General features: G+C 67.8%; 75 protein-coding genes and 4 tRNA genes (2 of these 79 running past the window's edge). 62 read left to right on the top strand and 17 right to left on the bottom strand.

Annotated features, from left to right (window positions below; all coding sequences use genetic code 11):
• Together EOD42_RS13665 and EOD42_RS13670 are read left to right on the top strand one after the other, a co-directional pair.
• On the top strand, positions 1 to 441 hold the end of the coding sequence (locus EOD42_RS13665; RefSeq protein ID WP_127788095.1) for a TIM44-like domain-containing protein. It extends 525 nt beyond the left edge of the window; the window shows 441 of its 966 coding nt (coding positions 526–966); its start codon lies off the left edge, out of view; the stop codon is at positions 439 to 441.
• A gap of 32 nt (positions 442 to 473) precedes the next feature.
• On the top strand, positions 474 to 1787 hold the full coding sequence (locus EOD42_RS13670) for an aspartate aminotransferase family protein (protein WP_127788096.1): 1314 nt from the start codon (positions 474 to 476) through the stop codon (positions 1785 to 1787).
• On the opposite strand, the gene EOD42_RS25925 is transcribed toward EOD42_RS13670, so the two are convergent.
• The 4 genes from EOD42_RS25925 to EOD42_RS13680 all read right to left on the bottom strand — a co-directional run bounded on the left by EOD42_RS25925 (position 1784) and on the right by EOD42_RS13680 (position 4808).
• A complete protein-coding gene (locus tag EOD42_RS25925) occupies positions 1784 to 1954 on the bottom strand; it encodes a hypothetical protein (protein ID WP_164867930.1) in 171 nt (56 codons plus the stop codon). The genes EOD42_RS13670 and EOD42_RS25925 overlap by 4 nt on opposite strands.
• A 124-nt stretch (positions 1955 to 2078) precedes the next feature.
• Entirely contained in the window at positions 2079 to 2231 is a 153-nt protein-coding gene (locus EOD42_RS25930; RefSeq protein WP_164867931.1) for a hypothetical protein, read from the bottom strand.
• Positions 2232 to 2244: 13 nt separating this feature from the next.
• Positions 2245 to 3579: an MATE family efflux transporter gene (locus EOD42_RS13675; protein ID WP_127788097.1), complete on the bottom strand. Its 1335-nt coding sequence runs from the start codon at positions 3577 to 3579 to the stop codon at positions 2245 to 2247.
• Positions 3576 to 4808, bottom strand: a complete 1233-nt coding sequence (locus EOD42_RS13680; protein WP_206020353.1) for an NAD(P)/FAD-dependent oxidoreductase — start codon at positions 4806 to 4808, stop codon at positions 3576 to 3578. The genes EOD42_RS13675 and EOD42_RS13680 overlap by 4 nt, the downstream gene beginning before the upstream one ends.
• 145 nt (positions 4809 to 4953) lie before the next feature.
• Here EOD42_RS13680 and EOD42_RS13685 point away from each other — a divergent pair, with 145 nt between their 5' ends.
• Genes EOD42_RS13685 through EOD42_RS13700 form a run of 4 tightly spaced genes read left to right on the top strand, consistent with a single transcriptional unit; the run spans position 4954 to position 8781 of the window.
• Complete coding sequence (locus tag EOD42_RS13685) at positions 4954 to 5832, top strand: TauD/TfdA dioxygenase family protein (RefSeq protein ID WP_127788099.1); 879 nt, start codon at positions 4954 to 4956, stop codon at positions 5830 to 5832.
• Positions 5829 to 6707, top strand: a complete 879-nt coding sequence (locus tag EOD42_RS13690) for a fumarylacetoacetate hydrolase family protein (protein WP_127788100.1) — start codon at positions 5829 to 5831, stop codon at positions 6705 to 6707. Before EOD42_RS13685 ends, EOD42_RS13690 begins: the two co-directional genes overlap by 4 nt.
• An 11-nt stretch (positions 6708 to 6718) precedes the next feature.
• Positions 6719 to 7681: a Bug family tripartite tricarboxylate transporter substrate binding protein gene (locus EOD42_RS13695; protein ID WP_127788101.1), complete on the top strand. Its 963-nt coding sequence runs from the start codon at positions 6719 to 6721 to the stop codon at positions 7679 to 7681.
• An 8-nt stretch (positions 7682 to 7689) separates the two neighbouring features.
• Complete coding sequence (locus EOD42_RS13700) at positions 7690 to 8781, top strand: Ldh family oxidoreductase (protein WP_127788102.1); 1092 nt, start codon at positions 7690 to 7692, stop codon at positions 8779 to 8781.
• Here the strand turns inward: EOD42_RS13700 and EOD42_RS13705 are convergent.
• Positions 8778 to 9728, bottom strand: coding sequence for a LysR family transcriptional regulator (locus EOD42_RS13705; protein ID WP_127788103.1), 951 nt, complete (start codon positions 9726 to 9728; stop codon positions 8778 to 8780). The two genes, EOD42_RS13700 and EOD42_RS13705, sit on opposite strands and share 4 nt — an antisense overlap.
• Before the next feature lie 147 nt (positions 9729 to 9875).
• Between EOD42_RS13705 and EOD42_RS13710 the strand changes: the two genes are divergently transcribed.
• Positions 9876 to 11063, top strand: a complete 1188-nt coding sequence (locus EOD42_RS13710; protein WP_127788104.1) for an MFS transporter — start codon at positions 9876 to 9878, stop codon at positions 11061 to 11063.
• Positions 11064 to 11126: 63 nt separating this feature from the next.
• Here EOD42_RS13710 and argB read toward each other — a convergent pair whose 3' ends face one another.
• The 6 genes from argB to rpmH form a co-directional block, all read right to left on the bottom strand.
• On the bottom strand, positions 11127 to 12011 hold the full coding sequence (gene argB, locus EOD42_RS13715; RefSeq protein WP_127788105.1) for an acetylglutamate kinase: 885 nt from the start codon (positions 12009 to 12011) through the stop codon (positions 11127 to 11129).
• Positions 12012 to 12110: 99 nt separating this feature from the next.
• Positions 12111 to 12773 carry a ribosome biogenesis GTP-binding protein YihA/YsxC gene (gene yihA, locus EOD42_RS13720; RefSeq protein ID WP_127788349.1) on the bottom strand — a complete coding sequence of 221 codons (663 nt, stop codon included), beginning with the start codon at positions 12771 to 12773 and terminating at the stop codon, positions 12111 to 12113.
• A 23-nt stretch (positions 12774 to 12796) separates the two neighbouring features.
• Positions 12797 to 14524, bottom strand: coding sequence for a membrane protein insertase YidC (yidC, locus tag EOD42_RS13725; protein ID WP_127788106.1), 1728 nt, complete (start codon positions 14522 to 14524; stop codon positions 12797 to 12799).
• A gap of 8 nt (positions 14525 to 14532) precedes the next feature.
• A complete protein-coding gene (gene yidD, locus EOD42_RS13730; RefSeq protein ID WP_206020361.1) occupies positions 14533 to 14748 on the bottom strand; it encodes a membrane protein insertion efficiency factor YidD in 216 nt (71 codons plus the stop codon).
• A gap of 38 nt (positions 14749 to 14786) precedes the next feature.
• Positions 14787 to 15155 carry a ribonuclease P protein component gene (gene rnpA, locus EOD42_RS13735; RefSeq protein ID WP_127788108.1) on the bottom strand — a complete coding sequence of 123 codons (369 nt, stop codon included), beginning with the start codon at positions 15153 to 15155 and terminating at the stop codon, positions 14787 to 14789.
• 5 nt (positions 15156 to 15160) lie between these two features.
• Positions 15161 to 15295: a 50S ribosomal protein L34 gene (gene rpmH / locus EOD42_RS13740; RefSeq protein ID WP_127788109.1), complete on the bottom strand. Its 135-nt coding sequence runs from the start codon at positions 15293 to 15295 to the stop codon at positions 15161 to 15163.
• A 212-nt stretch (positions 15296 to 15507) separates the two neighbouring features.
• On the opposite strand from rpmH, the gene EOD42_RS13745 reads away from it, so the two are divergent.
• Together EOD42_RS13745 and EOD42_RS13750 are read left to right on the top strand one after the other, a co-directional pair.
• Positions 15508 to 16305 (top strand): 3-hydroxybutyrate dehydrogenase, encoded by a 798-nt coding sequence (locus EOD42_RS13745; RefSeq protein WP_127788110.1) that lies wholly within the window; start codon positions 15508 to 15510, stop codon positions 16303 to 16305.
• Positions 16305 to 17369 carry a patatin-like phospholipase family protein gene (locus EOD42_RS13750; RefSeq protein WP_127788111.1) on the top strand — a complete coding sequence of 355 codons (1065 nt, stop codon included), beginning with the start codon at positions 16305 to 16307 and terminating at the stop codon, positions 17367 to 17369. Before EOD42_RS13745 ends, EOD42_RS13750 begins: the two co-directional genes overlap by 1 nt.
• Here EOD42_RS13750 and EOD42_RS13755 read toward each other — a convergent pair.
• Positions 17360 to 17764 carry a winged helix-turn-helix transcriptional regulator gene (locus tag EOD42_RS13755; protein WP_127788112.1) on the bottom strand — a complete coding sequence of 135 codons (405 nt, stop codon included), beginning with the start codon at positions 17762 to 17764 and terminating at the stop codon, positions 17360 to 17362. The two genes, EOD42_RS13750 and EOD42_RS13755, sit on opposite strands and share 10 nt — an antisense overlap.
• Before the next feature lie 84 nt (positions 17765 to 17848).
• Here EOD42_RS13755 and EOD42_RS13760 point away from each other — a divergent pair, with 84 nt between their 5' ends.
• The 3 genes from EOD42_RS13760 (at position 17849) to EOD42_RS13770 (ending at position 20873) form a co-directional block, all read left to right on the top strand.
• Entirely contained in the window at positions 17849 to 18622 is a 774-nt protein-coding gene (locus EOD42_RS13760; protein ID WP_127788113.1) for an SDR family oxidoreductase, read from the top strand.
• Between the two features lie 62 nt (positions 18623 to 18684).
• The gene (locus EOD42_RS13765) at positions 18685 to 20196 is read left to right on the top strand and encodes an aldehyde dehydrogenase family protein (protein ID WP_127788114.1); all 1512 of its coding nucleotides are present in this window, start codon (positions 18685 to 18687) and stop codon (positions 20194 to 20196) included.
• Positions 20197 to 20354: 158 nt separating this feature from the next.
• A complete protein-coding gene (locus tag EOD42_RS13770) occupies positions 20355 to 20873 on the top strand; it encodes a papain-like cysteine protease family protein (protein WP_164867932.1) in 519 nt (172 codons plus the stop codon).
• Here EOD42_RS13770 and tyrS read toward each other — a convergent pair whose 3' ends face one another.
• Together tyrS and EOD42_RS13780 are read right to left on the bottom strand one after the other, a co-directional pair.
• The gene (gene tyrS / locus EOD42_RS13775) at positions 20874 to 22079 is read right to left on the bottom strand and encodes a tyrosine--tRNA ligase (RefSeq protein ID WP_127788116.1); all 1206 of its coding nucleotides are present in this window, start codon (positions 22077 to 22079) and stop codon (positions 20874 to 20876) included.
• Positions 22076 to 22999: a dihydrodipicolinate synthase family protein gene (locus EOD42_RS13780; RefSeq protein ID WP_127788117.1), complete on the bottom strand. Its 924-nt coding sequence runs from the start codon at positions 22997 to 22999 to the stop codon at positions 22076 to 22078. Before EOD42_RS13780 ends, tyrS begins: the two co-directional genes overlap by 4 nt.
• A gap of 84 nt (positions 23000 to 23083) precedes the next feature.
• On the opposite strand from EOD42_RS13780, the gene EOD42_RS13785 reads away from it, so the two are divergent.
• The 3 genes from EOD42_RS13785 to EOD42_RS13795 are packed head-to-tail and all read left to right on the top strand — an operon-like array spanning position 23084 to position 25705.
• A complete protein-coding gene (locus EOD42_RS13785; RefSeq protein WP_408902159.1) occupies positions 23084 to 24034 on the top strand; it encodes a glycosyltransferase family 2 protein in 951 nt (316 codons plus the stop codon).
• On the top strand, positions 24031 to 24606 hold the full coding sequence (locus EOD42_RS13790; protein WP_127788118.1) for a uracil-DNA glycosylase family protein: 576 nt from the start codon (positions 24031 to 24033) through the stop codon (positions 24604 to 24606). The genes EOD42_RS13785 and EOD42_RS13790 overlap by 4 nt, the downstream gene beginning before the upstream one ends.
• Positions 24607 to 24661: 55 nt before the next feature.
• On the top strand, positions 24662 to 25705 hold the full coding sequence (locus EOD42_RS13795) for a C-terminal binding protein (protein ID WP_127788119.1): 1044 nt from the start codon (positions 24662 to 24664) through the stop codon (positions 25703 to 25705).
• 105 nt (positions 25706 to 25810) lie between these two features.
• Here the strand turns inward: EOD42_RS13795 and EOD42_RS13800 are convergent, their stop codons facing one another.
• The gene (locus tag EOD42_RS13800) at positions 25811 to 26632 is read right to left on the bottom strand and encodes an AraC family transcriptional regulator (protein WP_127788120.1); all 822 of its coding nucleotides are present in this window, start codon (positions 26630 to 26632) and stop codon (positions 25811 to 25813) included.
• A gap of 26 nt (positions 26633 to 26658) precedes the next feature.
• Between EOD42_RS13800 and EOD42_RS13805 the strand changes: the two genes are divergently transcribed.
• From EOD42_RS13805 to EOD42_RS13965, 37 genes are all read left to right on the top strand, one after another.
• The gene (locus EOD42_RS13805; RefSeq protein WP_164867933.1) at positions 26659 to 27291 is read left to right on the top strand and encodes an FMN-binding negative transcriptional regulator; all 633 of its coding nucleotides are present in this window, start codon (positions 26659 to 26661) and stop codon (positions 27289 to 27291) included.
• Between the two features lie 34 nt (positions 27292 to 27325).
• Positions 27326 to 28282 (top strand): tripartite tricarboxylate transporter substrate binding protein, encoded by a 957-nt coding sequence (locus tag EOD42_RS13810; protein ID WP_164867934.1) that lies wholly within the window; start codon positions 27326 to 27328, stop codon positions 28280 to 28282.
• Between the two features lie 92 nt (positions 28283 to 28374).
• Positions 28375 to 29055: a hypothetical protein gene (locus tag EOD42_RS13815; protein ID WP_127788123.1), complete on the top strand. Its 681-nt coding sequence runs from the start codon at positions 28375 to 28377 to the stop codon at positions 29053 to 29055.
• A 5-nt stretch (positions 29056 to 29060) separates the two neighbouring features.
• Positions 29061 to 29429, top strand: coding sequence for a hypothetical protein (locus EOD42_RS13820; protein ID WP_127788124.1), 369 nt, complete (start codon positions 29061 to 29063; stop codon positions 29427 to 29429).
• Positions 29430 to 29730: 301 nt separating this feature from the next.
• Positions 29731 to 31455, top strand: coding sequence for a DNA primase (gene dnaG / locus EOD42_RS13830; RefSeq protein WP_127788125.1), 1725 nt, complete (start codon positions 29731 to 29733; stop codon positions 31453 to 31455).
• A complete protein-coding gene (locus EOD42_RS13835; RefSeq protein ID WP_127788126.1) occupies positions 31449 to 31670 on the top strand; it encodes a hypothetical protein in 222 nt (73 codons plus the stop codon). The genes dnaG and EOD42_RS13835 overlap by 7 nt, the downstream gene beginning before the upstream one ends.
• Positions 31670 to 31996 carry a MarR family transcriptional regulator gene (locus EOD42_RS13840; RefSeq protein WP_127788127.1) on the top strand — a complete coding sequence of 109 codons (327 nt, stop codon included), beginning with the start codon at positions 31670 to 31672 and terminating at the stop codon, positions 31994 to 31996. The genes EOD42_RS13835 and EOD42_RS13840 overlap by 1 nt, the downstream gene beginning before the upstream one ends.
• Before the next feature lie 2 nt (positions 31997 to 31998).
• Complete coding sequence (locus tag EOD42_RS13845) at positions 31999 to 32403, top strand: hypothetical protein (RefSeq protein ID WP_127788128.1); 405 nt, start codon at positions 31999 to 32001, stop codon at positions 32401 to 32403.
• Positions 32400 to 33143: an RNA ligase family protein gene (locus EOD42_RS13850; RefSeq protein WP_127788129.1), complete on the top strand. Its 744-nt coding sequence runs from the start codon at positions 32400 to 32402 to the stop codon at positions 33141 to 33143. The genes EOD42_RS13845 and EOD42_RS13850 overlap by 4 nt, the downstream gene beginning before the upstream one ends.
• Positions 33143 to 33370 carry a hypothetical protein gene (locus tag EOD42_RS13855; RefSeq protein WP_127788130.1) on the top strand — a complete coding sequence of 76 codons (228 nt, stop codon included), beginning with the start codon at positions 33143 to 33145 and terminating at the stop codon, positions 33368 to 33370. Before EOD42_RS13850 ends, EOD42_RS13855 begins: the two co-directional genes overlap by 1 nt.
• On the top strand, positions 33367 to 34113 hold the full coding sequence (locus tag EOD42_RS13860) for a hypothetical protein (RefSeq protein ID WP_127788131.1): 747 nt from the start codon (positions 33367 to 33369) through the stop codon (positions 34111 to 34113). The genes EOD42_RS13855 and EOD42_RS13860 overlap by 4 nt, the downstream gene beginning before the upstream one ends.
• Entirely contained in the window at positions 34110 to 34601 is a 492-nt protein-coding gene (locus tag EOD42_RS13865) for a hypothetical protein (protein WP_127788132.1), read from the top strand. The genes EOD42_RS13860 and EOD42_RS13865 overlap by 4 nt, the downstream gene beginning before the upstream one ends.
• Positions 34598 to 35131, top strand: a complete 534-nt coding sequence (locus EOD42_RS13870; RefSeq protein WP_127788133.1) for a DUF1643 domain-containing protein — start codon at positions 34598 to 34600, stop codon at positions 35129 to 35131. The genes EOD42_RS13865 and EOD42_RS13870 overlap by 4 nt, the downstream gene beginning before the upstream one ends.
• Positions 35128 to 35943, top strand: coding sequence for a hypothetical protein (locus EOD42_RS13875; protein WP_127788134.1), 816 nt, complete (start codon positions 35128 to 35130; stop codon positions 35941 to 35943). The genes EOD42_RS13870 and EOD42_RS13875 overlap by 4 nt, the downstream gene beginning before the upstream one ends.
• A 159-nt stretch (positions 35944 to 36102) precedes the next feature.
• Positions 36103 to 36558 (top strand): hypothetical protein, encoded by a 456-nt coding sequence (locus EOD42_RS13880; RefSeq protein WP_206020354.1) that lies wholly within the window; start codon positions 36103 to 36105, stop codon positions 36556 to 36558.
• Complete coding sequence (locus tag EOD42_RS13885) at positions 36551 to 36841, top strand: hypothetical protein (protein ID WP_127788135.1); 291 nt, start codon at positions 36551 to 36553, stop codon at positions 36839 to 36841. Before EOD42_RS13880 ends, EOD42_RS13885 begins: the two co-directional genes overlap by 8 nt.
• Before the next feature lie 84 nt (positions 36842 to 36925).
• Positions 36926 to 37207, top strand: a complete 282-nt coding sequence (locus tag EOD42_RS13890; RefSeq protein WP_127788136.1) for a hypothetical protein — start codon at positions 36926 to 36928, stop codon at positions 37205 to 37207.
• Positions 37204 to 37761, top strand: coding sequence for a hypothetical protein (locus EOD42_RS13895; protein ID WP_127788137.1), 558 nt, complete (start codon positions 37204 to 37206; stop codon positions 37759 to 37761). The genes EOD42_RS13890 and EOD42_RS13895 overlap by 4 nt, the downstream gene beginning before the upstream one ends.
• Positions 37748 to 38128 carry a hypothetical protein gene (locus tag EOD42_RS13900; protein WP_127788138.1) on the top strand — a complete coding sequence of 127 codons (381 nt, stop codon included), beginning with the start codon at positions 37748 to 37750 and terminating at the stop codon, positions 38126 to 38128. The genes EOD42_RS13895 and EOD42_RS13900 overlap by 14 nt, the downstream gene beginning before the upstream one ends.
• Complete coding sequence (locus EOD42_RS25935; RefSeq protein WP_164867935.1) at positions 38118 to 38291, top strand: hypothetical protein; 174 nt, start codon at positions 38118 to 38120, stop codon at positions 38289 to 38291. Before EOD42_RS13900 ends, EOD42_RS25935 begins: the two co-directional genes overlap by 11 nt.
• Positions 38288 to 38623 (top strand): hypothetical protein, encoded by a 336-nt coding sequence (locus EOD42_RS13905; protein ID WP_127788139.1) that lies wholly within the window; start codon positions 38288 to 38290, stop codon positions 38621 to 38623. Before EOD42_RS25935 ends, EOD42_RS13905 begins: the two co-directional genes overlap by 4 nt.
• Positions 38620 to 38832: a hypothetical protein gene (locus EOD42_RS13910; protein WP_127788140.1), complete on the top strand. Its 213-nt coding sequence runs from the start codon at positions 38620 to 38622 to the stop codon at positions 38830 to 38832. The genes EOD42_RS13905 and EOD42_RS13910 overlap by 4 nt, the downstream gene beginning before the upstream one ends.
• Positions 38833 to 38925: 93 nt before the next feature.
• Positions 38926 to 39321 (top strand): hypothetical protein, encoded by a 396-nt coding sequence (locus EOD42_RS13915; RefSeq protein WP_127788141.1) that lies wholly within the window; start codon positions 38926 to 38928, stop codon positions 39319 to 39321.
• Entirely contained in the window at positions 39318 to 39788 is a 471-nt protein-coding gene (locus EOD42_RS13920; protein WP_127788142.1) for a hypothetical protein, read from the top strand. The genes EOD42_RS13915 and EOD42_RS13920 overlap by 4 nt, the downstream gene beginning before the upstream one ends.
• On the top strand, positions 39781 to 39966 hold the full coding sequence (locus tag EOD42_RS13925; RefSeq protein ID WP_127788143.1) for a hypothetical protein: 186 nt from the start codon (positions 39781 to 39783) through the stop codon (positions 39964 to 39966). Before EOD42_RS13920 ends, EOD42_RS13925 begins: the two co-directional genes overlap by 8 nt.
• Entirely contained in the window at positions 39963 to 40490 is a 528-nt protein-coding gene (locus EOD42_RS25940) for a hypothetical protein (RefSeq protein WP_164867936.1), read from the top strand. The genes EOD42_RS13925 and EOD42_RS25940 overlap by 4 nt, the downstream gene beginning before the upstream one ends.
• Positions 40487 to 40834 (top strand): DUF3307 domain-containing protein, encoded by a 348-nt coding sequence (locus EOD42_RS13935; protein WP_127788144.1) that lies wholly within the window; start codon positions 40487 to 40489, stop codon positions 40832 to 40834. The genes EOD42_RS25940 and EOD42_RS13935 overlap by 4 nt, the downstream gene beginning before the upstream one ends.
• Positions 40831 to 41127 (top strand): hypothetical protein, encoded by a 297-nt coding sequence (locus EOD42_RS25945; RefSeq protein WP_164867937.1) that lies wholly within the window; start codon positions 40831 to 40833, stop codon positions 41125 to 41127. Before EOD42_RS13935 ends, EOD42_RS25945 begins: the two co-directional genes overlap by 4 nt.
• Positions 41124 to 41372 (top strand): hypothetical protein, encoded by a 249-nt coding sequence (locus tag EOD42_RS13940; protein ID WP_127788145.1) that lies wholly within the window; start codon positions 41124 to 41126, stop codon positions 41370 to 41372. The genes EOD42_RS25945 and EOD42_RS13940 overlap by 4 nt, the downstream gene beginning before the upstream one ends.
• The gene (locus tag EOD42_RS13945; protein WP_127788146.1) at positions 41362 to 41700 is read left to right on the top strand and encodes a hypothetical protein; all 339 of its coding nucleotides are present in this window, start codon (positions 41362 to 41364) and stop codon (positions 41698 to 41700) included. Before EOD42_RS13940 ends, EOD42_RS13945 begins: the two co-directional genes overlap by 11 nt.
• Positions 41693 to 41902, top strand: coding sequence for a hypothetical protein (locus EOD42_RS13950; RefSeq protein ID WP_127788147.1), 210 nt, complete (start codon positions 41693 to 41695; stop codon positions 41900 to 41902). The genes EOD42_RS13945 and EOD42_RS13950 overlap by 8 nt, the downstream gene beginning before the upstream one ends.
• A gap of 269 nt (positions 41903 to 42171) precedes the next feature.
• On the top strand, positions 42172 to 42477 hold the full coding sequence (locus EOD42_RS13955) for a hypothetical protein (RefSeq protein ID WP_127788148.1): 306 nt from the start codon (positions 42172 to 42174) through the stop codon (positions 42475 to 42477).
• Positions 42467 to 42640: a hypothetical protein gene (locus EOD42_RS25950; protein ID WP_164867938.1), complete on the top strand. Its 174-nt coding sequence runs from the start codon at positions 42467 to 42469 to the stop codon at positions 42638 to 42640. The genes EOD42_RS13955 and EOD42_RS25950 overlap by 11 nt, the downstream gene beginning before the upstream one ends.
• Positions 42641 to 42684: 44 nt before the next feature.
• Positions 42685 to 42855 (top strand): hypothetical protein, encoded by a 171-nt coding sequence (locus tag EOD42_RS25955; RefSeq protein ID WP_164867939.1) that lies wholly within the window; start codon positions 42685 to 42687, stop codon positions 42853 to 42855.
• A gap of 2 nt (positions 42856 to 42857) precedes the next feature.
• Positions 42858 to 43007, top strand: a complete 150-nt coding sequence (locus tag EOD42_RS25960) for a hypothetical protein (protein WP_164867940.1) — start codon at positions 42858 to 42860, stop codon at positions 43005 to 43007.
• Entirely contained in the window at positions 43004 to 43387 is a 384-nt protein-coding gene (locus tag EOD42_RS13960; protein WP_127788149.1) for a hypothetical protein, read from the top strand. The genes EOD42_RS25960 and EOD42_RS13960 overlap by 4 nt, the downstream gene beginning before the upstream one ends.
• Before the next feature lie 75 nt (positions 43388 to 43462).
• The gene (locus EOD42_RS13965) at positions 43463 to 44374 is read left to right on the top strand and encodes an AbiTii domain-containing protein (protein WP_127788150.1); all 912 of its coding nucleotides are present in this window, start codon (positions 43463 to 43465) and stop codon (positions 44372 to 44374) included.
• Between the two features lies 1 nt (position 44375).
• Here the strand turns inward: EOD42_RS13965 and dut are convergent, their stop codons facing one another.
• Complete coding sequence (dut, locus tag EOD42_RS13970; protein ID WP_127788151.1) at positions 44376 to 44813, bottom strand: dUTP diphosphatase; 438 nt, start codon at positions 44811 to 44813, stop codon at positions 44376 to 44378.
• Positions 44814 to 44936: 123 nt separating this feature from the next.
• On the opposite strand from dut, the gene EOD42_RS13975 reads away from it, so the two are divergent.
• The 9 genes from EOD42_RS13975 (at position 44937) to EOD42_RS25975 (ending at position 49798) form a co-directional block, all read left to right on the top strand.
• Positions 44937 to 45368, top strand: coding sequence for a hypothetical protein (locus tag EOD42_RS13975; protein WP_127788152.1), 432 nt, complete (start codon positions 44937 to 44939; stop codon positions 45366 to 45368).
• A 206-nt stretch (positions 45369 to 45574) separates the two neighbouring features.
• A complete protein-coding gene (locus EOD42_RS13980) occupies positions 45575 to 46414 on the top strand; it encodes a helix-turn-helix domain-containing protein (protein ID WP_127788153.1) in 840 nt (279 codons plus the stop codon).
• On the top strand, positions 46389 to 47018 hold the full coding sequence (locus EOD42_RS13985) for a hypothetical protein (protein ID WP_127788154.1): 630 nt from the start codon (positions 46389 to 46391) through the stop codon (positions 47016 to 47018). The genes EOD42_RS13980 and EOD42_RS13985 overlap by 26 nt, the downstream gene beginning before the upstream one ends.
• A 23-nt stretch (positions 47019 to 47041) precedes the next feature.
• Positions 47042 to 48625 (top strand): phage terminase large subunit, encoded by a 1584-nt coding sequence (terL, locus tag EOD42_RS13990; protein WP_164867941.1) that lies wholly within the window; start codon positions 47042 to 47044, stop codon positions 48623 to 48625.
• 78 nt (positions 48626 to 48703) lie between these two features.
• A tRNA-Ser gene (locus tag EOD42_RS25965) sits at positions 48704 to 48787 on the top strand.
• A 2-nt stretch (positions 48788 to 48789) separates the two neighbouring features.
• A tRNA-Ser gene (locus EOD42_RS25970) sits at positions 48790 to 48875 on the top strand.
• A 2-nt stretch (positions 48876 to 48877) separates the two neighbouring features.
• A tRNA-Trp gene (locus tag EOD42_RS13995) sits at positions 48878 to 48951 on the top strand.
• 558 nt (positions 48952 to 49509) lie between these two features.
• Positions 49510 to 49586, top strand: a tRNA-Arg gene (locus tag EOD42_RS14000).
• A gap of 38 nt (positions 49587 to 49624) precedes the next feature.
• On the top strand, positions 49625 to 49798 hold the full coding sequence (locus tag EOD42_RS25975; protein WP_164867907.1) for a hypothetical protein: 174 nt from the start codon (positions 49625 to 49627) through the stop codon (positions 49796 to 49798).
• Between the two features lie 12 nt (positions 49799 to 49810).
• On the opposite strand, the gene EOD42_RS14005 is transcribed toward EOD42_RS25975, so the two are convergent.
• On the bottom strand, positions 49811 to 49963 hold the full coding sequence (locus EOD42_RS14005; protein ID WP_206020355.1) for a hypothetical protein: 153 nt from the start codon (positions 49961 to 49963) through the stop codon (positions 49811 to 49813).
• 1071 nt (positions 49964 to 51034) lie between these two features.
• Here EOD42_RS14005 and EOD42_RS14010 point away from each other — a divergent pair.
• Positions 51035 to 51118, top strand: partial view of a hypothetical protein gene (locus tag EOD42_RS14010; protein WP_127788157.1) — the 5' end (the start) only. It continues 387 nt past the right edge of the window; 84 of the gene's 471 nt are visible here — the first part of the coding sequence; its start codon is at positions 51035 to 51037; the stop codon falls past the right edge of the window.

Genomic DNA, 51118 nt, shown 5'->3' on the forward strand with positions numbered 1-51118 from the left:
GGTGCCGCCCCGCGCCGCGGCAACCCCGATGAGATCGGCATCAGCGCGCAGGACCAGATGAGCTTCGGCAACACGCTGGTCGAGGTGAACCGCGCCTGGTCCGCCCAGGACATGGCCGCGCTGCAGCGCATCGCGACGCCCGAGATGGTGCAGTATTTCCGCGACGACTACGCGGCCCTCGCCGCCCGCGGCTGGCGGAATGAGACGAGCGACGTCCGCCTCGAACAGGGCGACGTGGCCGAGGCCTGGCGCGAGAATGCGCGCGAGTACTGCACGGTGGCCATGCGCTTCAGCATGATCGACGTGACGCGCCGCCTCTCCGACGGCGCGGTGGTCGAGGGCGATCCCACCCGCCGCACCACCGCGACGGAGCTCTGGACCTTCGTGCGCGTGCAGGGCGGCCCCTGGATGCTGTCGGCGATCCAGCAGCCGGGCGCTTGACCGCCCGGCCCTGACGGGGCGAGGCTGCGGGCATGAGCCCGCTCGACCACGCCTCGCCCGTCAACTCCACCCTCGATGAGGCGCTTGCCGACGCCCATGCGCGCTACAGCGCGGCCCGGCCGAAAAGCGCCGAGATCCACACCAGGGCAAGGGAGCACCTGCCGGGCGGCAACACCCGGTCGGTGCTGTTCTACACCCCCTTCCCCACCGCCATGGCGCGGGGCGAAGGCGCCAGGCTGTGGGATGTGGACGGGCGCGAATACACGGACCTGCTGGGCGAATACACCGCCGGCCTGTTCGGCCATTCCGAGAAGCGCATCCTGGATGCGGTGAAGATGGCCCTCGACAACGGCATCAACCTGGCTTCCGTCGGCGTGGCCGAGGGGCAGCTCGCGGCCATTCTCTGCGGCCGTTTCCCCTCGCTCGACATGGTACGCTTCACCAACAGCGGCACCGAGGCCAACATGATGGCGCTGGCCGGCGCGCGGGGCTTCACGGGCCTGTCGGATGTGATGGTCGCGCGCGGCGGCTACCATGGCGGCGTCATGACCTTCGGCAGCGAGAAGAACGCGGTGAACGTGCCGCTGCCGCTGCACTTCATGGACTACAACGACGCCGAGGGCGCGGCGGCCAGCATCCGCGCGCTGAAGGGCAGGCTGGGTGCGGTGCTGGTCGAGCCCATGCTGGGCTCGGGCGGCTGCATCCCGGCCAGCCGCGCGTTCCTGGCGGCGCTGCGCGAGGCCTGCACCGAAACCGGCGCCCTGCTGATCTTCGACGAGGTGATGACCTCCCGCCACTCCGAGGGCGGGCTGCAGAAGCTGCACGGCATCACGCCGGACCTGACGACGCTGGGCAAGTATGTGGCGGGCGGCATGAGCTTCGGCGCCTTCGGCGGCCGGGCGGACATCATGGGCGTGTTCGACGGCCACAAGCCCGGCACGCTGCCGCATGCCGGCACCTTCAACAACAATGTCTGGTCGATGGCGGCCGGCAACGTCGCGATGGGCGAGATCTTCAAGGGCGAGGCCGTGACCGCCCTGCATGCGCGCGGAGAGAAGCTGCGCGCGGCCCTCAACGCCGCCTGCGCCGGGCTGCCGATGCAATTCACCGGCATCGGCAGCATGATGTGCGTGCATTTCCGCAGCGGCGACATCATCCGCCCCTACAAGGCGGAACCGTCCGAGGAGAAGCTGCGCGAGCTGTTCTTCTTCGACATGCTGGAGGCGGGCTTCTACCTCGCCCGTCGCGGCATGGCCGCTCTCAGCCTGCCCGTTACGGACGAGGATTGCGAGCGCTTCGCCTCGGCCGTGACGGAGTTCGTGGCGCTCCGCCGGCCGCTTTTCTAGCCGAAGGCGAGCGCCACGATCGACACCGCCACCAGCAGGGAAGACACAGCGGCGAAGAGCAGCCACAGGATTTCCCGCTCCTCCTGACGGTGTTGGTCCATACGCGCTGCGTGACCACGGTTGTTGACGTGCCGGGCGATGGCAAGTGCACGCGGATCAGGCTGCATGGTGGCCTCCTCCAGTGACGTTGCGACAGGATAACTTGTGGTTGCAATGCAACAGAACCGGCCTTCGCAGGCAATCGCCAAGATGGATGCCCGCGACTACACGATTTCGCGAGCAGTCGCGGTACTACATGAAAAAGAAATAGGCGGCCGCGGCGGCAACGGCGACCACGATCAGCAGCGCGCGGATGAAGGCCCAGACCTCGCCCTTCGCCCCACCTTCCTCAGGATTGGCGATACGCATCGGCTGGCCATGGGTATCCTGGGTTGTGTTGGCCATGACGATTTTCCCTTCACGTTTGCCTGAGTAAACGCGGGGCCCATTCGCGGGGTTGCACCGCAGCAGCGGCGATGAGCCCGTAGGCGGTGATGCCGGCGGCGACTGCCAGGAAGTGGCCGACAAGGCCCATGCCGAAGGTCTCGCCCAGCAGCGCGCCGCCCAGCACCGCCAGCCCCAGCCGCGACAGCCCAGCAGCCACCGGCCAGCGCATGCGCCCCGCCCCCATGGCCGCGAAATACATCGCCATGCCTAGCCCGAAGCCCGCGAAGGCCGGCCCGATGCAGCCGAGCGCGAGCGCCGCGATCGCCTGCACCTCGGGGTCCGAGGCGAAGACGCCCGCGAAGGCATAGGGGAAGATGGCCACCGAGACCCCCACCACGGCACAGACCCCGAAGGCCATGCCCCCGCCGACCCAGGCCGTGCGGCGCGCCAATTCCCAATCACCCGCACCCACGGCACGCCCGACCAGCGCCGTCAGCGCGGAGCCCACGCCGAAGGCCAGCGGGATCATCAGGAACTCCAGCCGCGCCGACACGCCATAGGCCGCGACAGCCGCCTGGCCGTAGGATTTGAGCTGGGCCGTGACCAGGATGGTGGTCAGGTTCGACACCGCGGCCAGCGCGCAGGCCACGGCGCCGACAGACAGGATCCGCTTGAACAGCGCCCCCTGGAACGGCACCGAGAAATCAGGCCGGAAGCCCGCCGAGCCGCGCAGCACCACGATGCCCTGGGCGATGGCCGCCGCCCACATCGCGGCCCCGAAGCCGATGCCGACGCCGATCAGCCCCATCCCCATCTCAAGCGCCAGCAGCCAGCCCAGCACCGGCGAGAACAACCAGGCCAGCGTGTTCACCTTGGCCGCGATCCCGTGCCGCCCCCCGCCGCGCAGCACGGAGGCCAGCGTGTTCGCGATCCAGGCCGGCACCGCCCCCAGCCCGAAATAGACCATGGCGAAGGGCACGCCGAACTCGGCCGCGGCCTCGCCGCCGATGGCGGACAGGATCGGGCGCGGCAGGATCACCATGGCCAGGATGAAGCCGCCGGCGAAGCACAGCGCGATGGTCAGCGCGTGCTTGACCATGGCGCTCGCCTCGTCCTCCCGCCTGGCGCCCAGCGCGCGGGCGATGGCGCTGACCACGCCGCCGCCCATCGCCCCCGCGCTCATCTGCCCCAGCAGCAGGGCGAAGGGCAGCACGGTGGCATAGCCCGCGAGCGGCCCGCGCCCGAGGCGGGCCGCGATGAAGGTTTCCACCAGCAGGGCGAAGGCCTGCATCAGCGACAGCATGGTGGTGGGGGCGGCCAGCTTCAGCACGCCGCGCGCGATGTCGCCGGTGGTGGGTCTGCTCATGCGAAGCGCTCCGGGGCGAAGGCCGAGAAGTCGGTGTTGGGCTTGGGGCCCAGCATGGCGCGCGCCAGCAGCGCGCCGGTGGGTGCGGAGCCGGTCAGGCCCAGATGCCCATGGCCGAAGGCGCACCACAGGCCGGGCCAGCTTTTGACCGGGCCGATCACCGGCAGGCTGTCCGGCAGGCAGGGGCGATGGCCCATCCAGAAGCCCTCGGCGCCCTCGGTGCTCGCGGCGGGAAACACACGCTTGATGTCCTGCATCAGGAAGGCGGCGCGGCGTGGATCGGGCGCGCGGGTCAGCCCGCCGAACTCCACCGTGCCCGCGACCCGCACGCCCATCTCCATGGGCGAGATGAAGGCCTTGCGATCGGCCGCCACCACGATGCGCGGCAGGTCGAGCCCCGATTTCGGCAGCACCACATGGTAACCACGCTGGCTTTCCAGCGGGATGCGATAGCCCAGCGGGCGCAGCAGCTCGGCCGACCAGGCGCCGGCGGCCAGCACCACCTGGTCGGCCCGCATGATGCCTTCCGGCGTGCTGACGCCGGTGACGCGGCCGCCCTCCGTGGTCAGCGCCAGGGCGCGGCCGTGCAGGATCTGCCCGCCCATCCGGCGCACGCCGCGCGCGAAGACCTCGGCATGGCGGCGCGGGTTGGTGCTGGCGCCGAGGTCGGGCATCAGCACCCCCAGCTGGTATTGCGGCGACAGGCCGGGCTGGAACTCATGCAGGGCGGCACCGCGCAGATACTCGATCTTCTGCCCGTATTTCCGCCGCAGCGCCCAGCCGCCGGCATCCTTGGCCAGATGGGCATCATCAAAATAGAGATGCAGCTGCCCGGTCTCGCGCATCAGCTCGGGGGCACCTTCCTCGGCCAGCATGGCGCGGTGCTGCTCCACCGCGCTGCCCTGCAGGAAGGCCAGCGCATCCGCGATCTCCTCGACGCGCGCGGGGCGGGCGGCGGCCAGGAAGCGCGCCAGCCAGGGCACCAGCTTCGGAAAATAGGTCGGCGGGATGCGCAGCGCGCCATCGGCCTTCAGCAGCATGCCCGGCACCTGCTTCAGGATGCCCGGCATCGCGAGCGGCGCCACCGAACTGGAGGAAATCGCCCCCGCATTGCCCGAGGAAGCGCCGGAGCCCGGCTCCTCCGGGTCCAGCACCGTGACGGACGCGCCGCCGCGCGCCAGGTGCCAGGCCACGGCCAACCCCACGACGCCAGCGCCGACAACAATCACCCGGGACGTTTCATTCTGCATTGGCCACATGCTCCATTCCCGAATCGCGCGCGGCAACCGGCAGGTTTGCCGGGCACGTCATGCGTTGCATGCATGGTTGACGCCTGTCCGGACAAGCCCGAAGCTACGGTTTGGAGGAAACACCATGCGGATAGAGCCGAATAACGGCCTCAGCGCGCGGGTTCTGGACGTGGATTTGCGGAACCCCCTCAGCGAGGCGGATTTTCAGACCATGCTGGCCGCTCTCGGCCGGCACGGCGTGCTGCACATCCCGGGCCAGGACATCGACGCCACCATGCTGTCCGAGCTGGGCGCGCGATTCGGCACGCTGGAGGAGAATGTCGCCAACAGCTTCCACGCGCCGGGCCATCCGGAGGTGATGATCCTGTCCAACAAGCGCGACGCCGAGGGCAAGCCCGTGGGCCTCGGCGATGCCGGCCAGGGCTGGCACACGGACATGAGCTATTCGTCCGACATCGCGCTGGCCAACATCCTGCACGCCAAGGAAGTGCCGGTGCGCGACGGCCGCGCCCTGGGCGAGACGCAGTTCCTGGACATGCACGCCGCCGCCCGCGACCTGCCGCCCGAGATCGCGGCCCGCCTGCGCGGGCGCCGCGCCCTGCATGACTTCGCGAAATTCTGGGACATGGTGCGCACCCGCCCCGGCTCCGGCCGCGGCCCGCTGACGCCCGCGCAGCGCGCGAAGAAGCCGCCCGTGTGGCAGCCCATCCTGCGCCGCCACCCGATCAGCGGCGAGGAGATCCTGTACTGCAACCCCGGCTACGCGATCGAGATCGAGGGGCTGGAAAAGCCCGAGAGCGACGCGCTGCTGGAGTATCTGTTCATCCATCAGCGCCAGCGAAAATACCTCTATGCCCACAGCTGGGCGCCGGGTGACGTGCTGATGTGGGACAATATCGGCACCTGCCACAACGCCGTGGCCGACTACGGCCCCGACGAGCCGCGCTACATCCTGCGGGTGCAGGTCATGGCGGACCGTTACGCGGCGGAACTCGCGGCATGAGGCTCGGGACCGCGCTGATCGGCGGCCAGCCCACCGTGGTGGCGGCGCTGGGGGACGGGCTGGTGCCGCTGGCCGCCGCGCTGGAGGCCGCCGGCGGGGACGTGCTGCCCCCTACCCTGCTGGCGGTGGTCGAGGCGGGTGAGGCCGCGCTGGCCGACTGCGCCCGCGCGCTCGCCTTCGCCGCGCGGGCCGAGAATGCCGCGCTGCGCGCGCCCATGGGCCCGCTGCTGCCGCCGCTGGTGCCCGGCAAGATCCTGGGCGTCGGCCGCAACTATGACGACCACGCGAAGGAGGTGGGCGGGCCGAAGCTGGTCGAGCCGCGCATCTTCCTCAAGCCCGCGACCACACTCTCCGCGCCAGGGGCCGCCGTGCGCATCCCGCCCATCGTCACCAAGCCGGATTGGGAGGCGGAGCTTGCCGTGGTGATCGGCCGCGCCGCCCGCGACGTGCCCGAGGGCGCGGCCCTGGAATATGTCGCGGGCTACAGCGTGCTGAACGACCTGACCGCGCGGGAAATCCAGTTCGACGGCCCGGTGCAGCAAACGAGCTTCGCCAAGTCGCTGGACGGCTTCTGCCCGCTCGGCCCCTTCCTGGTCACGCCCGACGAGACGGGCGAGCCCTTCGACATGGATGTGTCCTGCACGCTGAACGGAGAGGAGGTCCAGCACGGCAACACGCGCGACCTGATCTTCAACGTGCCCTTCCTGATCGCCTATCTGTCGCGCCGCTTCACCCTGCGGCCGGGCGACATCATCGCGACCGGCACCCCCGCCGGTTCCGGGCATTTCCGCCAGCCCCCGCGCTATCTGCGCAGCGGCGACCGGCTCGAACTCACCGTGTCGCGCGTCGGCACCCTTTCCCACACCATCGCCTGAGGAGACCAGCCGTGAAGAAGCTTGCCCTCGCCCTGATGGGGCTTGTCGCCGCGCTGCCTGCCGCAGCGCAGGATTATCCCAACCGCCCGGTTCGCGTCGTCGTGACGCTGGCGCCGGGCGGCAATGCCGACATCAACGCCCGGCTGGTGTCCGGCGCGCTGTCCACCGCGCTCGGCCAGCAATTCGTGGTCGAGAACCGGCCCGCGGCCGGCGGCACCGTGGCGGTGGAGACCGTGGGGCGCGCCGCCCCGGACGGCTACACCATCCTGGTGGGCGCCCTCGGCAGCCATGTGCTGAACGTCGCGCTGTACCCGAACCAGCCGGTGAACCCGATCACGGGGCTGGACCACATCAGCATCAGCAGCGAGAGCGCGATGGTGGTGGCGGCCCACCCATCGCTCGGCGCCGAGAACTTCGCCCAGTTCCGCGAGCAGTTGCGCAGCCGGCGCGGCGTGGTGCCCTACGGCTCCTCCGGCAACGGCACGACGGGGCATATCTCCTCCGCCCTGCTGCTGCAGGTGATGGGCGAGAGCGCGCAGCATGTGCCCTATCGCGGGTCGGCCGCCAGCTTCACCGACCTGTCTGCCGGGCGCGTGCTGTTCCAGACGGACACCATCTCCTTCCTGGCCGAGCACATCCAGCGCGGCACGGTGCGCGGCATCGTCATCGGCAGCGCCCAGCGCAGCCCGATGCTGCCCGACGTGCCGACGGGTGCCGAGGTCGGCATCCCGGGCTTCACGGCCACGACCTGGACGCCCTGGTCCGCACCGCTCGGCACGCCGCCCGCCATTCTCGAACTGCTGTCCTCCCGCATCCAGCAGGCCGTGGCCTCGGGCCCGGTGCGGGAAAGGCTGATCGCCCTCGGCAATGCCATCCCCGAGAACATGACCCCTGCCCGCACCCGCGCCTTCATCGAGGCCGAGGCGGAAAAATGGCTTCCCGCCGTCCGCGCCACCGGCGCCACATTGGATTGAGACCACACATGCTGCATGCCACCGCTGATTCCGTCCGTGCCCAATGCCTCGCGGTGCTCACCGCCTGGGGCATGCCGGAGGACCTGGCCCAGACCACCGCCGACGTGATGACCGAGACCGACCTGATGGCGGTCGACAGCCACGGCATCAGCATGCTGATGAACTATGAGGAGATGATGCAGAAGGGCCAGCTACGCATCGCCAACCGGCCGAAGGAAATCAGGCGCCTGGGCGCCACCGCCTTCCTGTCGGGCGAGGATGGGCTGGGCCACCCGGTCTCGGTCCAGGCGATGGAGCTGGCCGTGGAACTGGCGGGCACCCATGGCGTGGGCGTGGTCGGCGTGGTGAACAGCCACCATTTCGGCGCGGCCGGCGCCTATGCGCGCATCGCCTCGCAGAAGGGGATGATCGGGCTGGTCACGTCCTCCACGCGCGGCATCATCATGGTGCCCACGGGTTCGTCTGAGCCTGTGCTGGGCACCAACCCGATCGCCTTCTCGGCACCCTCGCGCAAGCACAATGACTTCGTGCTGGACATGGCGACCACGACCGTCGCGGGCAACAAGGTCAAGGTCTATCACCTCAACGACAAGAAGGTGCCCGAGGGCTGGGTGGTGGATGGCAAGGGCCAGACCGTGACCGACCCGCATGAAGGCTTCGAGTACACCTTCAAGCGCAAGGAAGGCGGCATCACGCCGCTGGGCGGCACCGGCGCCATGGGCAGCCACAAGGGCTACGGCCTGGCCATGCTGGCCCACATCCTGGGCGGCTGCCTGGTGGGCGCCAGCTTCTCGCCCATCCGCAACCGCACGCAGAAGGACAACGACCCGAACAATATCGGCCATTTCTTCCTGGCGCTGCGCCCGGACGTGTTCCGCCCCGAGGGAGAGTTCGAGACCGATCTGGACGCCGTGATCGACGAGCTGCACGGCGCCGACCGCGTGAACCCGGATGTGCGGGTGAAGGTGGCGGGCGAGCCGGAAGACGAAGCCAAGGCGAAGCGGCTGGCGGGGGGCATTCCCATCCCGGACGCGCTGGACACGCTGATCAAGGGAATCGCGGAGCGGGCCGGGGCGCAGTATGTGCTGACCCCGGCCTAGTCGCCGGAGATGTCGGGGGTGGATGCCAGGCCTGGCGGCTTCAGGGCCTGGCTTCCCTCGACGCCGAGAACGCCGACAAGGACATCGAACAGGCGCCTGACCGCAGCCCTCCGCGCGACCTCGGGGCGGGAGACGAACCAGTAGCTCCATGCCCGCCGGCGCCCGAAGCGGCGGGGCAACGCCAGGGCCAGCGTGCCATCCGCCACGCGCTGCGCCACCAGGATCTCGGGTGCGAAGGTGAAGCCGTAGCCGCCTTCGACGGCCTGCAGGGCGCTGTCGAAGGAATCGAAATAGGCCTCGGCGGCAGTGCCGTTCCGCACGCCGAGCACCTTCAGCACTTCCGGCCAGAAATGGGGCGCGATCGACTGCCCCAGCAGCGGCCCGGCCGCGATCTCCTCGATATCGAGGCTGGAGCGCCCCGCCATGCGCTTGGCTGAGGTCAACAGCACGATCGGCGAGGTGGCCAGGCGGTTGGCCGCCAGCCGTGGCGGCGCCGTTTCCGAAAGGCGGATGGCGACGTCGCAGGCGCCGTTCTCCACATCCACCACATAGGGCGTGGCATCCACCTGCAGCTCGATCCCTTCCTCGCGCATGATCTGCGCGGCGGGAAGCAGCCAGCGCGCGGCAAACCCCGGCGAGGCGGACACCACAAGCCGCTCCGGCCTGCCCGCTGCCCGCGCATAGGCACGGCCGATGATCTCGAAGCCCTCGGCCAGCGAGCCGGCCAGCGCCTCACCCGGCGGTGTCAGCGAGACGCGGCGATGATGGCGTTCGAACAAGGCCGCGCCGATCGTCGCTTCGAGCTGGCGGACATGGTGACTGACCGCCGAAGGCGTCAGGCCGACCTCCTGCGCGCCATCCTGGAAGCTGCCGCGTCGGGCCGCGGCCTCGAAGGCACGCAGCGCGATGAGCGGCAAGGCACCACGCTTCACATGAGCTGAGTTCATCTGAACGCCGAGACTATTCGTTTGTCACGCAACTGCACAGTCGCCCATCGAGGAGTTCTCCGGTTGGGCAGATCAGGACATGACAAACACAGCCACCTTCTCCATTTCAGGCCGGGCGCAGAGCCGGTGAGATACCCTCGTCTCATCATGCTGGCGGCGCTGCTCGGCCATCTCATCGGCTTTGCGAACTACGCGGCCATCCTGCCCGCCCTGCGCGCCGCTACGGGCTTCACCGAGGCCGAGGCCGGCATCGCGGGCGGCGCCTTCTTCCTCGCCTATGCGATCGGCTCCCCGATCTTCGCCGGGCTGACCGACACCAGGGATGCCAGGCGGCTGTACATGCTGGGCGCTGCCTTCGGCATCGCGGGCGGCCTGCTGTTCCCGCTTCTCAGCGCGAGCTTCCCCGCCCTCGTCGCCGGCCGCGTCCTTACCGGCATCGGCATGGCGGGCACCTACATGCCGGGCCTGCGGATCCTGATGGCGGTCCTGCCGCCCGAACGCCAGCAGCAGGCGGCCAGTGAATATGTCTCGACGCTGACATTGGGCCTGTCGGCGTCTTTCGCGGTATCGGGCCTGCTGGAGATGCTCATCGGCTGGCAGGCGGCATTCACGGGTGCGGCCTGCACCGCGGCCGCCGCCGTCGTGCTGGTTCGCGCCACGATGCCCGCCCCCAGAATCAGACCCTCCGAGGGTTCGCTCGGGGCACGCCTATGGAAAGTGCTGCGCCTGCCCAGGATGGGTCTGTTCCTCATTGCCGTAGGGGGGAACAGCTGGGAGGGGATGGCTTTCCGCACCTGGTGGATCGCCCTGCTGACCTTCACGGCCCTGGCACCCGGTAACGAGGCCTATGTCAGCTGGAACTTCGCGCTGCTGACGACCTTCGTCGGGCCCTTGGCCATGCCGCTCAGCACCTGGGTGGCGCGGCGCGCCGAGGCCGGGCGCAGGCATCGCGTGATCGCGCTGGCTTCAGGATCATCGGCCATCCTCGGCCTGATCCTCGCGCTGACGATGGAGGGTCCGTTCCTGTTCGTCTTCATCCTGAGCGCGGTCTATGTCTGCGCCATCTTCTCCGACGCCGGATCGCTGACGCCGGCCATTCTCGTGAGAGTGCCCGTGGCCGAACGCGGCGCCGCGCTGGCGCTGCAGTCAACGGCCGGAAACCTGGCCGCATTCCTGGCCACCATCGTCGCGGGGCTCGTGCTGAATGCGGGCGGTGGCGTGAGCGAGCCGGGAGCCTGGAGGCTCGCCATGCTCAGCATCCTGGCGGGGTCGGCGGTCACGTCATTGCTGATGCTCATCCTTGACCGGGACGAGCGCCGACGAACCCCGCGATAGCACCTGGAGCCCCGCCCCGGTGCCGCGCACCGGGGGCAAGGGCCTTCGGACGGGCCGGGGCAATCAGCCCCGGATCAGCGTCCCCGCGCCACCATCCGTGAACAGCTCACGCAGCACGGCATGCTGCACGCGCCCATCCAGGATCACGGCGCCCTTCACCCCACGCTCGATCGCGTAGATGCAGGTTTCGACCTTGGGGATCATGCCGCCCGAGATCATGCCGCTCTCGATGCCGGCGCGCACTTCGGCCACCGTCATTTCCGGGATCAGCTTCTTGTTCTCGTCCAGCACGCCCGCCACGTCCGTCAGCAGCAGCATGCGCTCCGCGTTCAGGGCGCCGGCGACGGCACCGGCCACGGTGTCGGCATTGATATTGTAGGTCTGGCCGTCGGGGCCGGCGCCCACAGGCGCCACCACGGGCACGATGTCCGCGTCGATCAGCAGGCGCAGCACCTTGGTGTCCACCTGCTCCGGCTCACCCACCAGGCCCAGGTCCAGCACGCGCTCGATGTTGCTGTCGGGGTCCTTGACGGTGCGGGTCACGCGGCGGGCGCGGATCAGGTTGCCGTCCTTGCCGCTGATTCCGACGGCCATGGCACCCGCACGGGTGATGGCGTTGGACACCTGCTTGTTGACCGTGCCGGCGAGAACCATCTCGACGACCTCGACCATCGCCTCGTCCGTCACGCGCAGGCCCTGCACGAAGGTGGACTGCACGTTCAGCCGCTTCAGCATCGAGTTGATCTGCGGGCCGCCGCCATGCACCACCACGGGGTTGATGCCCACCTGCTCCAGCAGCGCGATGTCGCGCCCGAAGGACAGCGCGGTCGCTTCCTCACCCATCGCGTGGCCGCCGTACTTCACCACGACGATCTGGTCGTCATATCGCTTCAGGTACGGCAGGGCTCCCGAAATGATTTCCATCTGATCGGGGGTAGGCTCGGTCATGGCTGTTTCCGGTTGCGTGTCGTCAGTCGGTCACGGGTTTGACCGCCAGCGGCGCGGGGGTCAAGGCGCGGTACCGCTACAAAAGGGTGCCGCGGCAATTCAGCCGAGCGTGAGGGAAAACAGCTCCGCGCGGAGATCCTCGATGCCCGTGCCCTTCTCGCTGCTGGTGGTGATCACCAGCGGGTGGGCGGCGGTGTACTTGCTCACCAGCTTGGCCGCTTCCTCCTGGCGCTGCTTCAGCCAGAACACCTTGGCGTCATCCGCCTTGGTCAGCACGATCTGGAAGGAAACGGCGGCATCGTTCAGCAGCTTCATGGCCATGTGGTCGCTGGCCTTGGTCTCGATGCGGGCGTCCAGCAGCAGCAACACCCGGCGCAGGGTCGGCCGCCCGCGCAGGAAGTCGAACATCAGCCCCTGCCAGTCCTGCTTCACCGACTTCGGCGCCTGGGCGTAACCATAGCCCGGCATGTCCACCAGGTTCAGCGTGTCGCCCAGGTTGAAGAAGTTCAGCTGCCGCGTGCGGCCCGGCGTGTGGGAGACGCGCGCCAGGGCGTTCTGCCCGGTCAGCGCGTTCATCAGCGACGACTTGCCGACATTGGAGCGGCCGCACATGGCCACTTCCGGCCTGGTCACGGGCGGCAGCTGGCCGATGCTCTGCGAGGCATAGAAGAACTCGCAGCGCTGGGCGAACAGCACGCGGCCGGCCTCGACCAGGGCCGCGCGCTCCGCATCGTCGCGCGCGTCCAGCAGGCCGTGCGGCAGGCGTGTGGTGGGGCCCGCCCCGCTCACGCCGCCGCCGACTTCTTCGCCCGGTCACCGCGCATGATCCACCACTGCTGGGCGACCGAGAGCAGGTTGTTCCAGGCCCAGTAGATGATCAGGCCGGCCGGGAAGCTTGCCAGCATGAAGGTGAAGATCACGGGCATCCAGGCGAAGATCTTGGCCTGGATCGGGTCCGGCGGCTGCGGGTTCAGCTTCTGCTGGATGAACATGGTCACACCCATGATCAGCGCCCAGGCCGGCATGTGCAGGAAGGCGGGCGCATCCCAGGGGATCAGGCCGAAGGCCGTGAACAGGTTCGTGGGATCGGGCGCGGACAGGTCGCGGATCCAGCCGAAGAAGGGCGCGTGCCGCATCTCGATGGTCACGAACAGCACCTTGTACAGCGAGAAGAACACCGGGATCTGCAGCAGGATCGGCAGGCAGCCCGAGGCCGGGTTCACCTTCTCGGCCTTGTACAGCCCCATCATCTCCTTCTGGAGGTTGGTGGGGTCGTCCTTATAGCGCTCCTTCAGCTCCTGCATCTTGGGCCCGAGCGCCTTCATCTTCGCCATCGAGTGATAGGCGCGGTTGGCGAGCGGGAAGAAGGCGAGCTTCAGCGCGAAGGTGAAGACCAGGATCGAGATGCCGAAATTGCCGGTGGCATGGAACAGCCAGTCGATCGCGTAGAAGAAGGGCTTGGTGATGAAGTAGAACCAGCCGAAATCCACCGCCTTGTCGAAATCGCGGATGTTCAGGCGCGACTGATAGCTGTCCAGCAGCGCCACTTCCTTGGCGCCCGCGAACAGGCGGGTGGCCAGTTCGCCGGTCGCGCCGGGGGCGATCTGCTGGGCGGCGGGCGGCGCCATGTCGGCCTGCCAGCGATCCGTGCCCGAATCCGTGACATGGCGCAGCGCATGGGTCAGGCGGGTGCCGTTGTCGGCCGGCATCAGCGCGGTCAGCCAGTACTTGTCGGTGAAACCGGCCCAGCCGTCGGGGCTCTCGACCTGGCTCGCCAGGCCCGCACGGCCCTCGCCTTCCTTCTTGCCGTTGGCATAGGTGATTTCGGTCAGGCGGCCGTTCAGCACGCCGACATAGCCCTCATGCAGCACATAGTAGCCGGCCACATGCGGCGTGCGCTCGCGGCGGATACGCGCCCAGGGCAGCACCGAGACCTGCTCGGTGCCCGCGTTCTGCACCGACTGGCGGACGGTCACCATGTAGTTCTCGTCCAGCGACATCACGGCGCGGAAGGTCAGGCCCTGGCCGTTCTCCCAGGTGAAGGTCACGTCGCGGCCCGGGGCCAGCGGCCCGCCGGTCACGGTGAAGTCCGTGTCGCTGTCGGGCACGCGGGTGCGGCCGTCGGCGGCGGTCCAGCCCCACTGGGCGAAATAGCCCTCGGGGCGGCCACGCGGCGCCAGCAGCTGCACCGGCAGGGAGCCGGGCTGCACCGTCTCGCGATAGGTGGTCAGGATCAGCGTATCGAGCATCAGGCCGCGGGCCGAGACGCTGCCCGACACGCGCGGATTCTCGATCTGCACCCGCTGGGCCTCGGCCCGTGGCGTCGCGGTGCTGGCCACCGTATCGCCCGGGGTCGCGGCCGTCGTGGGCGCGGGCGGTGCCGAGGGGGTCGCGGGGGCGCTGGCCGTCGTCTGCGGCGCGGGCGTCGGCGCGTGGGTACGGTTCCACACGTCGAAGACCAGCATGATGCCGACAGAGATGGCGATGGCCGCCAACAGGCGCTTCTGATCCATGGGGGCGTTCAGGTCCGGGCTGGCGGTACGGGGTCGTAGCCGCCGCGATTCCAGGGGTTGCAGCGCAGGATGCGCCAGGCGGTCAGGGCTGTGCCCTTGATGGCGCCGTGCGTGTCCAACGCCTCCAGCGCGTATTCGGAGCAGCTGGGCCAGTGCCGGCAATGGGCACCGATGAACGGCCGCAGCGTGTACTGATAGGTGCGGACAGCACCTTTCAGCGCCATCACGCCAGGGTTGGCGCGGGGGTTGAGGCGGGCGAAGCTCATGGCCCTTCCCGCTTCACGCCCAGCTTGTCCAGCGCGCGCACCAGGTCGGCGCGGATATCGCCGAAGGCAGCCTCGCGGATCGCTTCCCGCGCCACCAGCACGATATCGTGGCCAGGGGCGGGGGCGGCGCCGAGCTCAAGGCGAGCTGCCTCTCGCATCCGGCGTTTCGCGCGGTTGCGCGTGACGGCATTGCCCAGCTTCTTGGTGGCGGTGAAGCCGAGACGGGCATTGCCCGTCGCGTCATCCCCGCCGCCTTCCAGCACCTGCACCAGCAACGTGCCGCGCCCCAGCTTGCGGCCCTTTCCGGCCACCTGCAGGAACTGGGCCCGCCGCTTCAGGCGCGTCAGCCGGGCGGCGCCGGCCATCGGCTTCAGGCGGAGAGCTTGGAGCGGCCCTTGGAACGGCGGGCGGCCAGCACATTGCGGCCACCCACGGTTGCCATGCGGGCGCGGAAGCCATGGCGGCGCTTGCGGACGATCTTGGACGGCTGATAGGTGCGCTTCACAGCGGAAACTCCTGAACGGCGAAACAAAGAATATCGCCGGATGCACGCGGGCGCGCTCCGGGGGATGGGGGCGTATAGGAAGGGCGGGGGGTGCGCGTCAACCGGGTGAATGGCCGGAACCCGCACTCGCGATGCCATCCTGTTGCCGCGCTGCAGCGTTGAGCGTATGCCAAACGCCTAAATCACACGTTTAACGGGAGCTGTACGCAGTTATGTCTGATCGCTTCCTTGAGGGCCAGGGTGCCCTCGTCACCGGTTCCACCTCGGGAATCGGGCTCGGTATCGCCAAGGCCTTCGCGCTGGCCGGCGCCAAGGTGATGCTGAACGGTTTCGGCAAGCCCGAGGAGATCGCTGCCGCCCGCGCCGAGATCGGCGCCATCATGGGCGGCGGTGACGCCCCCTACTCCGCCGCCGACATGTCCAAGCCCGCCTCCATCCGCGACATGATCGCCGATGCCGAGAAGACGCTGGGCAGCCTGGACATCCTGGTGAACAACGCGGGCATCCAGTTCGTCTCGCCCGTGCAGGATTTCCCGGACGAGAAGTGGGACGCAATCATCGCGATCAACATGTCGTCCAACTTCCATGCCATCAAGGCGGCGCTGCCGGCCATGCTGGCGCGCAAGCGCGGCCGCATCATCAATGTGGCCTCGGCCCACGGCCTGGTCGCCAGCCCCTTCAAGTCCGCCTATGTCGCCGCCAAGCACGGCGTGGTGGGCCTGACCAAGACGGTCGCGATCGAGATCGCGGAAAGCCCCGTCACCTGCAACGCCATCTGCCCGGGCTTCGTCCGCACGCCGCTGGCCGAGGCCCAGGTGAAGCCGCTGGCCGAGAAGTTCGGCATCAGCGAGGAGGAGGCGCTGAAGGAGAAGCTGCTGGTCCATCAGCCCAACAAGCGCTGGGTCGAGGTCGAGGACGTGGCCGAGATGGCGCTGTACCTGTGCCGCCCGCAGGCCGGCAGCGTGAACGGCTCTGCACTCTCCATCGACGGCGGCTGGGTCGCCAACTGATGGATTCCCTTCCGAACCAGCAGCCGGCGCCCGTCGCGGTCTCCCGCGATACACGGCGCATCAACCTGGCGCTGCAGGGCGGGGGCACCCATGGTGCCTTCACCTGGGGCGTGCTGGACCGGCTGCTGGAGGAAGAATGGCTTGAGTTCGATGGCATGTCCGGCACCTCGGCCGGCGCCATCAACGCGGCCCTGTTCGCGCAGGGCATGTGCGAGGGCGGGCGCGCGGGTGCGCGCCGCCTGATGGACCGGTTCTGGCGCGACCTGGGTTCCCGCTTCGCGATCTCTCCCCTGCAGACCAGCCCGGTGGAGCGCGCGATCTGGGGTTGGGACATGACCTACAGCTTCGCGTGGAACGCCTTCGACACGCTGACGCGCGTGGCGTCGCCCTATCAGTTCAATCCCTTCCCGATCGAGTTCAACCCGCTGCGCCGCGCGCTGGAATCGACGCTGGACCTGGAGCGTCTGCGCAACGACAGCAGCGCCATGCGCCTGTTCATCAGCGCGACCAACGTGCGCACCGGCAAGCCCAAGGTGTTCCGGCGCGAGGAACTGACGGTGGATGCGTTGCTGGCCAGCGCCTGCCTGCCCAACATCTTCCGCGCGGTCGAGATCGACGGCGAGGCCTATTGGGATGGCGGATACCTGGGCAACCCGGCCCTGTGGCCGCTCTATCACGAGCGATCGGCCGCCGACATCATCCTGGTGCAGCTGAACCCGCTTTATCGGCCGGAGCTGCCCACCAGCGTCAGCGACATCATGAACCGGCTGAACGAGATCAGCTTCAACGCCAGCCTGATGAGCGAGATCCGCGCCATCGATTTCGTGCAGCGGCTGCTGGAATCGGGGCGGCTGGAGCAGCCGCGCTATCGCCGCATCTTCCTGCACAGCATCGAGGATGAGGAGCGCATGCGCGCCTTCAAGCTCAGCACCAAGTTCAACGGCGACTGGTCCTTCCTGACCACGCTGCGCGACTATGGCTATCAGGCGGCGGACAACTTCCTGATGCAGTCCGGCGAGAAGATCGGCCGCGAGAACACGCTGGACCCCGCGCGCTACCTCTGAGCAGCGCGGGCGTCGTCGAAATCGCGCCGGGCCTGTTCGACCCGACGCAGGTTTTCCTCGGCCCAGATCCATACCCCGCAGAAGGCCGCCCCCAGGCTGCGCCCCAGCTCGGTCAGCGCATAATCCACGTGGGGCGGCACCACGGGGTGGACCGTGCGCGTCACCATGCCGTCGCGCTCCATCTGCCGCAGCGTCTGGGTCAGCATCTTCTGGCTGATGCCCGCCAGCGCCCGTGACAGCTCGGTGAAGCGCATGGTGCCGCGCTGCTCCAGCTCCTCCAGCACCAGCATGGTCCATTTGTCGGCCACACGGCCGATCAGTTCGTTCACCAATGCCTCGACCTTCGGGTCGATCTGGTCGGGCGGGGGCGGCTGGCGCGTTTTGACACTCTCCATCAGGTAAGTATGGATATTTCAGGTGCCTTCTTTCAAGTGGAGAGCGTGAGGCGGATATGAGGGCCAGCAGACAGGAGCACCCCCATGAAACCCACGGGCAACACCATTCTCGTCACCGGCGGCGGCTCGGGCATCGGCGCGGCGCTGGCGCAGCGCCTGCATGATGCGGGCAACACCGTCATCGTCGCCGGCCGCCGGCTTGAAGCCCTGCGCGAGGCCTGCGCGGGCCGTGCCAACATGCACGCCATGGCGCTGGACATCGACAGCGCCGCCGCCATCGACGCCTTCGCGGCGGCGCTGATCGCGGCCCACCCTGCCCTGAACGTCGTGCTGAACAATGCCGGCATCATGCGTTTCGAGGCGCTGGACACCCGCCGCGACCTGGCCGATGCCGAGGCCACCATCACCACCAACCTGCTGGGCCCCATCCGCCTGACCAATGCGCTGGTGGAGCATCTGGCGGCGCGCCCCGATGCCGCGCTGATCAACGTGACGTCGGGCCTGGCCTTCGTGCCGCTGCTCAGCACGCCGACCTACAACGCCACCAAGGCCGCCATGCACTCCTATACCGTGGCCCTGCGGGAGGAGCTGAAGGGCCGCGTCGAGGTGATCGAGCTGGCGCCGCCCGCCGTGCAGACCGGCCTGACGCCGGGCCAGGAGAACCGCCCCGGCTACATGCCGCTGGCCGAGTTCATCGACGAGGTGCTGTCCCTGCTGGGCCAGAACCCCACCCCGCCCGAGATACTTGTGCAGCGCGTGCGCTTCCTGCGCGATGCGGAGGCCGAGGGCCGCTTCGACGCGACGCTGGCGCAGCTGAACGCCTTCGCGGCACAGGCCCTCGCCAGCCAACCGGGCTAGGCAGGGTTGAAGCCTGGCGCCTGGCGGCGCATCCTCCGGCCCCTGATTCCGGAGGAACCGCCATGCTGGACACCCCGCACCCGACCCCGCTTGCCCCGAGCACCGATCCCTTCGCCTTGGCCAAGGCTCTGTCGGGCAAGCATTTCATCGGCGGGCGCTATGTGCCCGCCCTCTCCGGCAAGACCTTCCCCGTCGTGAACCCCGCGACCGGTGAGCAGGTGGCCGCGGCTGCCGAAGGCGACGCCGCCGACGTCGATGCCGCCGTGAAGAACGCCGCCGAGGCCCAGAAGGCCTGGGCCAAGCTGCCCGCCCGCAAGCGCGGCGCGCTGGTCTATCAGGCGGCCGCCCTGATCCGCGAGCATGTCGAGGAGCTGTCGCGCCTGGTCGCGCTCGAGACCGGCAAGGCGCTGCGCACCGAAAGCCGCGTCGAGGCGAACAACGTCGCCGACATCTTCGAGTTCTTCGGCGGCCTCGGCGGTGAGATCAAGGGCGAGACCGTGCCCTTCGGCCCCGATGTGCTGAACATCACGGTGCGTGAGCCGCTGGGCGTGGTGGGCGCCATCATCCCCTGGAACATCCCGATGATGCTGATGGCGCTGAAGGCGGCGCCGGCGCTGGTGGCGGGCAATTCCATCGTGGTGAAGTCGGCCGAGGAAGCCCCTCTCGCGGTACTGCGCATCGTAGAGCTGATGAACCGCGTGCTGCCGCCCGGCGTGTTCAACATCCTGTCCGGCCAGGGCGCCGAATGCGGCGCGCCGCTGGTCGAGCACAAGCTGGTCCGCAAGGTGACCTTCACGGGCTCGGTCGAGACCGGCAAGATCATCGCCCGCACCGCGGCCGACAAGCTGATCCCGGCCACGCTGGAGCTGGGCGGCAAGTCGCCCATGATCGTCTTCGCGGATTGCGACTTCGAAAAGACCGTGGCCGGCGCGCTGACCTCCATGCGCTTCACCCGCCAGGGCCAGTCCTGCACGGCGGCCAGCCGCATCTTCGTGCAGCGCCCGATCTTCGATAAGTTCGTGGCCGAGATGGCGACCCGCGTGGACGCCATGGTGATGGGCGACCCGCTGGACGAGAAGACCGACATCGGCACCATCATCTCCCCGGGCCAGTACGAGAAGGTGAAGGCCTTCATCGCCGAGGGTGCGGCCACCGCCGGCGCCACGGGCCGCGCGTGCTCCGCCATGCCGTCCGACAGCGCGCTGAAGAAGGGCCTGTTCATTCAGCCCTACATCTTCACGGGCCTGTCCAAGGACAGCCGCCTGGTGCGCGAGGAGATCTTCGGCCCCGTCACCGTCGTGTTCCCCTTCGACGACGCCGACAGCGTGCTGGCCGAGGCGAACGACACCGAGTTCGGCCTGGCCGCGACGGTGTGGACCAATGACCTGAAGATCGCGCTGCGCTTCGCGCATCAGCTGGAAGCAGGGCTGGTGCAGGTGAACCAGAACCTCGTTGTGCAGCCGAACCTTTCCTATGGCGGCGTGAAGAACTCGGGCCTGGGCAAGGAAGCATCGCTGGAATCCATGCTCGAGCACTTCACCCACAAGAAGACGATCATGGTCAATATGGCTTAATTTCGGGGTGGGCCGGCCTGTCCGGCCCATCTTTACACGTCCCGGAACATGTAATTCCAGCAATGTTTAATTGCACGCTGGAATACATCTGGCTGCCGACGGCTATTCTTCTCCCATAAATCCGGGAGAGCGTTCAGATGGCCTTGGTACAAGTCCCCATGAAGAACATGCCGGTGCTGCCGCAGGATTCGGAAACGACCTGCTGGTACACCTGCCTGACCATGATGTTCCTGTGGAAGGGGCGCGACCCCGATGAGATCAAGCCCGCCCTGGTCAAGGCGGGCATTCTTTGGGACGACGCCACCAAGACCGGGCTGAAGACCAAGGATTACTTTCGCGCCGCCAAGGCGCTGGGCCTCACGCCCTGGGGCACCAGCTCATCCTGGAGTGCGACGAACTTCGCCTCCTTCTGCGCGGTCAGCCCCTGCTGGGTGGCCGGCAAATGGTACGACAACTCCCACAACGTCGTGGTGATCGGTGCCAGCCGCAAGGAAATCCGCTTCATCGATCCCTATTGGGAAACCTCGAAGGAAGCGACCATCCGCACCTGGTTCGAGAATGACTTCGTCCATGGCAAGGTGCCGGCCCAATCGCCGGGCACCGATTTCTACCAGGGCTGGGTCGGCGCCGTGATGACCTGGGGTGAAGCCACCCCAGCCGGCATCGTTCCGGAGTAGTCACCCCGCCACGATCAGCGCGTGCTTCTTGCGCCCGAAGCTGAGCTTGGCCGGCGCCTTCACCATCTGGTTGGCGTCGGTCACCACCGCATCGTCCACCCGCACGCCGCCGCCGGCGACATGCCGCCGCGCCTCGGCGTTGGAGGCCGCAAAGCCCGCCTGCACCAGCAGCGCCGTCACGCTCGCCTCACCGGACAGCGGCACCTTGGGCAGGTCACCGCCCGCCTGGCCTTCCTCGAAGGTGCGGCGCGCGGTCTCAGCGGCAGCCTCGGCGGCCTCGCGGCCATGCAGCAGCGCGGTGGCCTCGGTGGCCAGCACCTTCTTGGCCTCGTTGATCTCAGCACCCTGCAGGGAGGCCAGGCGATCGATCTCGGCCAGGTCCAGCTCGGTGAACAGCTTGAGGAAGCGGCCCACATCGGCATCCTCGGCATTGCGCCAGAACTGCCAGTAGTCGAACACCGGCAGCCGGTGCGCGGACAGCCACACGGCGCCGCCCGCGGTCTTGCCCATCTTGGTGCCCGATGCCGTGGTCAGCAGCGGCACGGTCAGGCCGAACACTTCCTTGCTGTTCATGCGGCGCACCAGGTCCACGCCCATGACGATGTTGCCCCACTGGTCGGAGCCGCCCATCTGCATGCCCACGCCATGGCGCTTGTTCAGCTCCATGAAGTCGTAGCTCTGCAGCAGCATGTAGTTGAATTCGATGAAGGAAAGCGGCTGGTCGCGATCCAGCCGCAGCTTCACGCTGTCCATGGTCAGCATGCGGTTCACGCTGAAATGCCGGCCCACCTCGCGCAGGAAGGGGATGTAGCGCAGCTGGTCCAGCCACTCGGCATTGTCCAGCATGATGGCGTCGGAGGCGCCCTCGCCGAAATGCAGGAAGGGCGCGAAGGTCTTGCGGATGCCGGCCTTGTTTTCCTCGATCTTCTCGTCGGTCAGCAGCTGGCGGGTTTCGTCGCGGCCGGAGGGGTCGCCGATCTTGGTCGTGCCGCCGCCCATCAGGGCCACCGGGCGGTGGCCGCATTTCTGGAACCAGCGCAGCAGCATGATGGTCAGCAGATGGCCCACATGCAGGCTGTCCGCCGTGCAGTCGAAGCCGACATAGGCCGAGAGCGGCCCTTCGGAGAGGCGCTTCTTCAGCGCCTCCTCGTCGGTGATCTGGTGGATGAAGCCGCGCTCACGCGCAATCTGGATAAAGTCGCTCATGCGAGGTCCGCCGCGATGGGGTCACGCCGCGCAATGCGGCTCAACAGGTAATCAACTTCCGCCCGGGCGGCGTCCGACAGCTTGGGTGCGGGCGCACGGGCGGTGGGGTGGGCGATGATGCCGCGCCGCGCCAGCACATGCTTGCGCACCGCAAGGCCCAGGCCCTGCTGGTTGTCGGTACGGATCAGCGGCAGATGCGCCTCGAACCGGTCCCAGGCCGCCTCGGTCGGGCCATTGTCGGTCAGGTCCACCAGCAGTTCGGGGAAGGCATAGCCGGTCATGACACCGTCGGCGCCGCGGTTCAGCTCCTCCGGCAGGAACAGGCCGGAATTGCCGCCCAGGATCGGCACGGCGCGGGTGGTGCCGGACTTCATGCCGGCCTTGAGGGTCGAGATCTTGTCCAGGCCCGGCCAGTCCTCGGCTTTGACCATCACGCAGCGCTCATCGGCCAGCACGCGGGTGATCGTGCCGGTGCCCATGTAGACGCCATTGGCCTGCGGGAAGTCCTGCAGCACCCAAGGGGCGGGAGACACCGCCTCGGAGGCCTGCTGGAAATAGCTGACCACCGCATCCTCACCCTTCAGGAAGGGGGGCGGGGCGATCATGACGCCGGCGGCGCCGAGCGCCGTGACCTCGGCCGTCAGCGCGCGCATCGCGGCGAAGCCCGGCGCCGAGACGCCGACGACGACCGGCACGGCGCCCGCCACCACATCCAGCACCTGGCGCACGAAGGCGACCGCCTCGGCCTGCTCCAGCTTCGGTGCCTCGCCCATGATGCCGAGGATCGTCATCCCCCTGACGCCCATGCCCAAGTATCGCTCCGTCATGCGGGCCGTGCTGGCGAGGTCGAGCGCGCCATTGGGTTCGAAGGGCGTGGGCGCGATGATGAACGTGCCCTTGGCGGATGTGTCGAGAAGCATGGCACGGGCGTGCCCCAGCCCCGCCCGAAGGTCAACAAGGACAGGCCGCAGAACCGCCATGAATCCCGTGCTATACGGGCATCCATGAGCGATATGCCCCGTCCGTCCCTGTCAGTTGTCGTCCCCTGCTACAACGAGGAGGAGGTGCTGCCCGAGTTTCAGCGCCGCATCATCGCCGCCATGGACGGCACGGGCATGTCCTTTGAGATCGTCTATGTGAACGATGGCTCCCGCGATCGCACGCTGGAGATCATGCTGGCCATGCAGGCGGCCGACCCCAGGGTGGCCATCGTCAATCTCAGCCGCAATTTCGGCAAGGAGATCGCGCTGACCGCGGGGCTGGATCACGCCGCCTGCGCCGACGCCGTGATCGTGATCGACGCTGACCTGCAGGACCCGCCCGAGGTGATCCCGGACCTGATCGCCGGGTGGCGCCAGGGCTATGACGTGGCCTATGCCCAGCGCTCGATCCGCCATGGCGAGGGCTTCATCAAGCGCAGCACCGCCCATGCCTTCTACCGGGTGATGCAGCGCCTGGGCGGCAAGGTGAAGCTGCCGCAGGACACGGGCGATTTCCGGCTGATGTCTCGGCGCTCGCTGAACGCGCTGCTGCAATTGCGCGAACAGCACCGCTTCATGAAGGGGCTGTTCGCCTGGGTCGGCTTCCCCTCCATCGCCGTGCCGTATGAGCGCGCGCCGCGCGCCGCCGGCACCACCAAGTGGAACTGGTGGAAGCTGTGGAACCTCAGCCTGGAAGGCATCACGAGCTTCACGGTGGGCCCGCTCAAGATCGCGAGCTATCTGGGGCTGCTGGTGGCCATCCTGGCCTCGATCTACCTGATCCAGCTGCTTGTGCGCACCATCTTCTTCGGCAACCCGGTCAGCGGCTATCCCAGCCTGATGGCCGTGGTGCTGTTCCTGGGCGGGGTGCAGATGATGATGCTGGGCGTGATCGGCGAGTATCTGGGCCGGGTGTTCAACGAGACCAAGGGCCGCCCCCTCTATATCGTGGAAAGCCACCTGCCGAGCGCATGAGGGAATTGCTGGAGCAGGTCCGCGCCTGCCGGATCTGCGAGGCATTCCTGCCCCTGGGCCCGCGCCCCGTGCTGCGCGCGAGCCCCACGGCGCGGATGATCATCATCAGCCAGGCGCCCAGCACCCGCGTGCATGCCACGGGCATTCCCTGGAACGATGCCTCCGGCCAGCGGCTGCGCGGCTGGCTGGGGCTGGAGCCCGAGGTGTTCTACGACGAACGGCGCATCGCCATCATGCCCATGGGCATGTGCTATCCGGGGCGCCTGCCCCAGGGCGGGGATGCGCCGCCCCGGCCCGAATGCGCGCCCACCTGGCACCCGCCCGTGCTGGCGGCCATGCCCGATATCCGCCTGACGCTGCTGATCGGCTCCTATGCCCTGGCGCGCTACATGGGGCGCGGGGCGATGACCGATTTCGTGCGCCGTCAGCCCAAGGCCCCGGCGATCTGGGCCCTGCCCCATCCTTCCTGGCGGAACACCGGCTGGATGGCACGCAACCCCTGGTTCGAGGCCGAGATCCTGCCGCCGCTGCGTGCTGCGCTGCACGGGCTGTTGAGCGCGGACGCCTTGTAGCCTGCCGGGGTGCGTGCTTGGCTTCCTCCATAACGATAAGAACCGGAGGAACCACATGGCCAAATTCCGCATCGTCACCCCGGCCGGGGCCAGCTTCACCACCGCCGGCGGCGGCTATGACCTGGAATCGGAGCCGCTGGCCGGGCTGGACGCGGAGATCGTGGAGGCACCGACGGACACAGCGGGCTTCATCGCCGCCGCCCGCGACGCCGATGCCATCTACGCCAAGGGCATCCCCATCGGCGCCGACATCATCCGCGAGCTGAAGAACTGCAAGGTGATCTCGCTGGGCAGCGTGGGCGTGGACAGCGTGGACGTGAAGGCCGCGACCGAAGCCGGCATTCCCGTGACCAACGTGCCCGACACCTTCATCGAGGAAGTGGCCGACCACGCCATGATGCTGCTGCTGGCGACCTTCCGCCGCTGCATCGATCAGGACCGCATGGTGCGCGAGGGCCGCTGGAAGGAAGGCCGCCCTGCCCTGCTCAAGATCCCGCGCCTGATGGGACAGCGCCTGGGCCTGGTGTCCTTCGGCCGTGTGGCCCGCGCCGTGGCGCGCCGCGCCAAGCCCTTCGGCCTGATCATCAGCGCCTATGACCCCTTCGTGGACGAGACCACCATGATCGAGGCCGGGGTGATGCCCGCGAGCCTGGAGCAGATCATGGCCGAGAGCGATTTCGTCTCGATGCACGCGCCGGCCCGCCCGGAATGCAACGCGATGCTGCGCGAGGAGCACTTCCGGCTGATGAAGAAGACCGCGATCTTCATCAACACCGGCCGCGGCCCCACCGTGCATGAGGAAGGGCTGATCAAGGCCCTGCAGGAGGGCTGGTTCGCCTATGCCGGCCTGGACGTGCTGGAAACCGAGCCGCCCAGCCACAACAACCCGATCCTGCGGATGGATAACGTCATTCTTTCCGCCCACACCGCCTCGGCCAGCGCGCGCTTCGATGAGGCGCGCAAGCGTCGCGTGGGGTCGGAGCTGGCGCTGGTGGCGCAGGGCAAATGGCCGATGAGCTGCGTGAACCCCGCCGTGTTCCAGAACACGAAGCTGCGCCGCTGGCAGCCCGTGGGCATGGGGCGCGGCCCGAACAGCTGAGGGCTGCGGGCGGGGGCCGCGGCCCTCGCCCGGCCCCGCCAGAATCTGGCCCGAAATCGACAGCAGACGCAGAAATCGGCGGTTACTGTCGCCTGGATGACAGCTTCAACCGCCAGCGCCGGGTGCCCTGCCCGCATCGGAAGGCCGCATGCCGAAGGCCTTGCGGAAGGCCGCGCTGAAGGCGCTGGGGCTGTCATAGCCGACATCCAGGGCCACCAGGGTAACGGGCTGCCCATCCCTCAGGCGGGCCATCGCATCACGCAGGCGTACCTGGGCACGCCACTGCGCGAAGGAGATGCCGGCTTCCTGCCGGAAGGCGCGGGTGAAGCCCCTGCGCGACATGCCGGAATGCGCTGCCACCTCATCAAGGCCCCAGCCCAGCCCGGGATCACGCAGCAGTGCCCGGCAGGCACCGGCCATGCCCTCGCCGCGCGGCATCGGCACGGCCAGGGGCAACGCCTCCATCCGCGCCACCTCATCCAGCATCAGTTGCATCACCCGGCCGTCCCGGCCCTCGGGGTCGTATTCGGCGGGCATGCGGGCCGCTTCCTCCAGCAGCGCCCCCAGCAGCGGCGTGACGGCCATCAGCCGGCATTCCGCGCGAATGCCCGCGCAGGCCTCCGGCTGGACGTAGATGGAGCGCAGGGAAACCGGGTCGCGCCCATGCACCTCATGCTCGACACCCGGGGGCAGCCACAGCGCCTGGCTGGGCGGCACCACCCAGCTGCCGCCCGGGGTCAGCACCAGCATGCTGCCCCTGATGGGGTGCAGCAGCTGCGCGCGCGGATGCGAGTGGCGCAGCCCCGCAAAACCCGCCGGATAATCCCGCGCAATCGCGGCAACCGGCCGGGGAATGGCCTGGAACCGTTCGCCGGGGGCATAGCCGCCATAGAATTCCGGGCTCGCCGCCACCCGTTTCTTCGCCATCAACAAGACGTCCAGGACATCAGAGTTTGTACACGCCCCTGCCCTTCCGCTCCGACGATACCGCCCTTGCCTGGGAACTTCTGGAGGAGATCCGCCTCGCGACCCTGATCAGCAACGGAGAGCGGCTGGAGACCAGCCAACTGCCTTTCCTGATCGACCGCGAGCGGGGCCAGCATGGCACGCTCGTGACCCATATGGCACGGCCCAATCCGCAATGGCGCGCCCTGGACCCGGCACGGGAGGTCGTGGTCAGCGCGCTGGGACCCAATGCCTATGTCTCACCCAGCTGGTACGCCGCGCCCCGCGCCCCGACCTGGAACTACGTGGCGTTGCAGATCCGCGGCCTGCCACGCGTGATCGACGATGCCGCCTGGTGCCGCCAGGCCGTGCTGCGCCTGGGCCGCACCATGGAGCCGCCCGGCACCGGCTTCAGCGTCGATGAGCTGAAGGACGACTATCTGGATGCGCTGAGCAAGGGGATCGTGGGCATCGAGATCGAGGTGAGCTCGGTCGAGGTCCAGCTCCGTCTTTCCCAGCAGTATGACGAGGATCACCGCGAGCGCGTGCGCCGGGCCTTCGAGGCCGGGTCCCTGCGTGAGCGGCAGGTGGCGGAGGCCATCGCGCGCTTCGCCCAACGCGCGGGAAAAACCGCGCCATGACAGGGAAAGCCGCCAGCACGATGAGGAGAACGAGATGATGCCGACAACCCGTCGTTGCCTGCTGACCACCGGGGCCGCCCTGGCGGCCGCCCCGGCCCGCGCCGCCCTGCCCGACAAGCCCATCCGGGTTATCTGCCCCTGGGCGGCGGGCGGCACCTTCGATGCCTATCTGCGCGGCTTCGCGCCGCTGGCCGGCCGACACCTGGGCCGCAGCGTGCTGATCGAGAACCGGCCCGGTGCGGCGGGCGCGGTCGGCATGGCCTATGTGAAGGGCCAGCCCGCCGACGGCTCCACGCTGGTGGGTGTCACGGATGCCAGCTGGCGCCTGCCGCTGGTGCAGCGCGTGGATTATGACGGCACGCGCGACTTCACGCATCTGGCCGGGCTGAACAACATGGCGCTCGGCTTCATCGTGCTGAAGGACAGCCCGATCCGCAGCATCGCGGATCTGGTGGAGCGCGCGAAGGCGCAGCCGGAGGGGCTGTCGGTCGCCGGCGGCGGCACGCCCGCCAGCCCGCCCTTCGGGATGAAGCTGCTGGAGCTGCGCACCGGCATCCGCTTCCTCTACGTGCCGGTTGCAGGGCCGGCACCGGCGCTGAACGCGCTGCTGAGCAAGACGGTGGACCTGATGTTCGACAGCGTCGGCAGCGCGGCCGGCATGATCGACAGCGGCGAGGTAAGGCTGCTGGGCGTGACCACGCCCGGACGGTCGGACCGCTTCCCGCAGGTGCCCTCGATCCGGGAGCAGGGTTTCGATGTCTCCTTCGACTATCTCTCCGGCATCGCGGGCCCGCCGGGCATGGCGCCCGAGGTCAGCGACGCGCTGATCGAGGGCTTCCGCAAGGCCACGATGGAACCGGAGCACGCCACCCTGCTGGCGCGACTGAGCCTGCTGCCCGCCTGGCGGGCTGGGCCGGACTATGCGGCCTATGTATCCGGCCTGTACCGGGACCTGCCGCCGGTGCTGCGCGCCATGGGCCTCACCCGATAGCTCACGGCGCCCGGGCGGCTCATTCATCAGTGTGATGAAGCCGGGCCGCCCGCCTTGTTACTGTGCGGGCAGTAATGAGGGAAGAAACTGAAATGGCATACGATGCCAATGATTGGGTGAACCCTTATCTCTCTGATCGGCGGCAGTATATCTGCCGCCAACTGGCCCAGGCCCTGCCCAATACCGTCACCAAGCTTTCCTCTCATGACGGGACGGCAGCGAAGTTCACCGAATGGACCGGCCACACCCAGCGATCGCTGGAGACGGCCTGGCAGAATGAGGGCTTCGCCAAGAACGAGAAAGGCCAATGGGCACGCGACGGCGTCGGGGCGGTCACGACCTCCTGCGAGGGGCTGGTCGGCACCATCTTCACCCGGATCGAGCAGGCCAAGATGGGCAAGCGCAAGGGCGGCGCCACCTCCTTCAGCCTGTCCGGCAACGACAAATGGGGGCGCGAGAAGGAAACCCCGCCCGTCGGCTGGCACTGGTTCCGCGAACGCAGCGCCAGCGTGCACCCGCGCGCGGGCGACGTGTTCCAGATCGGCACCGAGACGCGGCCCCACCAATGGACGCACCACCATGTCGGCGTCATCACCCAATGGAGCAACGATGACCCGCTGATGTGGGAGACGGTGGAGGCCGGCCAGGGCGGCCCCGGCCGCGGCTATGACTTCATGATCCGCAAGGAATACCGGCTGGTGAACCCGATCGACAACAAGGCGCCCCGGAAGGTCATCATGGGCTGGCTTGATATCGACGAGCATTTCGGCTGAGCGGGATGGAGTACCTCGGCATCGCCGGCGGCTGCCTGGTGGCCGGCGCGCTGACCCTGCTGCGGCTGCTGCAGATGTCGCGCTGGATCAGGCGCGACGCGGTGCATCTGGGCGTGCCGTCCCTCTGGGCGGTCTCGGGCCAGGCGGTGCAGGTGCGTTACCTGCTGGACGACGGCAGGCCGGTCATCGCCTCGTTGCGCCATTACGGCAGGGGCGGCCCGCCCGCCAAGGGCGCGACGGCAAGGATCATCCAACATCCGGAAGACCCGGAGCGCATCGAATGGGCCATGGCCCGCCCCATCCTGGCCGCGATACTGGCGGTGCTGGCCTTCGTCATGGTGAAGGCGCTGATGGGGTGGTGGTCTGGGGGGTGATGGTGCCGACTCGGGGAATTGAACCCCGGACCTACTGATTACGAATCAGAGTTTCCACCAAATAAATAGCTGAAAAGACTACAAATTATTTTCGGTATCCCGAAATTCGGCCTTTTGGCTACCACATGGCTACCACTGCGCTGAAGCGGGGCTGGCCGAAAAATTTTGCAGCAAGAACAATGACCACAGCGAATTAACCATCGCGATGTGTTTTCGTGGTTGTCAGAGCACATTCTAATGTGTTTTCTGTGTTCCGCCGGGGAGCCTTCCCAGGCCTAAACAGCCACAGAGAACGCCTCCGATGCTCCCCTCCACCTTCCTCGACGAACTGCGCGGCCGCACGCCGTTGCACACCCTCGTCGGCCGTAAGGTGAAGCTGGAGCGGCGGGGTCGCCAGTGGAAGGGTTGCTGTCCTTTCCATTCCGAGAAGTCGGCGTCCTTCTATGTCTACCCGGACCACTACCACTGCTTCGGCTGCGGCGCCCACGGCGACGCCATCGCCTTCCTGACCGAGGGCGAGGGCCTTCCGTTCCGCGAAGCCGTGGAGCGCCTGGCTGCCGAGGCGGGCATGGACGTGCCCCAGGACAGCCCCAAGGCGGCGCAGCGCGCTGAGGAAGCCAAGTCTCTGCAGGACGTCCTGGCCGCTGCCCAGGATGCCTTCACCCGGCGCCTGAAACTGCCCGAAGGTGCTGAGGGTCTGGCCTACCTCCGTAAGCGCGGCCTCAGCGACGAGACCATCGCGCGCTTCGGCCTCGGCTGGTCCGGGTCGGGCCGCGGCGCGCTGACAGCAGATCTCCGCGCCCAGGGCATCACTCCAGAGCAGATGCTGGCCGCCGGCCTCCTGCTGGAGCGCGATGGGCGCCTGGTGGATCTCTACTTCGACCGGGTGACCTTCCCCATCAGGAACGAGCGGGGCCGGGTCATCGCCTTCGGCGGCCGCGTGCTCGGTGACGCCAAGCCCAAGTACATCAACGGCAGCGAAAGCCCGGTTTTCTCGAAGCGCCGCAGCCTCTACGGCCTGGATCTGGCGCGCGAGGGCATCTTCCGGGGTGCCGCGCCTGTGGTGGTCGAGGGCTACCTGGACGTCATCGCCCTGCACGAGGCGGGGTTCCGTGGCGCCGTCGCCCCGCTCGGCACCGCGCTGACCGAGGAACAGCTGCAGCTTCTCTGGGGCATCAACCCCGAACCCGTCCTGTGCTTCGACGGCGATAGCGCGGGCTCGAAGGCCGCCGCGCGGGCTGTGGAGCTGGCAATGGGCCTCCTCGAGCCCGGGCGCTCCATCCGTATCATGACCCTGCCGGTGGGCCAGGATCCCGATAGCCTGGTGCGCGAACGCGGCGCTGCCGCCTTCCAACAGCACATGGCTGTCGCCCGCCCGCTGCACGAGGTTCTCTACACGGTCATCGAGCGGTCCATCCCCGCCGGCACGCCCGAAGCCCGGGCCCAGCTGCGCCATCGCCTGGAAACGGCCGCTGGCCAGATCAAGGACAAGGCGCTGGCGCAGGAGTACCGGAAGGCCCTGCTGGACCAGTTCTATCGCGCAGCCCGCCCGGGCGCTCCCAGCCGCGGGGCGAAGGGCATGCGATACGCCCGGCCGACCGAGGTCGGGGACCAGGTGCGCGTGGCGCTGGCCCGCATCGTCCTGCACGCGGCGGCCCACCACCCGGACGTCCTCGACGAGCTCGAGGAGCAGCTGGCCATGGCCTCCCTGCCCCGCGGCCGCTGCGCCGACCTTCGCGATGCCCTGCTCCGCGACCGCACGCTGCCTGCCAGCGACCTGGGCTGGCTCCAGGGGGCGGACATCCCCCCCGAGGTGACTGCCCATGCCGCGCCGGACGAAGCGGTCGCCATCGCCCAGGGCGTGCTGACCCGACTGCAGAGCGAGCAAGTGCTCACCGCTGACCTGGAAGCCGCCGTCGAGGCCTTCGCAGCCGGCGACGCCGCCGCTGAGGCCCGCCTCATCACCCTCAACCGTGAGCTGCTGGCGCTGCGCGCCGGCGAGCCCTTGGAGGACGCGTTGTGCTGAACTCCGTGATTCTGCTGGTGCAGATCTGCATGGCCCCCGCCTCCGGCGGCATCCTGCTCCAGGGCTGTGTCCACCGGACCTATGAGTCGACCGACTGCGCCTCGGCGCTGGCCATGGCCGCCTCCATTGTCGCTTCGGACCGCGTCGTGGTGCCGGGCGGCTGCGTCAACGTCATGGAGCCCGCGCGGCGCGCGGCGGCCCGGGGGCGCAACTGATGGGCGCCTTGGATCACGGGCGCATCCCGACCCATCGCCTGATGGCGGCCTTCACCTCGGCCGCCCAGGTCCATGTCGAGCTCACCTGCCGGCAGATGGCCTTTCTGTGCCGGTTGGCGACCGATGGCGGAAAGTCCACGGCGTACTATGCCGAGAAGCTCGGCGTGTCGAAGCCCGCCATCACCCGGGCCTGCGACCGCCTCAGCGTCCTCGGGCTCTGCCATCGGAAAGGCAGCGACTTCGACCGCCGCCAGGTGGTGCTGACCATCACCTCCGAGGGGCGCGCGCTGCTCGAGAAAGTGGCGTCCGCGCAGGTGGAGGGCTGACCATGTCCGACCCCAACCACCTGAGCTTCGCCCCGCCGCCTGAGAGCGGGTTCTGGGCTGACGCCTTCAAGGAGGCGAGCCAGCCCCTCGAGGCACTGCAGCGCTACCTCTACGCCCTGCATGATGCAGACTGGGAACAGGCGGGCCCGCGCCAGGTCGGGCACGCGCGCCGCATGGCTATCGCCATCCTGCCCGGGGTGATGCCGCTGCGCGAGGAGATGCTCTCGCAGCCGGGCGAGGCCGGGATCGCGGCCCGTGAACTGTTCAACTTCCTGGACCAGCTGCCACAGGCTGCGCCGCCCTGCCGGCCTGAGCAGGCGCGGGCCATCCGGCGGGCGCTGATGCCGGCGGCCAAGACTGGATTCCGGGATCGCGTGCGAGCCTTCTTCCGGAGGGCCTTCTCGTGAGCGCGGCGCAACAGACCAATCCGAAGCCTTTGCAGATGAAGGCGTATGGCAGCACGCCGCACCTGCCTGGATCTCGGCTTGGGCCTGGGGACTGGACCATCCACCCCGGCCAGGCCGCGATCTGCACTGACAAGGCGCGTGACAAGCACGACGTCATCCACATCACCGAGAAGCTGGACGGCTCCTGCTGCTGCGTCGCTCGGATCGGGGACGACATCGTCCCGCTGACCCGCGCTGGCTACCACGCCAGCACGTCGCCTTTCCCGCAACACCACCGCTTCGCCGAGTGGGTGGCGGCCCGTGCCGAGCGCTTTCGGCACGCGATGCCTGCCGACACGCGGCTGGTCGGGGAGTGGATGCTGCAGGCCCATGGCTCGCGATACGCGATCACCAGTGTCGAGCAGCTTTTCGCCCCCTTCGCTCTTTTCCAGGGGCGGAAGAGGCAGCCGATGGCGAGCTTCTACAAGGTCAAGACGCTGGCCGGCCTCTGCGCGGCCAAGCTGCTGCACTTCGGCGCCCCCCTCTCGATCGAGGCCGCCTTCAGCTTTGCCTGCGAGCGCGGCGGCGGGCTGGGATGCCAGGATACGCCTGAGGGCGTCGTCTATGTGGTGGAGCGGAATGGGGTCTTCGACTTCGCCGCCAAATGGGTGCGCCCCGACAAGATTGACGGGGTGCTGCTGCCGGAGATCGGTGGCGGGCCGCTTGTCCTGAACTGGGCCGGCGGGATGGGTGCTGCCTGATGGCCGGCAACAAACTGACGCCCTCGCGCCTCCTGAAGGAGCTCGGCTCTGGCGCCCAGACTTGGGTTCTTGCCAAGCGCCTGGACGCCCGGACCGCCGATGTGCGGAAGGCCATGGTGCAGTTGGAGAAGGCGGGCAAGGTCGGCCGCAAAGCTGACTGGAACGCGTGCAACAGCATCTTCTGGGTGCCGGCGAGCGCCGTGCAGCCGAAGGCGGTGGCGCCGTGACCGACCGCCCCATCATCTTCTCGGCGCCGATGGTGCGCGCCCTGCTGGACGGCAGGAAGGCGCAGACGCGGCGGGTGCTGAAGCCGCAGCCGCCTGAATGGGCCACCTTCTGCGAGCAACCCGAAATGATGAACGCGCTTCATCAGTGGGTTCCCTCAGGACTGTGGCGGTGGAGCGAGCCGGAGCAAACCCCGCGCCGCCCTCTGCGAGCATGGCCCGTGGACGCGGACGGCGAGCACTTTTGGGCGCGCCTTCGCTACGCCCCCGGCGACCGGCTGTGGGTGCGGGAGGCGTGGTGGACAGACTGCGCATTCGACGGGACGGCGCCGCGCGATCTCCAGAGATTCGCTGGCGACCTTCAGCGCGACTTGCCGATCTGGTTTGCCGAGGACGACAAGTCTCGCGCATGGGGAACTGCCCGCCCCTCCATCTTCATGCCGCGCTGGGCCAGCCGGCTCACACTGCACATCGAGGAGGTGCGGGTGCAACGGCTGCAGGAGATCAGCGAGGAGGATGCGTGCGCCGAGGGCGGCTTGCAGCTCCGATCTGGACGGTGGGTGACTGCCCAAGGCGAGCAGCATTTCGGGCTGGCGCGCCACAGCGCGCGCAGCTGGTTCAGCCGCCTGTGGGGCGACCTCCACGGCCCCGAAGCCTGGGCCGCTAATCCCTGGGTCGCCGCCCTGACCTTCCGGGTCGAGCACGCCAACATCGACGCGGCGAAGGCCGCCGAGGTGGCGGCATGACCTTCGAGCGCGCGGATACCTGGCTGCTGGATCGCGTCTTCCAGCCCATCGCCACGGGCCTCGCTGGCTGGGCCTCCCCGCTGAAGATCGGCCGGGAATGCCTGGTCGCGGCGCTGGGCTTGAGCCTGACCGCGGACTTCCTGGTGGTCAGCCAGGGCGCCTTCACCACTATGCGCCTGGCAGCCTCACTCCTGCAGCTGGTGGCCATCTGGTACATGGCCAGTCGCGCCAGCCAAGTGGACCAGCGCCTGAAGGAAGGCGCCATGAACCCGCTCCGCGCGGATTGGGTGCTGTTCCGGTACATTGACTTGGTCGTCGTGCCTTTGAGCGCGCTGGGGCTGCCTAACGCCATTGCTGACAAGGGCGCGGCGCTGGCGCTCCTTAACTTCATCGAGGCCATTGCGGTGATGGCCGGGGTCTACCTCGCATCCTGCCAGAAAACGCCCCCGCCGCTGCCGTTGGCCCGCGCTGTGGGAGCGGGCGCATGACCGACCTCCTCCTGGCCGTGGACAACACGCGCAGCGCCCTCATCAGCCCCTGCGGCACCTATCGCTACACCCTGGGCCGAGTGCTCGGCCACGGGCGCAGGTCCGTGGTCTGGGCCATGCTGAACCCCAGCACCGCCGACGCCCTGAAGGACGATCCCACGATCCGGCGCGTGGTCGATTTCTCCCGGCGTTGGGGCTTCGACCAGGTGACGGTGGTGAACCTCTACGCGCTCCGCTCGTCTCAGCCTGAGGCACTGTGGTGCCACCAGGATCCTGTGGGGACGGAGAACGACCGCCATATCCGGCGGGCCTTGCTCGACGCCGAGACGGTCGTTTGCGCCTGGGGCGCCCATGCCAAAGCGGACCGCGTGCGCGCCGTCCTGGACCTCATCCGAGATGCTGGCCTTCGCCCCCACTGCTTGGGGCTCACGAAACACGGGCAGCCCCGCCACCCCCTCTACATCCGCGCCGCTGAGCCGCTGACCGTCTGGGACGGTGGCGCCCCGGCCAACCATGGAGCCACCGCATGAGCAAATCCGACAGCGCCATGGCCGCCCCCGATACCGCCGCCGATTCCTGCCACATCACGATCGACCTGCTCAGCGAGTGGGATTGGCATGAGGAAGGCCGCGAATGGTTCCGCACCAAATTTCCCGACGGCGCCAGCTACGGTGAAACCAGCGAGGCTCTGCTGGCTGAAAACCTCCGTTCTGATGCCCTGTGGTTGGACTATCGCGCCATAGACGCCTGGGGCTTGCGGCGCGATTTCGTTGCCCGGGCTGTCACTGACATGACCAGGATCACCCAGCAGGCGGCTGGGAAAGCCCTGGATAGCTACGCTGGCCGCAGCGAGTGCTCGATCTATTCCGGCCGCGTGGCGTCTTCAGCACATGCTGCCCGCCTCGCGGTATCGACACGCTTCAGCAACGTCGCGACCTCCGGTGACGCCAGTATCGTGGTCTCCTCGGGCTACGCCGACCAAATCGCGGCGTGTGGCGACGAAAGCGTCATCGCGGCCTCGGGCAGCTGCAACCGTCTCGCCGTATCAGGCGATGAAAGCAGCATCGCGGCCACAGGCGGCGATGGTTGCCTCGCGTCCTCAGGCAGATCCTGCCGTCTTGCGGCATCGGGCAGATCCAGCCGCCTCGCGGCCGCAGGACCGGACAGCAGCCTGATGCTCGGCCCCGATAGCTGCGGCTCCGCCGTCTGGTGGGATGGGGTCCGCTATCGCTTCGCCACGTGCACCACGTCCGAGGGCGAACTGTCGCCCGGCGAGCAGAGAGTGCGCGTGGGCGTGCGGTATCGCGTCAGCGACACCGGTCAGTTCGAAGAGGACGCGTGACAGGCGGGCGCCGCCCGCTGCCGTGCCTGTGCCCGGTCTGCCTGGGCACAGGCCTCGCCTGGAACCCTTTCCGTCGCACCGAGTGGCCCTGCCCCGTGTGCGACGGCCAACGACACCCCGAAGAGCAGCCGGCCACGATGCCGCTGCGGAGACGCCGAGATGAAGGTCACCGTATCCCATAAGGTCGCCATTGAGGTGACGCATATCGATGTCGAGGCGGGCGTCCGCTACTGGGAGGACGCCACGGTCAACGGCGTTGCCGACGAGGATGGCACCCTGATCCCCGGCCGCGTGGGCGAGCACTGGAAGGTGCGCATCCGGCTTGCCGATGGCGTGGTGGAGGACTGGCCGGCGGGAACCACCGCCGATATCCACTACAAGGTCTGCGACGAGGGCCAGTACTGGCTTTCTGATGCCTCCAGGCAGCGGCAGATGAAGTGGGCCGGCTACTATGTGCCCAACGATTTCCTATGCCACGGCGGCAGAGGCTACGGCGACTACATCATCCTGGAGATTGATGGGGCCGGGGTGATCCAAGGGTATCAGCAGCCCACCATCGACGACGAAGAGTGGCAAGTCGTGGAGCCGGCCGCCCAGGAGCGCAACGATGGCTGACCACGCTCTTCCGATGCCCGGCATCATCATCGAGACCCTGGCGGGCCAGTGCCCGGTCGAGGCCGAGGGCACCATCGACGGCGAGCCCTTCTACTTCCGGTCGCGCGGCGCCCACTGGACGCTGGGCATCGGCGGAGAGGTGATCGGCGATCCCCGGTGGCAGTACCGCGAGCCCTACGGCACCTGGCCGGACGCCGGCTACATCACCGAGGAACAGGCTCGCCGCTTCATCGCGGAGGGCGCTGCGCGCTACCGCGCCGCTGCGGAGGTCGCCGATGCCTGAGCTCCTTGCCGTGGCGATCGGCTGCTTCGTGGCTGGCTGGTGGTGCGGAGAGCGCTATCTGCGCCGCCGCCGGCGGTCGCGCCTATGAGCACCGCACCCGTCGCCCGCGCCCGCGAGGCGCGCATCCGCGAGATCGCCACCGCCCGCTGGACCGCCACGCCCCAGCGCGGCGACTGGTGGTTCAACACCCACCACCAGAACTACCAGGCCGTGCTGCGCGCGGGCCCGTTCTGCGTGGTGGACGCGCATCTGGTCGAGATGACCGACGCCCAATTCGAGCGCTGGCTCAGCCGGGTCCAGGAGATCCGAGGCAATGCCCAGCGCGCCCTGGCCGCAGAGGCCATGCCCTCGGAGGAAGCAGCATGAGCAACCGCACCCTGATCGAGCTGAACCACGACTACTGCCCGAACCCGCGCGACGACGCGGCACTGCTGGACTGGGCTCGCGCCATGGTCCGGTACATGGGTGGCGCCGACCCCGCCGATCTGCCGCAGGGGGTGGTGCGCAAGCACTTCCGGCATCACTCCGAGCCGTGCCCGATGGAGGCCGGCCCCACTGGCGGCGTCACCGCAGCCGATCTCATCGCGCTGAGGCGGCATCTCGACCGTGCTGCAGAACAGGTGAGCGACCTTCAAGGCAAGGTCATCAGCACGCGATCGAGATTCGACGCGGACACCTTCGCCCTTGCTGGGGACGAGGTGCTGCCCGGCTACGGTGTCGCCGAGGCCCTCGATTTCCAGGACTTCCTGGTTCCAGTGGAGGTGCATGCCTGGGCGATCGTGCGCCGCGTTTGGGCCGTCCGCGTCCCGATTGGCGACGCTGACGGCAACCATGATGGCGACGAAATCATGGAGTTCGCCACCAAGGACGAGGCCGAGGCCTTCGTGAAGTCCGTGGAGACGCCCGATGCAACCGAATGAAGCCCTCATCCGCGCGGTGGCCAAGGCCGCGTGCCCGGGCCGCGAGCCCTGCAAGGACGACCTCTGGCAGGCGGAGATCTACATCCGCGCCCTGGCCGAGGTCAGCCCTGAGGTTCGCATGGTGCTGTCCGACAGGGACGAGGACCAGGCCTTCATCATCCGGCACGCCGATCCCGACTGCCCGGACATCGTGTTCTCCGGGTGCGGTGCGCGGGAGGGCGCCTACCGTCGCTATGCTCGGCGCCTCGCCGCCTGGAACTGCGACCTCTTCCAGCTGATTTGCGGCAGCCAGCACAAGGATGAGGTGCGGCGCCGGATCCTGCAGGAGAGCCGCCGCGCGCAGCAGGAGGGGCCCCGTGCAGCTTGACCCCCAACTGTGCGAGCGCCTGGCCCGCAAGGTCTGGCCGGGCCGCAAGCCCTCCAAGGCCAACCTCTGGAACACAACCGCGCTGCTCGGCGCCCTGTGCGAGGAGGTCCCCGAGATCGCGGACGTCCTCGGGGCGCGGCTGGCCGCAGGTGAACCGAAATGAACCGCCGCATCCTGAAGAAGCAGTGCAAGCGCGCCATGGAGGTGCTGATCCAGCACCACGGCTACCGCGCGTCCTCCTTCAAGGCGGCGACTGGCGACGAGTGCATCGTCGTCCTGGCAAAGGGCTTCGACCGCCGGCAGCTGGACGATGGCAGGCCCGAACCAGACTGGGCCTGGCTGCACCCCGGCCCCCTGAAGGGCACGCCGCTGTTCTACCGGCAGGTCAACCACGAGCACGACGAGTGGGACCACAAGCTTCCCACCGAGGAGCTCGCCGACATCACTACGGACTGGTCAGGGTTTCTGGCCCCGGCTGGAAGCGAGGCAGCATGAGCAAGCTCCGCATCAGCGCTCTGGTGCTGCTCGCGATCGCGGGCGCCGTCTGGCTCGCCGGGACCGCGCTGGCACTGTCCGTGGTGGCGCCGCGCTTCTGCCCCCAGGCATATTACGCCTGGGCCGCCACATGGCCGGTCTGGCTCGTCGCCCCCACCTCATGGCGGGAGGCGTTTTTCGCCTGGACCTTCGGCTGGTGCATGCCGTGACCCCCACCCCCATCCCCCCTTCCAGTCTGGTGAAACCCGAAACCATGGTCGATGGGCGGGGTCATCCGCCCCGCCTTCGGACAGGAGGCGACCATGCCAGACGGCTCTTTCGACGCGCGGCGGCAGCAGATGCTGCAGGACATGCACCATGCCGTCCCCGGCGTGACGCTGCATGCCCGCGAGCGGATGCTCGAACGCCACGGCCGGGATCTCACGCGCCTGGAATGGCTCCATGCAGTGATGTCCATCCTGGACCGCCGCGCGCTGCTGCTGTCCTCCAAGATCCAGTCCAACGGCTGGGCCGAGTGCTGGGCGGTGACGGTGGGCGCCGTGACCATCCGCATGATGTGGTCCCCGGACCGTGCCCATGTCCTGACCGTGCTGGACGACGAGCACAGCCAGGGCGGCCGGGCCGTGAACATGGCCCTGGCCTCGCCCCTCAAGATCACCGCGCCCCCGCGCAAGCCCACACACTGGAGCCGCCGATGAGCGACATCGACACCACGCGCCTGGCCGCGATCAGCGGCAGCTACACCGACAAGGATGGCGTGCGGCGCCAGATGTCGCCTGATGAAGCGCGGGCTTTGTGGGACCAGGCTCAGGCTGCGAAGGCCCGTCGCCACGAGCTGATGCCGGATGAACCCAGCGCTCTACGGTTTCTCTCAAGTGCCTACTACCGCCTGCAGGAGCTTGGCTGGATGGAGGCCAAGTACGGCCCGAAAGACGGCAGCGAGGTCCGCGCCATCCAGGCTGGCAGCACGGGCATCTTTGCCGCCCGATACTCCGGCATCTGGCCCGATGGGCACTGGCTCATGTTCGACGGGACCGACGCCTGGGTCGCTGAGCCGTTGCTTGTCCGCCTTCTTCCGGAGGCCGAAGCCGCTCGAGCGGAGCGCCTCGCTGCAGCGGCCACCATCTATCGAGAACAGCTCCAACGGGAGGCAGCTCATGGCTGACACCCTAAGCGCCTTCGGCGCGCTCGGCCCCCTCGGGATGATCCTGCTGGTGGCGCCAATCTACTACATCGTCACGCGCGGCTACCGCGCGCTCACCATCCTCGTCCGAGGGTGGCCACCTGCGCACCTCGACGCCGATGGGCAGTGGAAGCCTGAGCCACGGGAGAACCGGGAATGACCACCGCACCAAGCCTCTGGGCACGCCTTCGTGCGCGCTTCGCCTGGCGCGAGATGGGCCGCTCCACGCGCCACATCTACCAGCAGAACGCCGTGACCGGCGCTCGGCGCTTCATCTTCAGGGATGGCGGCGGCTATGTGCCGCTGGATCAGGCTTGGCTTGATGGCAAGCACGACAAGCTGTTCCAGACCCCAATGTCCGAGCAGCAGCGTGTCGTCGCTGGCTTGGGGGCGACGAGCGTTCGTGGCCCGCGCCTCGCCTCCTCGCCCCCGGCGGCGTCGCCGCGCATCGCGGCTGCACCCAGCGGAGGGCCCGGCCATCGGCGGGAGGACTACACCACCCTCCATATGCCTACGCCGCTGTTCCTGGACAGCCACACGCCGAGCGCCACGCCCGCCAGCAGCACGCCCAGCTCCAGCGGCGGCGGCAACGAGAGCAGCAACAACTCCTACTCCAGCGGCGCCAGCGATGTGGGTGGCGGAGGAGGCGGTGGTGATCCGGGCGGCGGGGGTGGCGGCGAATGACCCCGGCCGACCCCTTTGCCCTCCTGCTCCTGCTGCTGGCCGGGCACGCCCTCTGCGATTACCCGCTGCAGGGCGACTTTCTCGCCCGGATGAAGGATCCGCGCAGCGACATCGGCGCCCGCCTCTGGCCGCACGGCCTGGCCGCTCATGCCCTGATCCATGGCGGCATGGTCACTGCCCTGACCGGCTCATCCATCCTGGGCCTGGGCGAGGCCGTGGCACACGCTTGGACCGACTATGCCAAGTGCCGCGGCTGGCTGAGCTTCAACCAGGACCAGGCCTGCCATGTCGCCTGCAAGGTCGTGTGGTGGGCCCTGGTGCTGGTGGCGGAGGGCCGGCTGTGATCCGCCGCCTCGAATCCAAGATGCTCGGCTGGCTGACCCGGAGGAAGGAGGAGCGCCTTCTCCTCCGCCACGGCGGCATTCAGACCTGCCCGTGGTGCCGGCAGTGCGCGCAGTTTTCCCCTGACTGGTCGCTCGTGCCCAGTGAGGAGCACCCCACGCTGGACGTGCTGACCTGCGGCGTGTGCGGTGGCACGAGCCTGTGGCTGTTCGCCATCGGGATGGTTCCAATGGCGCCGCTTGCGCCACCGCTCCCTGACCCCGAGTTTCCTAACAGACTGGGGCAGCACACATGAGCGGCGCCTCGAAGAAAGTCACCCTGAAGCGCCTCGGGCGCGCCACCGCCCAGGCGACCGGCTTGGCGCTCTGCGCTGCCACCGCTGTCTTCGCCGCAGGCCTGGGGCTGCAAGTGCTGGTCGCGCTGCTGACGTCCCTTCAATGGGGATCGGGCGCAGATGCCTGGATGGTGGGCGTGGCTATCATGGCCATGTTTCCGGGCGGCATCGCGGGCTTCGTACTGGAGTTCGCCAATGACCTTTGACCTCCCCTGGTACGTCCTCGGCTTCATCGCCACCGGCGCCATCGTGTGGGCCGCCGCCGCCGGCTGGGTGGCCATCACCACATGCGCCCTGCTCTACGCCGCGACTTGGGCCACCTTCTATGTCGGGTGCCAGCTCTGGAACCTGCATGTCGTCGAGCGCGAGGGGCGCGACGCCTGGCGCATCACGCCCTGGCGCGCCTGGTGGCGGAGCCTGTGGTCAACGCCCGCATGGCGCCATGCCTGGAAGATCGCGCGCCGGCCTCGCGGCTGGAAGCCGGCGCTCGGGTTCACCTATCCGCCGGCGACGATGGAGGCCCAGGATGGCTGAGTACCGCATCGTCACCGACAACGCCTCCGGCTTCATGGTCCAGGCCCGCCGCTGGTGGTGGCCCTTCTGGCTTCAGGTCGGGTTCAACAGCAGCAGCAGCGCGGAGGGCGCGCGACAGTGGATAGAGCGGGAATTCGCATATGCTGCGCGGAAGAAGAACGCCGGCAAGGTGGTCGAGCACCTCGGAAGGTGGACGTCATGACCCCAGCCATCAGCGACCAAGCCCTGCTCCACGCCGTGGGCCCTAAGGGCAACCACACCTGGCGCATCTCGGCCGCCCTTCGCCACTCCGTCGAATACAAGCGGCTCGGCCGGCGCCTCCGGCAGCTGGAGCAGCGCGGCCTGCTCGAGCGGGTGGCCGCCCTCAGCACGCCCTGCGATCCCTTTTGGCAGCGGCCACAGAGGTCCCCTGGAATTCCAAGGGAGGTGGCGCCGCCTGTCTTCCCCGCCACGGCAATGGAGGCCTGACCCATGGCAACCGCACGCCTCGGAGACGGCACCATCCTGACCTATTCGCCCGGCTTCAAGCCAGGCGACCCCGAGCCCAAGGGCTACCTGGACTGGCACGACTGGGCCGAAGTCCAGCACAAGGCGGGCTTACGCCAGACGCAATGCCCTTCCTGCTCGAGGTGGCAGTACCCGCAAGGGATGAGCACCAGGGAGGTGGCCTACGAGGCCGCCACCAGCCGGGGTCAGAAGATCCGGGTCTCCTCGTTCATGTGCCTCGCCTGCGCTGAGAAGGCCGGGCCGCCGGAAGGAGCCGTCAATGGCCGCTAACTTCAGCATCACGACGCCCGCCTTCCTCGAGATGCTGCAGGAAGCCAAGGGCCGATACGACGTGGTCGAGCGCGCCATCGTGAAGGCGACGGAAAACGCCGGCCGCGCTCCATCCGTGGAGGCGGTTCTGGCCATCATTCGGACTGAGGGAGCCATGCAGTGATCAAGGCCGGCGATCTGTCCATCAACCCACGATACGTCGCCAGCATGCGTTGGGACCGTGGGCACAGCTACACCAACCTCGTTGTCCGGATGCACGACGGACACGAGCATCACATTCGGCACACCACCACCGCCCCTGGCTGGGGCGTGGACGCCTATGAGGTGGAGAAGGCGATCCAAGACGCGCTGAACCTCCACAGCACGCAGGAGCACTGACCATGCTTCGTTTCCTCCGCATCCTGCTGACCATGTGCCTCCTCGGCATCGCCATGCAGGCGTGTGACTGGGCCAACCGGCCCAGCCAGTTCGGCGAATGGGCTGCCAAAGCGCGGCAGGCCTATGACGCGAGTTTGAGGACCAGGCCATGACCCGATACGGCCGCAACCAGAAGCGCGCCCACCGGGCCGTTGTAAAGCGACTGCAGGCCGAGCTGGCCGCGACCAAGGAGGAGCTGGCCCTATTCCAGCAGCGCCTTCGGGCCGCCTTGTACCAGTCCGCAGGTGCCGAGGAGCGGGCATTCGAGAAATTCGCTGCGCAATCCGGCATGCTGGCGCACGTCACAGAGACGATGGCGCGTGAAGTGGGGCGGTTTCTCGGGCCGCACGAGGCAGCCGCCGCCCGGCAACTGGTGGGGCGCGACCGGAATGTCGGGCTTTACCTTCGCCACGACCCCATGGCCTCACGGCCCTGGCGGGTGGTGACCATCGATGTGCCGTCCGCGCGCATGGAAGTTGCGGTGGATGAGTGATCCTCACAAGCCGGCGCCGAGAGCCGCGGAAGCTGAATGCTAGGAATCACTCCCCGTCGCTCGTATTCTACCGAAATGAATGACGGCCTCCCGCTGGTGATACAACTTCAGCAAAAAGCCTTCGACGCCCAGGACTCAATTTCAACCTTACTTCGGATGTCGAAGTTGGTTGCTATAAAGCTGGGCGTGGAGGGTGCCCGCGAGTGGATTGAGCACGAGCTGAACGGCTACGAAGGCGTAGTCAATGATGACCTCCCTAAGTATCGTAAAGTCAAAGGCAGCCCACGCGCACGGAATCCGTTCCATGGTTGGATACCGATGACGATATCGGACAACGATTTTGCGGAAGCAATATCCACAGCCCACATAATTCAGTCAGCGGGCGCTTTGGAGGAGACAATCCGAAGCCACCCCAATGAAGACTATCTCCAAATAAATTACAGCAATCAGCAGTACACGATACTCAGGAAGATGTTCAGCACTGACTTTCCCATGGCGATCCACCTTACTCCCGCCTCCATCTGGGCAATCGTTGACCGAGTAAGGAATTTGGTACTGGACTGGGCCATGGCGCTGGAACGCGAGGGCGTCCTAGGTGCCGGCATGCAGTTCTCGATGCCTGAGCGACAGAAAGGATCGATTGTGACGAACAATTACTTCGCCAACAACATCGGCGTTGCAGGCGATATCAGTGGCAGCGCTCAACTAAATCTCAACCAGCACGCCCATGTGGGCTCGATCGACGTAGCCGCGCTTCGACAGCTGATCGCACAACTCGAGATGAATTCGAGCGCCCTGCCGCCAGAGGTACGCTCAGCGATGGCGCCGGCTTTAGCGGCGCTTCAGCACGAGGCCGGTCAATCATCGCCTGACCCGTCGAAGATCCGCACGTTGCTGGCATCGGTCCGCACGGCATGCGAGGGTGCGGCCGGTAATCTGGTTGCCTCTGGCGCGGTGGAGCTGATCAAGGCGTTATTGGGAGGGTAATCTAGGCGCCCACCCCCGTGCTCCCAAACCCGCCGGCGCCGCGCTCGCTGATGGGCAGCCTGTTCGTCTCCACCAGCACCTGCCTCACCACCGGTGCCAGCACCGCCTGGGCGATGCGCATGCCGCGCGTCACCTCGAAGGCCTTGGCGCCGGCGTTGAGGAGGATGACCCCCACCTCGCCGCGGTAATCCTCGTCGATGGTGCCAGGCGCATTCAGCACAGTGACGCCGTGCTTCAGCGCCAGGCCAGAACGCGGCCTGATCTGCCACTCATGGCCCACGGGCAGCGCCACCGCGAACCCGGTCGGCACCAGCGCGCGGCCGCCGGGCGGGATCACCACCGGCTCCTGCACCGCCGCCATCAGATCCACGCCAGCAGCACCGGACGTCGCAGCAGAGGGGAGAGGCAAGCCGTCGCTGTGCGGCAAGCGTTCGATCATGATCACGGTCTGTATCCCAGCAGTGGAGCCGCCAGGATACAGGCCTGGGCGTCGACGGGACAGGCGCGCCGCCCCACTTCTCACCGAGGTGCTATGGTCGCTCGATAACAGACGAGCATGCCCATGTCAGACCCCACCGACGAGCCCATCCACGCCTCCTGGCCGAAATACCGCATCGAGATGATCCTCAGCGAGGAGGTTGAGCCAATCGAGCCTGGCCTCGTCGTACGGCAAGCCTGGATCGTCGCCCCCTTGGAAGACGCCCCGGAGGACCTGGAGGCGGCCAATGCAGCGCGGGCTACCTGCCTCGACCGCCTGCACATCGCCGCCTGGACGATGCGCAATATGGCTGGCCCAGCCTGGGCCAAAGCTCTCGTCGACGAAACCGCGCAGGGAATTAGCCGCCGCACGGATGCCGGCTTCTGGAGAGAGAGGCTGGTGCAGGATGACATGCGCCAGTTCCTCCGATCCGGAGTGCTATCACGCGCGGTGCATGGCTTCGGCCTCCACGTGGACTACATGGCCGAGAGTGCTGAGGAGCCCGAGGACGACTGACCCAATGCATGGGGGCTGAAACCCTTTCACCCCCTTCCACGTCACCCCCTTGCCGCCACCCCAGCGCTTACACCCTGTCACCGCCTGAAACCGACGATGGATCAATCGCGTAGCCCTGCCTGCAACACCTGACACCTCCAGGTGCAACACCACCTGTCACAGACCCTTGTCAGGGTGCCAGCGCCTTCGACCATGCTGCCATCATCATGCAGACGCCTCCGAAGATGACGCCCGAGGACTGGGAAGCGCTGATCGCGAAGCTGTTCGCGGAGCCCCAGGAAGGCGTGCCCCAGGCGACCATCAGCTCCCTGGCGCGGGAGTACGGGATCTCGCGCGCGCTCATCCATGGGCAGCTGAAGAAGCGGAACCTCACCTGGTCCATCGACAGGCAGGCGGCAAAGAAGGCGAGCCTGGATGAGGAGGCGCAGCACCGGGATCGGATAGCCCAGACCCCTGCCCCTCCCCCCCTTCCCGGCTACCGGCCGCCCGAGGCTATCCGCGCCCAGGGCGACGCGCTGCGTGAGACCCTCCCCGCCTCCCTGCGCCCTATCCTCGACGCGGCAGCCATCCGGCAGGTGGCGCTGGAGCGGCTGAAGGAGCGGAACGAGCGCATGGCCGGGCTGGCCGAGCGACTGGTGCATCTGGTGCAGGTGGCGCTGACCACCCCAAAGGACGACGACCAGGTGGGGTTGACGAAGAAGATGCAGGCCCTGTCCACCCTGCTGCCAGGGAAGAATGACGGCATCCCGGCGATCGTCGCCTCCATCACCTCCCTGACCAACACGCTGCGGATCTCGGAGGCCGGCGTGCTGCGCCTCGAGCTCGACGGGCTGAACGACCGCCATAAGTACGAGAGCGAGAGCGGCGCCCTGGATGGGCTCGGGGCCGAGGGAGACGACATCGACAGCCTCTCCACCGAGGAGAAGGCCCAGCTGCTGGACGCCATCAATATTCTCGAGGGGACAAGCCGCCGTGCCCCTATCCCCATGCCCCCGCGCCGTGTCATCGACGTGCGCCCCGATGAAGGAGAAGACGATGCTACCTGAGCCGCCGGCCAAGGGGTCGCTGCAGCTGTTCGTGCGGGAGGCATGGCCGCAGGTGGTGGTGGCGCCGCTCGAGTGGGGCAACGTCCTCGAGAGCATGAGCGAGCAGATTGAGCAGGCTCTCCACGAGCCGGGTACGCCCTGCCTTATCGCCTGCCCCACGGCGCGCTGTGGAAAGACCATGCTGATGAGCGTTCTGCTGCCGGCGTGGATCTGGACCTGGGCACCGGCCGCACGCCTGATGACCGTCGGCGTTTCCGAAAGGGCGGCTCATGCGGACGCCCGCCTCACCCGAGAGCTGCTGCGCAGCGTGTGGTACCGCCGGCGCTGGGGTGAGGGCATCGTTCCTTTCGCGACATCCAACTTGGCCTTCACCGAGAACAGGGCCGGCGGCTATCGCCGAGCGGTTGGTGTCCGGAGCGCCATAAGTGGCCTGCGTGTCGATGTGGCGATCGCAGATTGCATCTATCCTTTCGCCTACCCGGGCGCCGAGCGAGGGGAAGCGCGCGACCGCGTGGACACCTGGTGGCAGCAAGAAGCCCTGAAGCGGGTCGTCCCCGGCGGCCACATGCTGCGCGTCGAAGAAAGCATCCTCGCCACCGCATGACCCCTCACGGCCTCCCCTCTGCCGTGAATCATGCCCGACTGCAGCGCTTCCGCAGCCGGACTGCCTCGCCGCGCGTGAAGCTCGAGGCGCAGCTGGGCCAGGAATCCTTCAAGGCCTTCGTGAAGATGGCCTGGAGCGAGGTGGACCCTGCGGTCCTGTCCTGGAACTGGCACCTGGACCTGATCTGCGACGAGATGGAGAAGGCCGCGCGCCGCGAGGTGCGGGAAATGGTCATCTGCATCCCGCCGCGCTCCCTGAAGAGCCAGCTCGTCTCCGTGCTGTTCGTGGCCTGGGTGTGGACCTGGCACCCGGCCGCCAAGTTCATCACCGCGTCCTACGAGATGAAGCTCGCCACCCGCGACGCGGTGAAGACCCGCCGCCTGGTGAAGAGCGACTGGTATCAGGCCCGCTGGGGCCCCGCCTCGCCGTACCGCGGCAAGCTCAGCACGGGCGAGGATCACCCGGGCGTCGCGATCGAGGGCGACCAGGACAACAAGACCTATTACGAGACCACGGCCGGCGGGCACCGCTTCTGCGCGACCCCGGGCGGCCAGGTCACGGGCCACGGCGCCGACTTCATCCTCGGCGACGACATGAACCATGTGAAGAAGGTCGAGCAGGAGGCCGACCGCGAGAAAGTCACGTCCTGGTGGCGTGAGGCCATCCCGTCACGCCTGAACGACCAGGCCTATGGCGTGAAGATGGTGATCCAGCAGCGGACCCATGTGAACGACCTGGCCGGCGAGTGCATCCGCCTGGGCTACCACAAGGTCGTGCTCCCCATGGAGTTCGAGGCCGACCATCCGGATCGGCACCCCTTGGACCCCCGCAAGGTCGATGGGGAGGTGCTGCACCCAGCGCGCTGGGTGCAGCGCAATGCCCTGTCCCGATACAAGGCCAACCTGGGCGCCTATGCGGTGGCCGGCCAGCTGCAGCAGCGCCCAGCCCCGCGCGACGGTGGCATCTTCAAGCGCCACTGGTTCCGCATCGAGGCCATGGCCCCGGCCGAGGTGCTGCAGGGCGGCACGGTGCGGCGCTGGGATCTCGCGGCCACGGTGCCGAAGTCTGGCACCGACCCCGATTACACCGCCTCGGTGAAGATGGGGCGCGACCAGTTCGGGCGGGTGTACATCCTGCACGCCAACCGACTGCGGGAGACGCCCTTCAATGTGGATCTCGCCATCCAGGCCATGGCCAGTCAGGACGGGAACAGCTGCCGCCTCATCCTGCCCCAGGATCCAGGCGCGGCGGGCGTCGCGCGCATGCAGCAGCAGCAGGCCTTCCTGGCGCCCATCGCCACCGAGTTCGAGCGGGAGACCGGCGACAAGGCCGAGCGAGCCCGCGGCCTGGCCTCGGCCGCCCAGGCGGGCAACGTCATCCTGGTGCGTGGGGAGTGGAACGACGCCTTCCTCGAGGAGCTGTGCACCTTCCCCGCCGCCGCCCATGACGACTGGCTGGACGCGGCGGCCGGCGCCTACAGCGCGCTGTTCGGGGGCGCGGACAACATCCTGCAGGCCTATGCCCAGATGCTGCGCGAGGCCCAGGGCACGGACAGCCATGATCCTGGGTCGGAGCATGTGTCGCAGGGGGTTTATGGGGGCGGGTGACGACCATTTTGTCGGCGTCAACAAAATGGTGGGCGGGGGTTGCCATGCAGCCGAGTGGTTCGACCATGCTTCCATCATGGAAGGTGGCGCTGGGTTGGCTGGCAAGCGGTCTCGAAAACCGTGCCTACCGCAAGGTTGAGGGTTCGACTCCTTCACCTTCCGCCGGAAAGAAGACCGCGCAGGGCGTGGCGCCGCTTGCTAAGCGGTTGGAGCCGAAAGGCTTGGGGTTCGAGACCTCTGCTTTCCGCCAGTTGGGGCGTAGCTCAGTGGTAGAGTTCTGGTCTCCAAAACCAGCAGCGCAGGTTCGATTCCTGCCGCCCTAGCCACTGCTCCCGTCCCAGTTTCCATTGTATTAGAACTTCCACCTACAGGCGTGGAGGCTTCGATGGCGTTCGTTGTGACTTTCTGGTCGAAAGCTTATGTGGCGCACACGGGTAAGAGCACCAAAACCTATGAAAGTGCGGCCGAAGCATGGGCGGCAGTCGATGCGCTCATGCGGAGTGACGAGACTGTGGAGATAAGGTCGCCCTCCGGACATGAGATTGGATGGGCTGAGCTTAAGATGCTTGCGGAGCGAGAGCAGCATTGAAGGACGGTTGCCCCGCAGCGGACAAGGCTCGGGCCCGTGAGGCAGTAGGAGATGGTGCGGGAGGTCCATTGGGCCGCTCCACCGCGCCCCTCCGACCCCAAGCCGGGATGGGAAGCGAGTGGCTGACCAGGGGCATCAGAGCGCTCGGGCTGGAAACGGCCCGGGCGCTTCTGCTATTCAGGGCGCGCTGCGGCGGCACGGAAGGACGTGCGAAGCTGTAGGGCGGCGGGTAGGCCCTCGGGAGCCGAACGAAGCGGCCCAGCCGGTATCAAGCCCGGCACGCAGCGCAAGTTCTGGTGCCCTAGCTCAACTGGATAGAGGAGCCCCGTCCTAAGGGGATGGTTCGGGGTTCAAGTCCCTGGGACACCACCAACCCTGGCGGGCCATCACGCCCGCGCCCGGAGGATGCAATGGCCCACCACAAGCGCGGCCGAGCCCGCAACCGCCGGGCCGGCTGCAAGCTCTGCAAGCCCTGGAAGGTGACCGGCCATGCCAAGGGGCGGCCGGGTGCCGAGACCATCAGCAGCTATCGCAGCCGCATCGGCACTAAGCTGGATCTGAGGGACGCGCTTCGCTGCGACTGAGCCCAGGGCGCATCAGGACGCGCCTTCGGCCTCCGGCTCCTCAGGCGGCTGCGCCAACGCCACCGGGTCAGCCTCCCCACCTCTGCCGATATTCACCAGCGCGTTGCGCGCCTGGCAGCCGGGGCAGAGGAAGAAGCACCCCTCCTCATCGATCTCGGGATCCACCGCCCGGAACATGATTTCCAGGCCGCAGTGTCGGCATGTCCACATGCCCAGACGCTACCTCTCGGCCTCGGGCGACGCCAGCTTCACGTGCGCTCCCAGGATCGGCGGCCCGCCTTTCTCGGGAAAGCTCATGGTCGGACCCCGCGCCCTGCACCGAGAGCATGTCAGCCGGTGGTAGAACTCCGATAGATTCATATCCGTATCAAGCCCAAATCTGACGATCCATTCCTGGATCCGTGCACGCCGGGTGTGGCTACAGCGACACAGCAGCGAAACCAAAAGATCCCGCCTCCACCCCAGAGGGTCTATCGGCTTCGGTCGATGGTAGTTCGCTGCCATAGTACGGAACATAAACGGAACACATTATCTCGCAAGGTTGCGCAGGACGATCAGCCGGCATCTCGCAGCAGCCTGTTGAGGAACATATTCAACTCCCTCAAATGGCTGATCAAATCCCTGTGGGTAAACTCAACCTTTGCTGCAGCTTACCATCCAGCCGTCTCCCCCCGCCGAGACACATTAAAATGGCGGACGATGACTCTGGGATGGGCTTGGCCCACCTAAGCCGCAAAAAACCGTAAAATGTTACCGTTCTGTCTGGTTGGGGAGTGCGTCCCTTCCCGTGGGCAAGCAGAGAACCAATAGGGAACATGACCACAGCCCGACAAAGGGCCGACAACGCACGCACAGGCGGCGACCGGCCGTCATCATTATGAATGAGCATCAAACTCCAGTAGGCGACATTGCCGACCATTCCGGACTCGCTACGACATTGGTCCTATTGTGCGCTCTAAAATCCTGATATGAGAATGATCGGCACCCACGAACCCGTGATGAGAAGATGCGCCTAGAAAAGCTCGACATTCTTCCTGCCGAAGATCAGCCACTTTGCCTGTTTTGGCCCGCCAGAACGCCGGCCGTGTTCTCTTTGCGAGGGCCAGCGCCGCGGCACCGCCAGGGCAGTATGGTCATCCGCCAAGGCGGATCGTCCTACGTGGTCGATGGCGGCGACGTGTTCATCCTGCCGCCAGTCCCCCGCTGCTTCGTGTCGCCAGAGATGGGGAATGCCTGATGACGAACGCTGCGCTACCGGACGCGCCCTATGTGGTAGTCGCGGTCACCTATGATGAAGCCACGCTTCACCGCCTGAAGGCA

This window comes from Rhodovarius crocodyli, assembly GCF_004005855.1.
GTDB lineage: Bacteria > Pseudomonadota > Alphaproteobacteria > Acetobacterales > Acetobacteraceae > Rhodovarius > Rhodovarius crocodyli.

Coding starts and splice junctions, on each gene's coding strand:
- EOD42_RS13670 (WP_127788096.1), top strand. CDS start 474: ATGAGCCCGCTCGACCACGCCTCGCCCGTCAACTCCACCCTCGATGAG.
- EOD42_RS25925 (WP_164867930.1), bottom strand. CDS start 1,954: ATGCAGCCTGATCCGCGTGCACTTGCCATCGCCCGGCACGTCAACAAC.
- EOD42_RS25930 (WP_164867931.1), bottom strand. CDS start 2,231: ATGGCCAACACAACCCAGGATACCCATGGCCAGCCGATGCGTATCGCC.
- EOD42_RS13675 (WP_127788097.1), bottom strand. CDS start 3,579: ATGAGCAGACCCACCACCGGCGACATCGCGCGCGGCGTGCTGAAGCTG.
- EOD42_RS13685 (WP_127788099.1), top strand. CDS start 4,954: ATGCGGATAGAGCCGAATAACGGCCTCAGCGCGCGGGTTCTGGACGTG.
- EOD42_RS13690 (WP_127788100.1), top strand. CDS start 5,829: ATGAGGCTCGGGACCGCGCTGATCGGCGGCCAGCCCACCGTGGTGGCG.
- EOD42_RS13700 (WP_127788102.1), top strand. CDS start 7,690: ATGCTGCATGCCACCGCTGATTCCGTCCGTGCCCAATGCCTCGCGGTG.
- EOD42_RS13705 (WP_127788103.1), bottom strand. CDS start 9,728: ATGAACTCAGCTCATGTGAAGCGTGGTGCCTTGCCGCTCATCGCGCTG.
- EOD42_RS13710 (WP_127788104.1), top strand. CDS start 9,876: ATGCTGGCGGCGCTGCTCGGCCATCTCATCGGCTTTGCGAACTACGCG.
- argB (WP_127788105.1), bottom strand. CDS start 12,011: ATGACCGAGCCTACCCCCGATCAGATGGAAATCATTTCGGGAGCCCTG.
- yidC (WP_127788106.1), bottom strand. CDS start 14,524: ATGGATCAGAAGCGCCTGTTGGCGGCCATCGCCATCTCTGTCGGCATC.
- yidD (WP_206020361.1), bottom strand. CDS start 14,748: ATGGCGCTGAAAGGTGCTGTCCGCACCTATCAGTACACGCTGCGGCCG.
- rnpA (WP_127788108.1), bottom strand. CDS start 15,155: ATGGCCGGCGCCGCCCGGCTGACGCGCCTGAAGCGGCGGGCCCAGTTC.
- EOD42_RS13745 (WP_127788110.1), top strand. CDS start 15,508: ATGTCTGATCGCTTCCTTGAGGGCCAGGGTGCCCTCGTCACCGGTTCC.
- EOD42_RS13750 (WP_127788111.1), top strand. CDS start 16,305: ATGGATTCCCTTCCGAACCAGCAGCCGGCGCCCGTCGCGGTCTCCCGC.
- EOD42_RS13755 (WP_127788112.1), bottom strand. CDS start 17,764: ATGGAGAGTGTCAAAACGCGCCAGCCGCCCCCGCCCGACCAGATCGAC.
- EOD42_RS13760 (WP_127788113.1), top strand. CDS start 17,849: ATGAAACCCACGGGCAACACCATTCTCGTCACCGGCGGCGGCTCGGGC.
- EOD42_RS13765 (WP_127788114.1), top strand. CDS start 18,685: ATGCTGGACACCCCGCACCCGACCCCGCTTGCCCCGAGCACCGATCCC.
- EOD42_RS13770 (WP_164867932.1), top strand. CDS start 20,355: ATGAAGAACATGCCGGTGCTGCCGCAGGATTCGGAAACGACCTGCTGG.
- tyrS (WP_127788116.1), bottom strand. CDS start 22,079: ATGAGCGACTTTATCCAGATTGCGCGTGAGCGCGGCTTCATCCACCAG.
- EOD42_RS13780 (WP_127788117.1), bottom strand. CDS start 22,999: ATGCTTCTCGACACATCCGCCAAGGGCACGTTCATCATCGCGCCCACG.
- EOD42_RS13785 (WP_408902159.1), top strand. CDS start 23,084: ATGAGCGATATGCCCCGTCCGTCCCTGTCAGTTGTCGTCCCCTGCTAC.
- EOD42_RS13790 (WP_127788118.1), top strand. CDS start 24,031: ATGAGGGAATTGCTGGAGCAGGTCCGCGCCTGCCGGATCTGCGAGGCA.
- EOD42_RS13795 (WP_127788119.1), top strand. CDS start 24,662: ATGGCCAAATTCCGCATCGTCACCCCGGCCGGGGCCAGCTTCACCACC.
- EOD42_RS13800 (WP_127788120.1), bottom strand. CDS start 26,632: ATGGCGAAGAAACGGGTGGCGGCGAGCCCGGAATTCTATGGCGGCTAT.
- EOD42_RS13810 (WP_164867934.1), top strand. CDS start 27,326: ATGATGCCGACAACCCGTCGTTGCCTGCTGACCACCGGGGCCGCCCTG.
- EOD42_RS13815 (WP_127788123.1), top strand. CDS start 28,375: ATGGCATACGATGCCAATGATTGGGTGAACCCTTATCTCTCTGATCGG.
- EOD42_RS13820 (WP_127788124.1), top strand. CDS start 29,061: ATGGAGTACCTCGGCATCGCCGGCGGCTGCCTGGTGGCCGGCGCGCTG.
- dnaG (WP_127788125.1), top strand. CDS start 29,731: ATGCTCCCCTCCACCTTCCTCGACGAACTGCGCGGCCGCACGCCGTTG.
- EOD42_RS13840 (WP_127788127.1), top strand. CDS start 31,670: ATGGGCGCCTTGGATCACGGGCGCATCCCGACCCATCGCCTGATGGCG.
- EOD42_RS13845 (WP_127788128.1), top strand. CDS start 31,999: ATGTCCGACCCCAACCACCTGAGCTTCGCCCCGCCGCCTGAGAGCGGG.
- EOD42_RS13855 (WP_127788130.1), top strand. CDS start 33,143: ATGGCCGGCAACAAACTGACGCCCTCGCGCCTCCTGAAGGAGCTCGGC.
- EOD42_RS13865 (WP_127788132.1), top strand. CDS start 34,110: ATGACCTTCGAGCGCGCGGATACCTGGCTGCTGGATCGCGTCTTCCAG.
- EOD42_RS13870 (WP_127788133.1), top strand. CDS start 34,598: ATGACCGACCTCCTCCTGGCCGTGGACAACACGCGCAGCGCCCTCATC.
- EOD42_RS13875 (WP_127788134.1), top strand. CDS start 35,128: ATGAGCAAATCCGACAGCGCCATGGCCGCCCCCGATACCGCCGCCGAT.
- EOD42_RS13880 (WP_206020354.1), top strand. CDS start 36,103: ATGAAGGTCACCGTATCCCATAAGGTCGCCATTGAGGTGACGCATATC.
- EOD42_RS13885 (WP_127788135.1), top strand. CDS start 36,551: ATGGCTGACCACGCTCTTCCGATGCCCGGCATCATCATCGAGACCCTG.
- EOD42_RS13890 (WP_127788136.1), top strand. CDS start 36,926: ATGAGCACCGCACCCGTCGCCCGCGCCCGCGAGGCGCGCATCCGCGAG.
- EOD42_RS13895 (WP_127788137.1), top strand. CDS start 37,204: ATGAGCAACCGCACCCTGATCGAGCTGAACCACGACTACTGCCCGAAC.
- EOD42_RS13900 (WP_127788138.1), top strand. CDS start 37,748: ATGCAACCGAATGAAGCCCTCATCCGCGCGGTGGCCAAGGCCGCGTGC.
- EOD42_RS13905 (WP_127788139.1), top strand. CDS start 38,288: ATGAACCGCCGCATCCTGAAGAAGCAGTGCAAGCGCGCCATGGAGGTG.
- EOD42_RS13910 (WP_127788140.1), top strand. CDS start 38,620: ATGAGCAAGCTCCGCATCAGCGCTCTGGTGCTGCTCGCGATCGCGGGC.
- EOD42_RS13915 (WP_127788141.1), top strand. CDS start 38,926: ATGCCAGACGGCTCTTTCGACGCGCGGCGGCAGCAGATGCTGCAGGAC.
- EOD42_RS13920 (WP_127788142.1), top strand. CDS start 39,318: ATGAGCGACATCGACACCACGCGCCTGGCCGCGATCAGCGGCAGCTAC.
- EOD42_RS13925 (WP_127788143.1), top strand. CDS start 39,781: ATGGCTGACACCCTAAGCGCCTTCGGCGCGCTCGGCCCCCTCGGGATG.
- EOD42_RS25940 (WP_164867936.1), top strand. CDS start 39,963: ATGACCACCGCACCAAGCCTCTGGGCACGCCTTCGTGCGCGCTTCGCC.
- EOD42_RS13935 (WP_127788144.1), top strand. CDS start 40,487: ATGACCCCGGCCGACCCCTTTGCCCTCCTGCTCCTGCTGCTGGCCGGG.
- EOD42_RS13940 (WP_127788145.1), top strand. CDS start 41,124: ATGAGCGGCGCCTCGAAGAAAGTCACCCTGAAGCGCCTCGGGCGCGCC.
- EOD42_RS13945 (WP_127788146.1), top strand. CDS start 41,362: ATGACCTTTGACCTCCCCTGGTACGTCCTCGGCTTCATCGCCACCGGC.
- EOD42_RS13950 (WP_127788147.1), top strand. CDS start 41,693: ATGGCTGAGTACCGCATCGTCACCGACAACGCCTCCGGCTTCATGGTC.
- EOD42_RS13955 (WP_127788148.1), top strand. CDS start 42,172: ATGGCAACCGCACGCCTCGGAGACGGCACCATCCTGACCTATTCGCCC.
- EOD42_RS25950 (WP_164867938.1), top strand. CDS start 42,467: ATGGCCGCTAACTTCAGCATCACGACGCCCGCCTTCCTCGAGATGCTG.
- EOD42_RS25955 (WP_164867939.1), top strand. CDS start 42,685: ATGCGTTGGGACCGTGGGCACAGCTACACCAACCTCGTTGTCCGGATG.
- EOD42_RS25960 (WP_164867940.1), top strand. CDS start 42,858: ATGCTTCGTTTCCTCCGCATCCTGCTGACCATGTGCCTCCTCGGCATC.
- EOD42_RS13960 (WP_127788149.1), top strand. CDS start 43,004: ATGACCCGATACGGCCGCAACCAGAAGCGCGCCCACCGGGCCGTTGTA.
- EOD42_RS13965 (WP_127788150.1), top strand. CDS start 43,463: ATGAATGACGGCCTCCCGCTGGTGATACAACTTCAGCAAAAAGCCTTC.
- dut (WP_127788151.1), bottom strand. CDS start 44,813: ATGATCGAACGCTTGCCGCACAGCGACGGCTTGCCTCTCCCCTCTGCT.
- EOD42_RS13975 (WP_127788152.1), top strand. CDS start 44,937: ATGTCAGACCCCACCGACGAGCCCATCCACGCCTCCTGGCCGAAATAC.
- EOD42_RS13980 (WP_127788153.1), top strand. CDS start 45,575: ATGCAGACGCCTCCGAAGATGACGCCCGAGGACTGGGAAGCGCTGATC.
- EOD42_RS13985 (WP_127788154.1), top strand. CDS start 46,389: ATGAAGGAGAAGACGATGCTACCTGAGCCGCCGGCCAAGGGGTCGCTG.
- EOD42_RS25975 (WP_164867907.1), top strand. CDS start 49,625: ATGGCCCACCACAAGCGCGGCCGAGCCCGCAACCGCCGGGCCGGCTGC.